Source organism: Mesorhizobium monacense (genome assembly GCF_056781675.1).
Map to the genome: position 1 here is coordinate 2,592,804 of NZ_CM165567.1, position 57,671 is coordinate 2,650,474.

The window sequence follows — 57,671 nt, forward strand, 5'->3', positions numbered from 1 at the left end:
GAGGACCCGCAGGGGTTCGCCAGCGGGTTGGACAGGTGCTTCGCAAGGAGACTGGCCAGCAAGACGGGCGGAAGCTGCGAAAGGAGATGCTGGCGTTGTCAAGACGTCGGCCAACGGCGGACTGCGCGTTTCGCTTTGGGGGCAGAAATCCCTGGGGAAAAGCGCTATATATAGACAAAAGGGATAGGACCAATGCGCATCGAGCGTCGCTTCACCAAGCCAGGACAATCCGCCTATGCGGAGATCGAATTCCGCAAGGCGCTTTCCGAGATCAAGAATCCGGATGGCTCGGTGGTGTTCCGCTTGGACAACATCGATGTTCCGGCGCAGTTTTCCCAGGTCGCCGCCGACATCCTGGCGCAGAAGTATTTCCGCAAGGCCGGGGTGCCTGCGCGCCTGAAGAAGGTCGAGGAGAACGACGTTCCCTCCTTCCTGTGGCGCTCCGTCGCCGACGAGGCGGAACTGGCCAAGCTGCCCGAGGCCGAACGGCACGGTTCCGAGATCGACGCCCGCCAGGTCTTCGACCGGTTGGCCGGCACCTGGACCTATTGGGGCTGGAAGGGCGGCTACTTCAAGTCCGAGGAAGACGCCCGCACCTTCCGCGACGAGCTTGCCTATATGCTGGCCACCCAGCGCGTGGCGCCGAATTCGCCGCAATGGTTCAACACCGGCCTGCACTGGGCCTATGGCATCGACGGCCCGAGCCAGGGCCACTTCTATGTCGACCCGTTCACCGGCAAGCTGACCAAGTCGAAGTCCTCCTACGAGCATCCGCAGCCGCATGCCTGCTTCATCCAGGGCGTGCAGGACGATCTCGTCAACGAAGGCGGCATCATGGACCTGTGGGTGCGTGAAGCGCGCCTTTTCAAATACGGTTCGGGCACCGGCTCCAACTTCTCGTTCCTGCGCGGCGAAGGCGAAAAACTGTCCGGCGGCGGCCGCTCGTCCGGCCTGATGAGCTTCCTCAAGATCGGCGACCGCGCGGCGGGCGCCATCAAGTCGGGCGGCACGACGCGCCGTGCCGCCAAGATGGTCATCGTCGACGCCGACCACCCCGATATCGAGGAATTCATCGACTGGAAGGTCAATGAAGAGCAGAAGGTCGCCTCGCTGGTCACCGGCTCCAAGATCGTCAAGAAGCACCTCGAAGCGATCATGAAGGCCTGCGTCAACTGCGAAGGCCATGACGACGACTGCTTCGATCCGGCGATCAACACCGCGCTGAAGCGCGAGATCAAGCTGGCCAAGAAGGACGCGGTGCCGGAGAACTACATCTACCGGGTCATCCAGTTCGCCAAGCAGGGCTACACCTCGATGTCGTTCAAGACCTACGACACCGACTGGGATTCGGACGCCTACCTCACCGTCTCCGGCCAGAACTCCAACAACTCGGTGTCGCTGAAGGATAATTTCCTGCGCGCCGTCGAGCAGGATGGCGACTGGCAGTTGACCGCCCGCAAGGACGGCAAGGTGCTGAAGACGCTGAAGGCCAGGGAGCTCTGGGAAAAGATCGGCTATGCCGCCTGGGCTTCGGCCGATCCGGGCCTGCACTTCAACACGACGATGAACGACTGGCACACCTGCGCCTCGGCCGGTGCGATCCGGGCCTCCAACCCGTGCTCGGAATACATGTTCCTCGACGACACGGCCTGTAACCTCGCCTCGATCAACCTGCTGCCCTACCGCAATGCCGACGGCACGATCGACATCGCCGCCTACGAGCACACGGTGCGGCTGTGGACCATCGTGCTGGAAATCTCCGTCATGATGGCGCAGTTTCCGTCGAAAGAGATCGCCAAGCTCTCCTACGAATACCGCACGCTCGGCCTCGGCTACGCCAATATCGGCGGCCTGCTGATGACCTCGGGCATCCCCTACAACTCGGACGAGGGTCGCGCCATCTGCGCAGCACTCACCGCGATCATGACCGGTACGGCCTATGCCACCTCGGCCGAGATGGCGGCCGAGCTTGGCGCCTTCCCCGACTATGACCGCAACGCGCAGAACATGCTGCGCGTCATGCGCAACCATCGCCGTGCTGCTTACGGAGACAAAGACGGCTACGAGAAGCTGGCGGTCAACCCGGTGCCGCTGGTCGCCTCCGACCTCAAGCAGCAGGCGCTTGCCGAGCACGCCAAGGCCGCCTGGGACCGCGCCATCGAGCTCGGCGAGGAGCATGGCTACCGCAATGCGCAGGCAACGGTGATCGCGCCGACCGGCACGATCGGCCTGGTCATGGATTGCGACACCACCGGCATCGAGCCCGACTTCGCGCTGGTGAAGTTCAAGAAGCTCGCCGGCGGCGGCTACTTCAAGATCATCAACCGCGCCGTGCCAGAAGCGCTGCGGACGCTGGGCTACTCGGAGAGCCAGATCGCCGAGATCGAGGCCTATGCGGTCGGCCACGGCAACCTCAACCAGGCGCCCGGGATCAACCCCGGCTCGCTCAAGGCCAAGGGTTTTTCGGACGACAAGATCGCAGCACTCAACGCCGCGCTGAAGTCGGCCTTCGACATCAAGTTCGTCTTCAACCAGTGGACGCTGGGCGCCGATTGGGTGAAGGAGACCTTTGGTTTCACCGATGAGCAGCTTAACGACTTCTCGTTCGAGATCCTGCCGGCACTGGGCTTTTCGAAGAAGGACATCGAAGCCGCCAACATCCATGTCTGCGGGGCGATGACGCTGGAAGGCGCGCCGTTCCTCAAGGCCGAGCACCTGGCGGTGTTCGACTGCGCCAGCCCGTGCGGCAAGATCGGCAAGCGTTCGCTATCGATCAACAGCCACATCCTGATGATGGCGGCGGCACAGCCCTTCATCTCGGGCGCCATCTCCAAGACCATCAACATGCCGAACGAAGCGACGGTGGAAGACGCCAAGGGCGCCTACATGCTGTCGTGGAAGCTGGCGCTGAAGGCCAACGCGCTCTACCGCGACGGCTCGAAATTGTCGCAGCCGCTCAATTCCTCGCTGCTCGCCGATGGCGAGGAGGACGAGGACGATGCGGTCGAGCAACTGATCCAGGCCCCGGCTGCGGCGCGTGCGGCGCAGATCACCGAGCGGATCGTCGAGCGCATCATCGAGCGCGTCTCGCGCGAGCAGGAAAAGCTGCCCGGCCGCCGCAAGGGCTACACCCAGAAGGCCAAGATCGGCGGCAACACCATCTTTCTGCGCACCGGCGAATATGACGACGGCCGTCTCGGCGAGATCTTCATCGACATGAACAAGGAAGGGGCCACGCTGCGCGGCCTTCTCAACAACTTCGCCATCGCCATCTCGCTCGGCCTGCAGTACGGCGTGCCGCTCGACGAATATGTGCACGCCTTCACCTTCACCAAGTTCGAGCCGGCCGGCATGGTGCAGGGCAACGACGCCATCAAGAGCGCGACGTCGATCCTCGACTACGTGTTCCGCGAGCTGGCGATTTCCTATCTCGGCCGCAACGACCTCGCCCATGTCGACCAGTCCGACTTCTCCAACACCGCGCTTGGCCGCGGCATCAGCGAAGGCAAGACCGACGCCGTCTCCAAGGGCCTGACCCGCGGCTCGCCGGTGAAGCTGGTGTCGCGGGCGATCGGCAACGAGCCGAAAGGGTTCGGGGGTTCAAGTCCCTCTCCCGCTACCACCCCTGCCCGCTCGGCACCGTCGGCCTTCTCGGGCTCCAACGTGCTGGCACTGTCGTCGGCTACGGCAACGGCGCTGAAGACCGACCAGGCGACCGGCTACAAGCGCGACTATGAGGAGCGGGCGAAGGAACTGGCCGAGGACATCGCCTTCGAAGAGGCGGTGGATGCGGCTTCCAGTACCGCCGACGCCACCGCGGCGCTGTTCACCGACGCGGCAGCCAACGAAGCAGCCGAGGCGAAGAAACTCGCCGCCGACCGCCGCGCCAAATCGCTGCTGCAGGGCTACACCGGCAATTCCTGCTCCGAGTGCCAGAATTTTACGATGGTGCGGAACGGGACTTGTGAGAAGTGCGACACCTGCGGTGCTACGAGCGGGTGCAGCTGAGAACTGATGCCGCCTCGGCTTACTATCGGTGCGCGCATAGTTTGGTAACATTTCCAGCTAAACCGCCTCGAAAGACACAACAGTACGCCTCAACATGCTTTCCGCCGTTCCGAGGGGCGAGCGATCAATAAGGAGGGCAAAGAGGATTGTCCTTCTGCAGCCGAGAATGTCTGCAAACGCAGCAAGGTGTGCCGTCCCAATCAGTAGGGGATCCGGGCGGGTAGTGCCCATCCGAACTCCTAGGCCCTTACCCTGACGAGGAAATAAAGATTCCGGGCGCCTCGGCGCCCGGCAAATGATTCTTGGGAGCGAAACGAAATTCAAAGGGGGCCGGATTGGCTTTTCTGACCGAGGACCAAGTTAGGCGCCGCGCCCAGAGCCGGGCGCAACGCCAGGGCATGACCGTGGAGAAAGCCTTGAACTCCGTCGCGAGGGCCGACAAGAGCAGCTACGACGTGTTCTTGTCGCAGACCATCAGGGATCGAGAACTTGTGTTGGGGGTCTACGCAATTCTGACGGAAGACCTCGGTCTGACTGTTTTCTGTGATTGGATCGACTCACCTGACACTGATCGCGCAAACATCACACCCGAGAATGCGCACTACGTTCGCGAGAAAATGAAGCACAGCGATTCACTCCTTTTTCTGGACACCCAGAACGCTGACCAGTCGAAATGGATGTGCTGGGAACTGGGATGGTTCGATGCCGCCAAGGGCAAGGTGGGCGTCCTTCCCGTTGTTCGGAGCGTGAATGATCCCTACCGCGGTCGCGAGTTCCTTGGTCTTTACCCGGTAGTAGAGATCGACGCGATGCAGAAGCTGAAGGTCTCGGCGACACCAGAACTCTTGCGGCGGATCATGACACCCGGGCAGGTCTACGGGCTCGCAACTTCATTTCCGCTCAAATTCTGGGCCACCGCGTCGCGCGATCCTTTGTCCTACCTACGATAGGAGCACCAATGGCATACCGCACATTTTTCAGCTTCCACTATCAGCGCGACATTTGGCGAGTGAACATCGTTCGCAATAGCAACATCATCGACGGCGCGGCCGCCGCCGGGTGGCACGATGCCTCCCTCTGGGAAGAGGCCAAACGTCAAGGCGATACCGCGATCAAGCGCCTGATCGACAAGGGTTTGGAACGAACCAGCGTTACGGTTGTGTGCATTGGGGCCCAGACGGCATCCCGGAAATATGTTGCCTATGAGATCGAGCAGTCCGCACTTCGTCGCAATCTGCTTTTGGGTGTTCGCATTCACCATCTCCGTGACCAGTTCGGCTCGGTAGACAGTCCCGGTTTCGTCCCTGCACTGCTCACCAGCTACCGCGCCCCTGTCATTGATTTCACGACATCCGATGAACTTGGGCGGCGAATCGAACGGCTGATGACGGCGCGCGTCTAGTCAGGAAGAAGTCTCGCCTGATGCGCCACGAGAAATTCATCGAGGAATACGTTCAGGCCCTGCACCATGAAAACGCGGGGCTGTTTGTCGGAGCCGGCCTATCGACAGGTGCGGGCTATCCGAGCTGGAAAGACCTCGTGCAAGAGTTGGCGGAGGAGATCGGCCTTGACGTGAACCAGGAAACCGATCTTCCGGGAGTGGTGCAATATTTTCTGAACAGCGCGGGGAGAAAGCGCACCCGGCTTGCTAGCCTGATCTCAAAGGAGATCGGCATTGACAAGCCAATCCCCGAAATCCTTCACACGCTAGCCCGTCTCCCATTGAAACACATCTGGACCACGAATTACGACGAGCTTCTCGAACGAGCGTGGCGGGAGCAACGGCTTTTCCTCGAGGTGAATACGGCGAAGCAGAATCTCGTTATCAACAACCCTGCCGCACACGCGCAGCTGTACAAAATGCACGGTACGGTGGGAAATCCGTCTGATGTCGTGATTGCCAAAGGGGACTATGAAGGCTACCGCCGTGAGCGCGGCGAGTTCCTGAACCTGCTGCACAGCCACCTTGTTTCCCGGCGCATGCTGTTCCTTGGCTTTTCGTTCACGGACCCGAATCTCTCCCAGTTGTTCACTCTTATCCGGGACTCATTCGGCGATATGCCACCTGAGCACTATGCGGTCGTCAGGCGTCCGCAACAGGGAGACTTCGAAGGTCGCGGTGCCAAGGCGCGTTTCGCGTATGCAGATCGCCGACACAAGCTGTGGGTCAAGGACCTGGAAAACTACGGTATCCAATGCATCGAAGTCGATGCTTGGGCAGAGTTGGATGAGCTAATGAAAGCTGTCGAGCAGAGGCTCGCCGCGGCAAGCGTGATGGTATCCGGCAGCTACCCTGAGGTACTTCCCGAAGGAGAACCCGACTATCGGAGAAAGATCGAGGCGGTGGCTCAAGGCGTGGGCAAATTTCTGATCCACGAGAACTACCGCATTGTGTCGGGATTCGGCCTCGTTGTCGGCAGTGCGACCCTGTCAGGCGCGCTCGATGAACTCTATCGTGATGTCGCTCCGAATCTTGAGCGTCGGCTTTTCCTCCGGCCCTTCCCGCAGCTCATTCCGCCCGGACAGGATCGGCAAGAATTCTACCGTCGCTACCGGGAAGATCTCGTCCGCCAAGCGGGAGCTTGCGTCTTCATATGCGGCGCCAAAATTGACGGTGACTCCGTTGTCGTTGCCGACGGGGTGGTCGCCGAGTACGACATACTGAAAGCGTTGGGACGAACGCCCATCCCAATCGGCGCTACAGGCGGTGCGGCCCGGAAAATATGGGAAGTCGTCAACACCGACTTTGCTGGTGTCTTCGGCACCATGCCAAGGCGTTCATTCGACATTCTCAATGATGCAAACGCGACACCCGAGCAGCTTATTAAAGCGGTTGGGGACATATTGAAATGGACCAAGAAAAACGGAAGTGTGATCTGAAAAATCTGAACAGACACGACGTTTCGTATCCAGCGTCAGATTGTCGGCGATCAACAACTCGACGGAACATTTTCCCGGTGCCGAGGTCGAGCAGGTGGTAATGACCGAGGATGTGAACGGAGACGAAGTCCCCCCTCTGGACGAGGCTGTCTATTCAGCTGCCTTCTCCGGCTCCGCGATCGGCTTATCCAAGGGGGCCTCTTCGATATCGATGAGGCCCTCTGCGTGCAGTGTAGCGATGGCCAGAACCATCATCTTCTCCTCGTCTTCCGAGGCCCTGCCAAGGCCGATGGCATCATGGATCTCACTCGTAAGACGACCCATCAGCACGATGTAGCAGACATGCAGTGAATAGAGGTTTCGGGCCAGGTCTCGGTGATAGATCGGGAATGCCGACGGCCCCCGAAGTTCTCCGCGCTCCATCTCGACGATGTCGTGGAGCAGCTGAGACTGGGATACGTGCGCCGCCCCGCTGAGATCGCCGTAGACCTTGCCCATGTTCTTCAGAACGCCGATCGTGGCGTGCGGCGTCTTCCCTTCTTTACGGCGACCTATCCCCAGCTCCTGGACAGCTGAAATGATCTCGTGCTCCTGCCGCAGCAGGGTAGCCGCTTGGACATAGAGACCCTCGGCGATCGCTTCCTCGCAGAGATGTATGCCCTGCATAAAATGCGACAGCAGGTTGATCTGCTGGCTCGCGTTCGGATCTTCATCAATCTTTTTACCGGAGCTTCGCGAAACGAGATTCATGAACGCACTGCAGGCGAATGCGTGCGCTTCCGTCAACTTAATGTCGTTTTCCTTGAAAGTTCCTCTGTTGACGTTTCTCCTCTCCATGTGCCGGCCGCCCACGATCGACACTGGAATGAGAGCTTTCTCACCCCAATTGCTGAGAGCTCCGACCATGTCGTCGCCAAATTTCAGCTCACGCTTCTTTTCCATGCCACTGTACTTTCGCCTTCGCCTGTTGAGCCAACACGGTGGGGAGATCCTTCCCGCTGGTGTAGAGAGCCGACCTTGTGTGGATCTGGAACTCGCCGTCACGGGCATAGAGCTGCTTCGTGGCATTCTTTGCGATGCTCGTATTCATGTCGGCCACCTGGTCGCAGCCGAAATTCCGGTTCGGCGGCTGTTTGACGAATAAACCAATGAGCGCGAGCTCTGGCGCGATCGGAAATATGACAATCGTGCCAGGCACTCCAAACCCGGGAGAGTATGGCCCCCTATCCTGTCCATCAGCCCAAGCCAGGACGACAGGGTCGTCGCAGGTCATGAAGGTGGTTCCTGGCGGCGCCGAACCGAATGACCAGCTTCTGCGAGCCAGTTGTTCGACGACCGTCGGAACCGAGTCGAGCTCCAAGCCTATGAGGTAGGTCCGATCGATCGCGATGTTGTATTCGCCGCGCTCGATGAATTCCTTCATGTCCTCGTAGCTGATGTCATCTCGGATTGGTGCGCCCTTTTCCCGAGCATCTCTGATTGAGTCGTGATAGCGATCCTTATCCCTAATCGTCATCCGCATCATGCCATTCGCAACCTTCACATGAAGGTCTTCGATCATCGAACGGAAACGAGGATTGCGGACGGCCATATTCCCCATCAGCATCATGACCGACGAAAAATGAGCTTCGGAGGGAAAGCTCTTCGTGGCGATTACTTCCTCGAGAAGCGGTGCGATCTCGCTCTCGATCTCGGCCATGCCGTCTTCGACGTGATTGGGGTCAAAACCCTCGACGTCGATCCGGAAAAAGTTCCGTCGTGCTCCGATGTTTCTGACCAGCGTTCGGAACGACTTCTTCGTCGACTGGTCGAAGACGAAAACCTGGGACTTCCGTCGGTCTACCGCATCGCTGAAGCCCCTTAGATAAAACTGCGGAATGAAGTGGTGATTGACGGTGTCTGACATTACTTTCCGCAGTGTTTGCAGACCTTCGAAGGTCTTACTTGGTCGATAACGGTCGATATCGCGCCGAGAACCTGCACGACGAAGGGCTCTGGTTCTTTATGGCTGGTGACGTCCATCGCAGCCCAGATGAGGCCGAGCGTCAGGAGTGTGTGCTCACGAAGTCCGTCGTCCAGTTGCTGGCGCGACAGAGCGGGTCCGCCGTCATCACCAGCATAAAGTGCTTTATCCCGAAAGCTCGCTCTTTCGCGAACGCGTTCAACCATGGCTGCTCGGTCCGGAAACCAACTTCTAAAGGCATCGAAAGCAGCCTCTGAGGACGGGTCCTCACCATCTTCATTGAACGAGAAAAGCCGGAGCCGCAGCGGATAGACCGTCTCTTCGCCTCCGATCCTGATCCTTGCCAGGACGTCATCCGCAGCAGGGTTGTGAGCTACCACCAGCTTCAACTCTTCCGCATGACCCGAAATGATCTGAGCGTAAGCTGATACCACCGCCTTCTGCGCATGGTCATGGATATTCACTTTCCCGGCCAGCTTCCGGTAGCCATGCATTTTCGCGGAAGTGATGAACGCCGCGACCGCCTCTTCGGTGGCGTGTGTCGCGCAGAAGTAGGCGATGGTACTCGAAATTTCGGCGTCAGCGATCTTTTGCGCCCGAACCAGGTGGTTCCGAGCGTTCACCGCACACGACAAGGCCCGGCCTGAGAGTTGCTCATTGGCCCGCCTGTAAACCCAATCCGCTACCGGATGGTCGATTAACGCCTTAACGACCATCAATTCTCTCCCGGTTTGGAGTGCCCGATTTGCGGTTCGTCATCATTCTCACGAGTATGCAGAAGAAGCTGATGCCGAACGATATTCGCAAGATAGAAAAGCATGGGGAGTGGTTGCTTTTTAGGAGGCGGCCGAAATGCCTAGAACTTCCGAAATGGTCGACACCGGAGCGGCAGCTAACCGCAAAACGCCGACTGAAACCGGACTCCCGGCCCAACAATGGTCGGGGGTAGGCCGGGGCAGCCCGCAAAGCCTGAATAGCAATCAGTCTGCCCGCAGCGCACGGTCTCTTCCTTGAGCGAGCCGACAGGTAAAGGCCGAAGGAGTTCGCCTTCGGCCTTGGTTAGATGGATCCACTCTGGCCAATCCTGCGGCTTCAGGACCACTATCTGACGATCTTGAGACAGCCCGATGTCCGGATCCCGTTCCGTCGTCAGCATAGTGAAGTCGGGCGGCTCACCGTCCGCACCGTCCCGCCAGATTCCGGCGATGCACATGAGGGTTGGTCGGTCAGCAGCGTCTTAGATGCGCCCAGACTGGCGGAAACGGATTCGTGTTCAGCGCCCTCGTGCTGTTCATCGAACGCCTTCAACAGGGCCAAGGACTCCGCAAATGGCATGGGCCCGTTAACTACTGGAATCTCGACTATGGCGATTGCCACCCTCCGGTGGCGGTCTTCCAGATAGGCTTCTTCGCGTAATTTCATTCGCGCGCGAACTTCCGCCATTAACTGCCGCGCGTTGCTCATCTGCTGCCATGTCCCATATCGTGATCGTCAAGCATATTGAGCATGGAAAGATGAACACCCGGTTCCGGGGCGGCCGTTGCTGAGTCAGTCTGCCTTGACTGTTCGTCCGTATGGCCAATGAAGCGGATTTAAGAGAAAACCAATGACCTGCCGGTAAGCGTCGTTCCGAAAGGAACCCGCTTGCCTCACACCACCTACGCCATCGGCGACGTTCACGGCCGTGCTGACCTCCTCAAGCCACTTCTTGCCGCCATTGTCGCGGACGCATCTGCGTCCGGAGCCGAACCTCGAGTGCTGTTCCTCGGCGATATCGTCGACCGCGGCCCTTGCAGCCGCGAAGCGATGGATCTCGTCTGCGACACCCTCGCTCGGTGGCCACTGTCACGGCTGATCCGGGGCAACCACGACGCCTATTTCCTGGACTTCATGACCACCGACCAGGTTGACGAGGAGAGGTTCGGGAGATGGCTGATGCGGATCGGCGGTTACCAGACGATGGCGTCCTATGGCCTCCTGTCCGTTGGCAACATCCGGGATGCAGCGAGGATGTTTCGCACCAACTATCCGCATCACCTGCAAGCGCTGACGGATGCTTCACCGATCGTCGTCGACGATCGCTTCGCTTATGTTCATGCAGGAATCGATCCTTCCCGTTCCATCGGAGACCAGGCTCCAAGGGACTTGATGATGATCCGGGACAGGTTCCTCGATCATGAGGGGCAGCTGTCGCACATCATCGTGCACGGCCACACCCCGACGTCGGACAGCATACCGGACTCGAGGCCATACCGGATCGCCATAGACACGGGTGCCTATGCCTCTGGCCGGCTGACCTGTCTGGCGATATCCGCCGATGAACGGAACCTTCACTTCCTGTTTGCTACGGCTTCGGGCGCAAGCATCGAGGTCACGTTGGGCAGGCAGACGAATGACCGATTTTATCCGGCTGAAAGCGAAATATCCGGACCTCATTCCGACTACGATGACATTCCAGTGCGGTGTCGGCTGGGAACGGGTTCTGGATCAATATTTCGGTGAGATAGCCCAGGCATTGCCTGTGGGCACTCGACTGAACCTCGATCGGGTTTTTGAGAAGTACGGGAGCTTGAGGATCGACGCTACGGCAGCGGGCATTGTCACCCCCGAGATTAGGCTTGCGCTGGACAAGGCAGAGGTACTCGCAGATTCGCGCTCCTACCGATTTTGCGAGTCTTGCGGCAAGCCGGGAAGCCTTCGCGACAAGCGAATGTTATACGTCGCATGTGAAGACCATGCTGACGGAGCAGCGGCCCTGCCGCCAGACGAGGGCGGGGTCAGACTGGACGGAGTTGCCTACGAGTACGATGAAGAGGCCGACGATCTGGTCATCGTCAAGGTGGAGCGCGAAGGCGACTAGGGCCATTCGGACTGTTGGCATCGCCCCGAGAGCATTCGGCCTTCGGCCCGCCTGCAATGCGACCGACAAATTAAATACTGTTCGAAGGTTCCCCATCGATCGTCTGTAGCCGGCGCTGACGGGATGACTTGCACCATTCGATGATTTCCCTGATGCTCCTGCGCGGGGGACCAGATTATGCAGCTACCAGAGCGCCTGTTGTTCGTTGATGTAGAGACGACAGGGTTTTTCAGCTCCGATCGTGTCGTAAGCCTCGGTCTAGTGCAGCTTAAAACGGCCTCGTTACCTTCCGGAAAACTCGATCTACAGCTGGGGCACTATATCTTCGATCCCGGCAGGAAAAGTCATCCTCGCGCCGAGGAGGTTCACGGTTATTCCGATTGGCTTCTGAGGCATCAGGATCCCTTCGACATGCACGCTGCCGACATTAGGCGGCTATTTGAGGAGAGCGGAATGATCGCTGCTCACAATGCCAGTTTTGATCAACGTTTTGTCGAAGCCGAATTTGAGCTTGCCGGAGCACCGCTCTCTAGACGACCATTCTTCTGCACCATGCAGGATTTTCGCCAGAAGATCGGCGGACGCTCCGGCCTCAACGCCGTGTTGGCCCAAATCGGCCTAGCTCGGACGGACAAGACGCATGGAGCGTTTGAGGACGCATGGATGGCCATGGAGGTCTTCCTGTGGCTCCAGGGTCTTCCCCGGCCATTCGCCGGCGCAATGCCAGCCTATATACCAACAAACCTCAGAGAAGCCCCTCCCTTGCCAGATGGTGCCCTGCCGCGCCGCAAGCGAAGAATGGCACCAACACCTAGTGCGACAATCATACTGGAGAAGCCAATCCCTGCTCCGGACATTTCAGTCGAGATCGGATCGAAGCTGATGACCGCCACGCGCGCGACAGCCGTATTGATGATGTGGATCGCAAGATCGGATGGGATCGTCGATTCGGAGATCGATGCACTTGCGGCCATGGTTGGCGCGACAATGGACCGGCTGGCGATTCCTCCCAATCCTATCCTTCAGAATGACACAGCCGCGGCGCTTTCCGAGATTGAGCCGTCCCCGGAGATGGTTGACGTTGCAGCCAGGCAGATTGTCGGCGACGCGTCGGCGTTTGACAGCCTCGGGTATTGGCTGAAGCTCGTAACCTATGCGGACGGAAAAGGTACAGAGTATGAGAGGCTGGCTATCGCCCGGATTACCGAAGCCTTCTTGAGGGCTAGGCGCTGAAGGCCTGCGTCTTGGGAGCAGAAGGGCACATGCCAGGAAAACAGCGCGAGCGTTATTGCTTTGATCGAGCCCGCAGGGAAACGGGCCTACAGTAGCAGTAAAGGCCGTCAACGTACCGGCGAGAAGTTCGCCTCGCTAAGTGCCAACGAATTATGCTGCCAAAGTGCAGCCGACATCGCCGGAGGTGCAGGTGTGTCCGCCCCATTTGACGGTTGACAATTTCCACGGCGACCGCGCGATCGCCCTCGTCCCGGCCAGAATCCATGACCTCGACGAATAAAGGCTTTCCATTTCCTGGCACAGCTACATGACTTTAAATTTTCGGGCCTTAATCTCGTAAAACGGCGATGAACTCCCGATAGAAAACCACGCCACATCAAATGTCATGTCGACATGCCCTCCGCTGAACGCGATTGGACCGGCACTCCCGGGCGCCGTGTAAACGTTGAGCAACGGATAGGAGGCGTCTGCACCGAAAGTCGATACTGAGCCTGAAACGCCCCCCGCGCCGATAGTTGGCAGCAACGGCTTCATCCGATGTGAAATAAGACCCTTCGCCTCAAACTGTCCCCAAGGCTCGTTTGGATCGATCACATCGCCGGTAAGCAATGTACTGATCAAGTCCGTGACCGAGATGCCGCCAGCGACTGTCGGAACGGGAAGGGCCTTGAGGTTCGGGTCGTTCTCGTAGTCTGCACTTGCGTACACCGCAGTCTCAAAACCCGAAACGCTAATGCTGGCATGCTCGACAAACGGAAGCCCCACCCTTTGCAACGCAAAGAGGCCCCGGGCTTGCCGCAGCCAGAGTGGCTGCTGGTACCAGACCGGCAATTGCAGCACGACCGAGAGGTAATATTCGTCGCCGCCACCGCTCGCCTGGCAGAGGGCCGCCTCTGCCCAGAGCACCGTAGCAGCCAATTCGAAACGTGGTACCCAGTCACCACCGCTAGAACGCTCCCAGCGGAGCCCGAAGAGCTTCTGGTCATCCATGTTCGGATAAGGTTGCGCAACTCGGAGAATGTTCGAGAAATTTCCGTCAGCATAGAATTGATAAGGTGTGACCTGCGGCTGCAGGCCCGCAACCTGGGGCATCTTGTCGAGGGCTGTGTCCCCTGCAAGGAGCTCAAGTAGAGCGATCTCATCGTCGCGATACTCAAGGCTTGGATCGCTCGCAGGCGGCTGTTGCTCCAGCAGTTCAAAATATGCGCCGCCGATCGGATTCGAGCCGGCGTCCTCAGGAAGTCTCACCTTGAATGAAGCGACGCGGATGCTGGCGTCATAACGCGGCACCGGTTGCTGTCCGGAACGGCCGACGCCGATCACGATGCATGTCGTGTCGCCTGCGCCCTGTGGATAGATCACGGAGCTTGCCTCCAGTCCTCGTCCGGACAATGCGGTGCCTATAGCCGGAAACAATCCTGCTGCACCCTTCGCCAATTGCCGGCGAGCTACGGACAATAATTGAGGTGGTATGAATTGCGATAGCGGCGGTAGCGCGACTTCGACGCGCGTATCGTTCGGGTTGAGCGTATCGATGCCGCCGGGCAGTTCCCCTTGCAAGACATCGATGAAAGCCTGGTTGCCCTGCGCGCTTGGATTGGTCGCTGCAGCGCCCCGCATAACCGCTACTTGTTGCACGGTCACGCCGTGCCGGAATTTTGCACGATTGAGTTGGGATAGCGTAGCAAAGACCGTGTTGACGGTACCGTTCGATAATTGGACGGCTGGCAGCACATCGGTGACCGCTGTTGTCAATTTCAACATATTCTCTTGCCCCGAGGATCCGAGCGCAAAGGACATCTGCCAGAGGTCGATCGGCAGGGCCTCGCCAACCCTCTCGGACATGAGCGCAAAGACCCCCAAGGTGATGTGATGGCCTTCGCCCAGGTTCGTCCAAAAGAGATCCCGGATCTGGGCGCGAAAACGCGCTTCTCTCTCCTGTAGGCGGCCGTCCGTCATACTGATCAACGCCCCCGCGCCCTCGCTTTGATTATCGGCGGCGGGTACCGTTGCGAGCATGTCGATCAAGGCTTCAGCGATATAGTCGAACCCCGTTGTCGCCCCTCCCCTACTCGGCATGTTGTTGAAGAATGTCTGCCAGTCCGCGGGCATCCATCGCGCCCACCAAGCGGGGATCGCGCAGTCGATTGTGAGCGCCAGAAGGTCGAAGAGCCGCTCCACGACCTTTCCGGTCAGTACGCCCAATTGATCGTGGCGTGCGATCGGCCTTGCCGCTATCGGGACGAATGAGACGATCGTATCGCCAGGCGCCGGCAGAGGTGCCGTCTTGAAAGGAGCCAAGAATTCTGCCGCGGGGTCGCTCTGCGCCTTAGCGAGCGCCGTTAGGGAGAGCAGTTGTCCCCCGGGCGGCAAAAGAAACGAAGTCCCACTTCTGATTGAGGCCAACCACTGATCGGCGGCACAAACAAGGGCCGTATCATTGGTCTGGCGAGGTGCCTCATTTGGGTCTAAGACCTGGAAACCAGGGCGATAGGTGACTGCGAGCGTATGTTCGCTAGCCGAGCCGGTTGGAAGCGTCGCTTCAGCACGATTGATTGAGAGTTGTGCGCGCATTGCATGCGCGACATCGCTGATTTTCGAAGTGGTGAGGCCTTTCAATCTCAGGGGAAACCGAACGACTTCCGTCACCCCGGCCGCAGGCGGGTTCTTCAGCCAGTCGAGAAATACGGGTCGATAGGGATTCAGGGATATTACGCCGTCGAACGTCTCGAACGGGAACGTCTTGAGCACCGGCATAGCCGATGGCGACCCCGGAACCTGCGCGACGATATCGGAACTGTCGAAATAGCGCAGATCGACCGTCAGGGAGAGATCGGCGGCGTTTGCCAATTCGGCAACGTACTTCCAGGCCATCCAGGTACTGGCGCGGTTGCTCCCGCTGTCCTGCAAGACCTCCAAATTCGCCGACAGAATGAGCTCTTGTTTGGCTTCGTCGAAGTCAAGAAGCCAGAATTGAGCATCGCTTCCGGTCGAACTGTTGAACCGAATACTTGTGGCTCTCGCGATCGTGGCGAAATGACATGCGACAAAGGAGAACGTCGAGCCTCCGTCCATGCCCTCGGCGCTTTGCCCGAGCGGATTTTCAAAAACATGGGCGACAGACAGATACTGGCCAAGCGATCCATAAAGAGCGTCGGCAAGATCAGGGATCTTCAAAGTGCTTGGATCATCCCAAAGCCGTTGTCTGAGGGACAAATGAAAAGCGGTCCGTTTGATATTGTCGGGCCAAACGGTGCTGATCGGATTTGTATTGGCGTCGTCGGCGATCGCAAACGGACTAAAGTCGGCAGAAAAGCCTTGCCAAGCAAACTCAGGTCTGTAGGCATTGAAAGCGCCGAAGCCCGGCCTTGGGACAGGGTTGCCCGATCCAGGTATCCATTGCGGGGCGTAGGCCATGGAATCGACTCGAGACTCATAGCGCGCCGCAGTATTTGCAAGTTCGAAGTCGACCGCGCCCATACGGAGGACTTGGATCGACAGGTCCGATACGTCGAGGCGGGGCTGACCGCTGTTGTCGACAACAATCACGCAGTTGGCATCATTAGGGAGGGGGCCGCCGTCATCATCGTCAGCCTGCCAATAGATCCGTAGGCCTTTCTCGCCAGCTAGCTGTTTGGTTTGCCGGAAGAGTGATCCGCCGCCGAATCCGCAATCGAAGACGAGGACGATATCGCACGCGCTGACAGTCTTCTTCTCTGACCAGAAAATCGCGACAGGCTTTGGTTTGTCGAATGACCCTTCCCAGGGAAAGTTGTAGTTTCCAATGAAGGTGAGAGGCAGTTGATGCTGGCTCAGGAGCAGCAAAGCTCCCGTATCAGCTTGTATCACGGCCTGGAGAGTAGCCGTTGCAAAAAGTTGGTCACTGGTGTTGGACAATTCGCGCGCCTCAAAAACCCAGAGCTTATTGTCGGTATCACCAGCGCCCTTCGATCCGCGATAAGGAAGCAGGCGCCCGCTTACCTGCCGAAAGGCGAGAAAGTTCAGATAGTCGTAATCGGTAGCGTTCCACCTTGCTGCATCATCAGGAGCGACGATCCGTACGACCCCGCGCCCCCGGGCGCCAGCACAGGGCGAGTTTGGGTCAACGGCGACATCCGCAAAAGTGGATATGTTTCCAATCCGCGGGTCGACGATCGAGCGCTTTAATCCTTCCTCCCACCGAGCGTGAGCGTAAAGGCGGTTGGCCACCAAATTATTCTGGACGACGGTAATCTCCGGGACCCTCACCGGTGATTTGAGAAAGTTCGTCAAATGCGATTGGGCGGCGAGCGCAAGAGTTGCCACCGTCAAGTCGACTTTCTGATCGAAATTGGCACCATTCAAAGTGACGGTGATGTTGGTCGGATCCTCAGTCGGAACGGGGCACCGCACTAGTTGGCCGTCGAGGCTGTGCTGGTTGGTTCGATAGGTATCGGCTATGCCGTCGTCAAACAGCATGATCTGATCTCTCATGCTGTCATAGTCAAAGACCGCTTTCGTGATTATTCGCGATGCTCCCAGACCGCTGCTGCGCATCAGAAAGTTTCTAAACTTCTCATCCTCTCCCTGTTGGATCGCCCGGCTCACGAGCAGCCGCAGCGCCTGATTGCGAAAAGCGGGAGACCTGTCGTACTTCGGATCGATATCGCCCATGCTGTCCTGGCGATCGCCATTCCAGTTCTCGCTGCGATTGAGGGCAACGAACGCATCTCGGTCCTTGAACTTGTAGGCGTCGCGACGCGGGAGGTTGCATTTGATGGGTGCGATGTTAGCAAAGCCCAACTCGATTTCGATGTTCAGATCGTCCGGAAACGGAACGGCATGAAGATCGGTCGTATCGTCGGCGAACTGGAAATTGAGATCCTGAGCAGCCTCCGAGCGGCTGATGTAGTCTTCCACCATGCTAGTATGGACGAGCGCTTCGATAATGATCCAGAAACTTCCCTCTCCATCAACCTCGTCGACGGCGGGCGACGGGCGTACCGACAGGAAGACGTTGATCGTTTCCATTATCCGTGCACCTTAATCGTCGTGGACATGTCAATCGCGGTTTCAACGTCAACAGCGAAGGTTTTGGTCGCGAACCAGACGTCTACGGTCACCTTGGCCTGGATCCGGACGCCGACGATCAGCCGCAGGGAGATGACCGTTTCGTTTACGGCTGAGGGAACAGAGAGCGCGTGCGGTATCGTCGGCGACGGAAACAAATTGCCGCTGTCCCACTGGATTGCCGCGGAGACTTCTGCGGACGCGAGAATGACGATACGCGCGGCGATGATCCAAAGATTGACGGACGCCTCGGCTTCGAGCACGACCCCGCCTGCACCCAGAAGATAGAGCTTTTCAATCTCGAGGCCGCGCGTGAAGGTGGCGGCGCCTTCAGCGACAAGAAAATATCCCGCCCGGAAAGACGCGCTCGCCGGACCGAAGTCGGCTCGTCCTCCAATCCCCCACTGAACGGCATAGCCAGCCCTCACTTCGACATGCGTGTCATCAATGAGGTGTTCGGCGCGATGTTCGACATAGAAGCCGCCAGAAGCCTGCAAACCTGACACCATCGCGCCGACGGTTCGGTCCCATTCTCTCAGGCCGCTACGCCGCATCCATGGAAATCCAAGATCAAACAGAAAGTCTCCCGCTGGCGTGACGCTTACCTGCAGCATTCCGCCGAAGAAGCCAAAGGGACCAACACTTGCTTTCGGTAGCGCGACCGAGAGTTCGAAACGGTCGTCGGAGGGAGTCGCGCCCCGCACATAAAGTACCGAAAGCCCACCGAGCCCGATTACCTTGAGCAGATCGGATCCCGCCAGGGTCAGACCCGCGTAGCCGCTGTCGCTCAAGAGCACCTTGATCGAAAAAAACTCGCTCAGCTCGAATGCCGTCGCCAGCAGCCAATTGGAGACATCCTGTCGACCCGAGGTCGTACCTCTTGGAAGTATCGCATCGGCATTGTCATGTTCGAACAGCGCTTGTAAGGCGGCATTCGACGCCGGCGTGGGATTCGGATTCATGATAACATCGAACGCGCTCTGCTCCAGCCGCAGATTTTGGCCGGCCAGCAGCCATTGTGGCGCCCCGCTTCCCGCTTTCGGCTCCCAGCAGACGAGAAAGCCGGCATCACCATTCCGCCCGAGGAAAATGCGCGCCGTAACTCCGGACACAAGTGCGCGACCCGCAACTTCAATGGAAGCATTCACAAGGTCGAAATAGGGGATTTCCTCGACCCCGAACGTGGTTCGGCTTAGCTCCAATCTGTCAGCGCGCAATGTTGCGATCCGGTAGAGGCTGATCGTGAGGTTGCGGATCGCGGCCGCTGAGACACCGACCCAGTACCGGTTCGGATCGCTAACCCCCGCAGTAAGCGGGAACTGAACCATGAACTTAAGGTTCAGTCGCTCGCCGGGCGAGAGCGCAAAGGTTGACAGACCGCCAGCATCGAGCTCTGCCTCGAACCAGATGATCTCCTGGGTTGGCGGATCATTAGAGAATAATTCCTGCGAGCCGTCACGTCTTCCGACGATGTCGTCGCCCCAAGAAATCCCGATCGCTGTCAGTCGAATTGATGCGCCAAAAATATCCGTCAGGTGAAAATGCTCGCTGACAGTCGGGAAGACAATTGAGCCGTATGTAGGCTCAAGGTAAATGTAGCCGGTATTCGGGTCTGGACGTGGCAGCAAGACGATGTTGCTGAGCGCGATCCATTGCTCAGCCTGCGATGTGCCAAACCAGACAAACCCACTTCCGAATGACAGCGGATCGACCAGGATCTTGGCGCTGAGCGCCAAGCCGTAGTCGCTCTGGTCGAATGCCCTCCCGGCGACCGAAGAAATCGTGATTGACCGTATCGGTGCCTGACCGCCATCGACCAAGACTGCAGGGGTGTCGAGATAGGCCCGGATTTCGAGCTGATCACCATCGAGCGATGCGCGAAGTTCGATCTCGACAGCGCCATTATGAGCGGCAAGGCCAAGCATCGACCATACGGTTATGCGGATATTCGACAACATGCGGACCAACTGGTTTTTGACGATCAGTAGCTCGAACTGCCTGACGTCAAGCGCCGCTTCCAGCGCCGGGCCGGATCGCATCGGCGGATCGTCTTTTTCTATGTTTGACTGCGCTGCGTAGATCGAAGTTAGCCCGGAGACATCCTCGGTCATCGCCACGAAGCCGATCGCGAAAGACGAGCCGAGCGCAAGCTCGAACTGACTTCCTCCTGCCGTGCTGGCCTCAATCCCGAGCAGAATAGCTCCGATCCAACCTCGCGGAAAAACATCAGCATCAAACAGGGCGGAACAATGAACTTTCAGTTGGTCGAAGACGGTCTCGCTGACATTCGCCTGTAACACTTCGGCGACCAATAGATTGCTATCGTAGACCCCGACAAAGCCTGGCCAGTCATCCATACCGGCCCCAGCGACGAAGGTGACCGGTCCGGATGCGAGTATCAGCTTGCCACTGGTTTCGAGAGGAACCTCAGTTGCGAGCTCAATTGCCGCGGCATCTTCCCGGTTCAGAATGTCCGACTTGCGCTCGTCGTCCGCTGCAACAACCTTGGAAACCTTCAGGGCGCCGAACTGGCGAATGCTCTTATATTCGGAGACCGTGTTGTTCTCGCCAAAGTCGTCAAGATCGGGTAATCCGCCAAGTCCCGCCAGCGCAAGGGGACCAGGACCAAGATCCGGCAGATCATGGAACTTGGTGTCATGGCGAATGTCCCAGTTTTCGGCGGTGAGAGCTCCCGGTCTCGGTCTTATGGCGTCGTTGAATTTTTGCGTGATGCGCAGCGGCGCGGATTTCGTCAGGATACGCGGACATATAGGCAGACAAAGCCGTTGCCCCGAAAACAGCCAGTTGGCGACATCGCTGACCGGAGCATACTCCTGGCCGGCGTCACGCCAGCGGCCTTCGGTTCGAGCGACTCGAACCGAAACCGGTTCGCCTTCCATGATCAGGTATGGCAAGGACAGCGTCCGTGAGATATCCGCCGACAGGCCCGATATGACCGGGGACCACGGCTCTGAGACACCATCGAGCGTGGCTGTAGGCGCCGCCTCGAACACGAGCTCTTCGTCCCATCCGAGATAATCGGTCGCTGCCAGTTGCAAAAGTCCGGCCGAGGCGCGATCGAATCCCAAGAGAAGCGTACCGGGCCGATCCGCTCTTGGCGGCCGCACCCAGCAGGGTAGCCTTCCGGGAACGCCGAACCGCATCGGCGTTCCATCGGTTTGAATGAGTGAAAATGCATCGATGCTGAAGTAAGTCGCTCCGCCGGCGGGGAGCAAGTCAACCGCTTCGAGGGTTGCGGTCGGCGATGCAGCGCTCCAGGTCGCCTCGAGCGAACAGGTGGTCGCCCCATAGGTCACCGCAACACCGTCATCCGTGGTGTCGGCCACCGTGGCGAGCAGTTCGGCGCCTAAAGGTAGCCAATCCTCTTCCGTCTGGAACTCGAACCGACATGTGAAGTAGGTTGAAATCGCACTAAGGTCAAAGTCGAAGGCTGCTGCAGAAAGCTCGGCCAAATCGGTTCGCGACGAGGCAACGGCGTCAATTGCTGAAACTGAAAGCCGAAGCGCATCGTCATGGGCTGAGACAAGGCATCGCGCTGAGCTGAGGTCGAGGGTCCACGCGCCTGCGCCGCTCTTCAGCGCGATTGGCAATTGATCACTGCCCCAGACGGACGCCGCCGTTGCCGTGAGAAAAATCTTCCCATCGCTCGCAGAAAGCCAGTCAGTCGCCTTCTCGTCTGCCTGAACAGCAAAATAGCCGTAGTCCAGAACCATCGGGCGAGTGCCCGGGTCGTCTCCTTCCTTAAACAGGCGAAGATGGCTCGTGGCGCTTTGGGGCGGCTGAGCTGCGGCCAGGACAAGGTTTCCTGCGCCGTCGTCTTCAAGAGCAACTGAGATGGCACAGCGCATCCTGAAGGTGGAAAGGAGCAAGACATCGGCGACGAGCTCAAGATCGAGGCTATCCGTCCCGCCGACGATGCCTGACCAGGTCCCGTCGATATACCAGCGATCCGGCGCTACAATGGTACCGTCGCCCAAGATAGCGAATTGCAGTCCAAAGAGAGTTAGCGATGATGCGGAAGCGGCCGCGCGGGGAGGTGAGGATTTTTCAAGTATGGCGTAGCCGCCCGCTTGTGCGGGCGTGAAAATTCGATTGTATCCGCGACGCATAGAAGCCATAACGATACAACCTTATTTTGCTTTTTACAGTCTAGTTTCCTCCCTACTTAAGTCAAGCGTTAGACACGTTGCTCGTCGATGCTATTTTGAAGGGAAAGGTCCGCAGGATCGAAGACGGCATTGACCCAACCACTTTAGCGGATTTGATGATCAGCTGCGCTCATAGGTTTCGTGGTGGATAGCAAACCTCGCTTTGGCCAAACCATTTAGGGCAAACACAAGGTTCACCAGTGAGCGCGACGAGCTGACCACGGACTTTGGAGTTCGCAACGCTGGTTCATTAAATCCTCTCAGGAAGCGAGATCCGCGTCCTTTTGCAATCACTCCGCTCTGCCGACCGGTTTCGATGCTCCAGCGACCGATCTTATCGTCATCGCGTGGTCTGTATTTCGCCCCTCGCTATACATAAAGATGGTCGACCGCAGCCTGCGAGGTCCCTCTCAATGTCGGAAAGCCCCAATGCAGAACCCTCAATATTCAGGACAAGCTGGACCCTTTATATGGGACAGTTGGCGCATCAATACTGCGAAAGATATTATCTTCCGACGCCATCTCCGTTCCCAAGATTGCGACCCAGTTTGTCGGGTCGATCAAGCGGAATGAATTTGGTTAGTTTTGCCATCCGCAACCGACCCGCGCAAGCCAGTCGGCTATGGAACGCTCTATTCGTTCAGGTGGCGCCAACGCGATCGCGAGGTTCCAGCCCAGTGCCGGACGTTTCAGCGCCGAACGGAATCGGTGCGTGATGGCGACGGTCAGTGAAATCACCGACCGTCAGCCAGCTTCGAGACTTAAGTGCACGAGTTGTATGCTGCGACGGCCGAGCAAGCTTGCATACTGGCGATCGAGGCAATCAAAGAGCACCCAAGTATATTCCGTTTGCACAGGCTTACCTGGTCAATCGCGAAACGGCAGCAACGCTTTGCGCTTGCGCAGGCATGGGCGACCCAGCAATGGAGCCGCCGGTGGCCGCCGAGCACGCAAAGCCCTCGTAATGCAAACAAGCGCCAGGCGTTGCCGCTTCGCCTTCCGCGCGTTATTGCCGCCCAGCAGAGTATCGAGCTGCCCCCGCCAGCGGACCGCAATGCGCCGCATGGCTGCCGTTCAGACGAGCGGCACCGTTTTTCCGAAGCGGTCGTTAGGCTCTTCCATCGAGGGCGCGGCTCGATCCAGCCCACTACCCGGCCCAGGGCGAACGGGTGACCGACCCGACCCCGGTCGCCTGAAGCGGGTGAAACGGAGGACGGCTGCTCTCTTCCATCGTGACGCCGGGTCACGTTGGCTTCGCGACCATCTACGAAACGTGGCTTGCCGCCAGTCACCCGGCAATGCAAGCTTAGCGCGAACTCGACCACAATTGAGGAGGAGCCGAATATGGATCAGAGAGGGCCTCAGCTCACCATCGTCTCCGTAATATACTCCACCATTTTCAGTGAGCTCTGCATCGAGTTCAAGCTCATGCTGGGAGCTTGGCTCATAGCCTTTCCTTCCCTGCAGTCCGCCGTATTGTTCGTGCTCGCAATTGTTTGCGCGGCATTTTCTTCCACTGCGCTCGGCCTGTTCGAGGGACGGACGGCACTCGCTGCGCTTGCGACCGAGTTGTACGAAGCCCCCCAGAAGGCTTGGATGCGACGGGAATACCCCGACAACGGCGCGCTTTTGAAGCTGGGATATTTCCAGCAACAGTTTCGTGGCACGGGAATGCATGCCGATCAGGCCGGCAAGCTCTACTTTCTGACTCCGGCCGACAGCAGCCCCGTCGACCTGCGCTGCGTGTTCAATCCGTTCGGCCCGACATTCATTTTGTTTCCGCACGCCGATATCATGGATCCCGACATGCCGCTGGCCGAGAAGTTTCTATTGTATCACGAGTTGGCTCACGGAAACTTCGAAGGCGGCTCAGGCTGGCTTACGCCGCGCATCACTATGGTTTCCGTCATTTTGACATCGGCTTTCTTTCTTTACAGCACTTCGCCGAGTTTTTGGTATTTGCTTGCTACGTTTTTATTCGTATGTTTCGGCTTCTTTCGGTCGATGGACTTGTTCAAGAGAGCTTCGGCGGAGGTTTTCGCGGACCGTTTCGCCATACGCGTTCTCGCGTCAGAAAGTGTCTCAGACGCGATCGCCATCGCCGAATATTTCCGCTCGAACTGGACCGGGACGCTTCGATCAAAGAACGAGCACCTAACGTGGACCCATAGAAAGATCACCGCATACCGGCTGCGGGCCATGTCGATCACCCTCTCGAATCTGAAGGAAGTGACCGACAATAAGATAGAATTCCGGCCAGTTATTCCAGGCTCGAATAGGCAAATATATATCGTTTATGCCGTAAGTTTATTCTACGCTATTCTTGGCTATTTTGGCTTTGCGGAGGATGACATTTCTGGCGTCAACTATACAATTCTGATCCTGATGGGAATTCTATTCACTGGTCTGCACTATTTCGGCAAGAGCAATTTTGCCGCCATTATCGCAAGCCGACAAGCAATCCTCGAACGAACGGATGGGCAAGCCGATGAACGAAGAGCATGACTGGATAGAGGCCGCCAAGCGCGCTGACCCCATTGGAGCTGGCTTCTTGGGTGGGCCCCGCATCGAGGCTCTCGCAGATTGCGTAGAGCGCGGCGCGGACAACCGCAAGACCTTCGAGACGGCCCTCGCCAGAAATACACCAGCGCCAAATTTCACCTTGTTGGAAGCGGCAATGCAGTTCGTTGCCTATCTGATCATCGCGAAGGAGATCTATCAGAATATTGAGCTCTTGGATAAGGTCGCGCCTGTTGTGCTCGACAAGAACAGTCAGCTGCAGATCGCCGAGCATGTGGTGCTGAGACTACGTCAGCTCGGCTTGGACGGCTTTGCCGACAAAGTCGAAGAGATGATCGCTAGAGTTCTCGATAGGATCACGGCTCCCGATAAATAGACGAGGCATGCTGGGTCCTGTCTGACGATGTTGAGGAAGGGCATGCAGCGCTTCCGTAACTCGTAACCGAGCCGCGTCACGCCTGGCAGGCTGACGAATGCCGGCCGGCATAACGCGGCGTGGCAGGATGTCCAGATAGCAATGGACTTGGGTCAATAGCGAGGTTGCTCTCCGAGGCCTTTGGCTCTGCAAAGTGCTTGCGGGGACACGAGGAATGTGGAAGTTCGGTCGAGAGCGCGCAAGGAAACAGTGGCCGCTTCCCCTCCAGCCGCTCGCTCGAAATCGGCCCTTCCGCTTTCGGCCCCAGGGCGACGGTAGAAAATCTGCTCGAGAATGACCGCTTCTAGTGCTGCTCGTTCCGATAGAGGAAACGGGCAGCAGCATTTGGACCATTGAGGACCTTAAGCTAGTAGTCAAACGCAGCATTCGGAGAGGCTGACTGGCAGTCGACTAGTCTTGGCTCTTTCAAGGACATTGGGCGAATGTCCGTGGCAAGCAAAGACCGCTCTAAACTCGTCCAGAACTGTATCGTTCGTTGAAAGAACCGCTCTAAAAGCCCAGCGCCTTGCGGAAAGTAAGCTCTTCCACGAAATGTATGCGGCCGCCACTCTCGCGAAGTTTCCGGGCTTCGATGATCTTAATTCCCTGATGGCTGTGGAGCCAATCGCGCGAGGCGATGGCGGCTACGATCAGATAGTCGGTGCTGCGGGAAACGCTCTTGGAGACCAGCCCTCCCCGCTCGACGATCCATCCTTCGATAATTTTTCGAGGCCCCAGACTGAAGGCACCCGTCACTACAAATCCCGAGTTCTCGAACACCAACATGCTCGCATCTCTCAGGACGCCGTCTATCGATGGCGTGTTCCCGTACGTTGGCAATCCTGTGTCTGCGCAGCTATCGCCGACCAATCGAACTATCCATTCGCCGATGTCTTCTTCTTCCTCCATCGATAGATGCCCGTCCGATATCGCCTTGACAGCTACACCCTTCAAAGCCGCAATCCTGGCGTCATCGAGCAGCTGAGGATTCCGGTCGATGCGGTCGATCAGCTTTTCGACTTCCTTGATCTTCAGACGATTGTCGCAGGCGATCCCAGCACAGAAGCCGAAGAACCTGTTGCAGCAGTCATTTGAGCTGCTTTCGGAGAACGGCCTCAAGCGATAATCAACGATTCCGGAGATGATCTCGAAAATCTCCCCGTGGTAGTCACCATATGCAGTGTCCAGGTCCTGGATGAGATCAGCGGCGTCGGCGTCGCCAAAAAGATGGAGGAACTGTTCGGCTTCGGCCCGGATCGAGGCGACCTCTAGGCTCTCAATGGATTCGCTGGCCAGGACACCCTCAAGAAAACCCAGCCAGTATGCCTCGACCTTCCGACCGTTGCTCTTGGCGTGTGTTCGCCCAAGCGCAGATCCGCCGTACTTTAACTCCGCCATCATCCCCTCCCCTGAAGAGCAGTTTCTGGAACATATTAGTGACTGGTCTTCGGCGCAATGCAGTAATTTTACAATGACTGAATTGCATCTGAATACATATCAAAAAAGGACGACAGCATTCGCCTTTTTCACTGCAGCCCCGCTGACTAATGCGACGTTCGCCGCGCTGTTCGCCAGATTATTCAGTGAAGTATCTGTCTCTTCTCGAGCGCTTCGCGGCCCACGCATGTGCGCCCCCTCTCCCGTGTTTCGTCTGTTTCACACGTCAGCAGCTGCAACCAAGTCGGCGTTGGGCGACTGTACTCATGCATCGCGCACTTTGATCGGGGTAGGCCACTCATCATGCGCAATGTTCTTCGTTGGGTTTCTGGGGCTGTCTGCCCTCGAAACGGCTGTTTTGACAGACACCCACTCGCTTGGAACGGCATCTGGATTTCGGCTCCTGTTCAGTCCATCTTTCCGCCCATGTGCAACCTCTACAACCTCACCACATCGCAAGAAGCCATCCGCCAGTGGACCGGCACCCTGCGGGACATCTTGGGCAACCTTGAGCCATCCATTGACATCTACCCCAACCGGCCTCCCGGTCCTGTAGTTCGCAATGCGTCGGACGGACAACGCGAGCTTGCCAATCTGCTATGGGGCATGCCGACGCCTGTAGAGCATGTGAAGGGTAACGCCGATTACGGCACCACAAACGTGCGCAAGACCCACCTTGCCTATTGGCAGCAATACCTTGGCGTAGAGCATCGTTGTGTGGTTCCAGTGACGAGCTTTGCCGAGCCAAGCCCAGAGAAGAATGACAAGGACCCCGAGACGGGCGTTCAGCGGAACTATTGGTTTGCCCTGAATGAAGACCGCCCACTGTTCTTCTTCGCGGGGGTTTGGACCACTTGGCATGGAGTGCGCAAGGTGAAGGACGGTCCCCGCGATCACGAGGTCTACGGCTTCCTGACAACCCCGCCCAACACCCTCATCAAGCCGATCCATGAGAAGGCCATGCCGGTTCTCTTGAGGACGCTAGAGGAAACTGAGACGTGGCTGACCGCGCCTTGGTCTGAGGCGAAGCGGCTACAGCGGACGGCACTCGACGACGCTCTTGTGATCGTGGAGAAGCCCGTCACGCAGATCAAGTTCCCGCAGCAGGCACCAGCCCAAGGTTCTCTCTTTTAACGGGATAGTTAGGCAAATGGCGATTGTCGAAATTCAAATCCCCCAGGGCCTTGTCGATGAGCTCGATGAGAGTTTTTTTCAAGGACCAATACTCACCGACAGCGGGCTGCGTTACCTAACAGAGGATCAAGTCGACCGGATCAATGGCATGTCGATAGTCATACAGGGCGACGAACACCCACCCCCTCACTTTCATGTGCGTCATGCTGGGGAAAGCGCGAGTTTCTACATCACCGACGGGCATCGCCTCCCGAAGAATAAGGGTTTGGAGAAGTACGACCGCAACATTAAGGCATGGTGGAAAGACAATTACTGCAAGCTGATTTCGACTTGGAATGCGACCCGCCCAACTGAATGCGAGGTCGGCCCGATCGAGGTTCCGAAGGAGTGTCTGCCGAAGAAGCCAGCTTAGTAACTGACAACGGCTCCGGCTTTGAGGGGGTAGTTGACGTCCCCCGCTGCAAACGCCATATTCATGGCTCGGGTCGATGCGCTCAGTGCATCTCTAAGACACTCCGGCATTCGCTGGGGCTGAACCCCTGGAGAAACCAGAGGCCGCCGCCTACCCCATCCAATGGGGCGAGGTTGTCGGCTATTGGCTCACTCCGATGACTTCGTCGTTTCCGAGCCGAAACATTGGCAAACGAAGGAGATTAAGAATGCAAAATCCCGCAGAGCACGACAACATCACGACCAACATCCTGTTGGGCATAATCGGAAAGCTCTTGGTAAAGAAAGGCATTCTTCAAGGGGATGAGATAATTGGCGAGCTACGCGAACTGAAGAGCGTGATGGGTGAGAATGCTGCCACCAAGGCCATTCGACTCGAGATTGACCATCAAATCCATACAGTCCGAAAGTGGTGACGGTCTAGGAATGCATCCTCATCCGCTACGCGGCAGGCGTAGGTGGATATCGTCATTATCTGAGTGAGGTTGGCTGCAAAGGCCGCAGGCTTCCTCACTCCTCGTCACGCCAAACGACCCGCCGTACCGTCAGGATTTCAGCAAGCCGCCTGACCCGGATACCCTGCCGCTCTCGCGCCGAGGGATTTTGTGTTTCGGCGTGCATGTAGTCGTTCTTGCCACACCGTTCGCAACTCATTTTGCTCCCTACCAGCTCGGCCTCAACGTCCCCAAAGATTTCCTTCAGGTCGCTCGGCTGATACCAACGCTTCACGTTGCAGAGCCCACAGCGGACCAGCACGAGCTGCCCTGTCTCATGGGCATTGCTGAGTTTCCATTCGCCTCCGCGCTTTCGTCTTCCACCAGTATCGGGCATGACCCAAAATAGGAACCCATTCCTCTCTCGGTCAATCCGCTCTTGACATTTTTGTTCTCTTTTTGTTCACTGCATCCACAAAGCGTTTGGAGTAACCGCCATGGACCACATTGTGACGCTCGACAGCCGCCAAGAGACTGCTCTTCAGGCCGTCGCCGACAAGTTCGTTGCCGTCCACAAGGGCGACGTGATGAAGGCACTCAAGGAAATGATTGTTCTCAATGGTCGCCTTCAGGACCGCCTCGACGCGCTCGCCGCACCCCGCCGGGCGACACGCTAGGAGAAACCGCATGGGCATCATGCATTTAGACGCGGCAGCCAAGGCCGAACTGCATTCGGAGGCCGAGAAGCTCATCGCCCGCTACGACAGCCCTCTGGAGACCGTGAAGGCGCTCATGGCGTACAACTGCGAGCTTGAGACCCAGATACTCGCCATAGCCCACAGGCATCCGGGCGTAGTGTCCATCGGCTACGACCCTGTTGTGGGGTAACAGCCATGGACATGCGAACGGACCCCGTGCCGCCTTATGGCTATGATACTGCGGATGATTGGGGCGAGACATTTGAGGACGCTTGCCCGGAGGTACTTGCGGCGCTTCGCAAGGCAGGCCACTTCGGCAAGAGCCGACCCGAGGACGACGTTGCCCACAAGCTGGCCAGATGCGACTTGGAAGAGCTAGCCGACGAAGAGCTTGACCTCTACGAGGAGCGCATCCTTCCGCTATTGCGCGTCGCCTACTACGAGCCTTACAGACTTGCCGAGGACTACGCGGAACGGAGAGCGCCAGGCTGCTACGATCCGCCACGCGACGACCGGCAACTTGAGCTGTTCGCGGCGTAACCAGATGGCGACCGAGCGGGACCATCTCGACCCACCTTCCAATGAATGGGAACTTGCCGCCGACGAGGCCATAGCTGCCAACGGCGGAGACGCCAGGCAGGCGGTGAAAACCCTTCTTGCCGCCAACGCCGCGTTGGAGCGTGAGGTAACCCTATGGGCGCCTGCGGTGAGCTTTGGGTTCAGCCGGGGGTGGCACAAGCGCAGGCGCGGTGAAACTGACTAGGTCGGCCCATGAAAGGCACAAACATGTCCGAGAGCATTCTTCCACAGCGCAAGGCACCCAAGCTAATCGTCGTTACCGCCTTCGACCGCGACGAGACAGGCGACCTTCAGCCTGTCTTCGGGCCAGCCGAGCAGCAGACTGAGGACCGCGCAATAAGGACCGCGAAGGGCTTGGCAGGGAAACATGTCGGCGTGATCGCGTGGTCACGCGATGCTAACCCGTTGCTCGGCGAATACGGGGAGCCGACGATGCTCTTTGTTGGCGGGGAAGTTCCCGACATGGAGTGATCCTAGCTCCGCAGTCATACCCATCAAATCTCTTGCGACGATGTTCAAGATTCGATTTGCCAACAATTGGCTTTCCGGGCTCCGCTTTCGTGCCAAGGATTCCCGCTACACCGCCCTCTTTTCCGGCTCCAACTTCAGCCTCGGCTGCTGCTCGATAATCTCCTTGATCCCCTCGGCCACCAAGGCGCCCTTAGCGAGCAAGGCTTCGACGATCCGCTCGACCTCCGTCCGACGCTCTCCAATGATACGTCTCGCCCGCTCGAACTGCTCCATCAGCATTCTATCAACGCGCTCCTGAAGGGCACGGTCGAACCGCATGGCCGTGAACAGGTCGTCCTCGTTGTCGGCGGCGATGTAAGCCAGGCTTTCGCCAAGCCCGTACGAAGCTTCGAACGTCAGGGCTAACATTGTCGCATTGTGCAGGTCAGATCCGCTCGAACCACCTCCGCCAGCGGATCTCGCTCCGAGCAAAACCTCCTCGGCGGCAATCCCGCCCAGAGCCATGGCGATCCTGTCAAGGAACTGCGACGGCGTCCGTTCACGCAGACCCGGTTCGCTGAAAACAATGCCGCCGCCGTCCTGCACGCGTCCGCCTGAGACGTCGAATGTGTCGATGATCGACACGCTGACGATCTCGGCGGCGTCGATGGCAAGGCAGACCACCGCATGGCCCGCTTCATGGACGGCGAACCTGCGCCGCATTGCTGCCGGGATGGAAACTAGGACGGGCAGTTCGGCCGCAAGGTCATCAAGCGCAATGCTCCGACGCGCCCGTCTTGCCCGCCGCCTGCCCTGCCGCACGAGTTGCTCGAGCGCCGCGCCGCTCCAGCCCTCCGTCCTGCTCGCGACGCCGGACAGGTCGGCGTCGACAAGCAAGCCTTGCAGGTGCCAGCGAAGAATTCCCTCGCGCCCTTTCAGATCAGGCAAGGAAATCCTGACATGCCTGTCAAGGCGGCCAGCCCGGATGAGCGCCGCGTCGAGTTGTTGGGGATGATTGCAGGCCCCAACGACCACAACACCTTCGCGCCCCTCTGCACCGTCGATGCATTCGAGAAGGGCTGCCACTACTTCCGAGGAATACTGTGCGTTGTGACCGCTGAATTTTTCGCGATCACCCACCGCGTCGATCTCATCGAGAAAGAGGATCGAGGGAGCATTTCTATTGGCTTCTTCGAAGGCTGCGCGCATTGCCTTCAGCATGTCGCCAAGATGCCCCTTGGCCTGCCAGCGTGCAACGGAGCCAAGCACGAGATGGACATTGCATGTGCGCGCGAGCGCCTGCGCGAAGGTGGTCTTCCCGGTCCCGGGCGGCCCGGAAACCAGGATGCCACGATCGACATCGGCCCAGCCGATCTTTCCAGCCCGCCATTCGGCTAGGTCGGTTGCCAGTTCGCGCCCCCATTCGCCCGCCTCCCCGAGGCCGTGCAGGTCGTGCAGCTTCGGGCCGGACACATCACGGGGCTTTGGGACGGCAGCCCTCTTCATCAACTCAATCGCCGCTGCGATCGGCCTCCCCTGGCGGAGCACGGCGGCGATGACTGCAATTGGTACCGTGGCGATAAACTCCGCCTGCTGGTGCGTAACGTCGATCTGGAGGCAGAACCTCGCCGCAGCAATGACATGGCGCGGTAGGACGGGGCCGACCTGGACCACCGCGTCCGCAGCAAGATGGAAACTGTCCGGCACGCACTCCATGTTTTCCGCCACCAGAACAACGCGGCGCTGAAATGAAAGCGTCTTTAACAAATCACCGTCGGTCGCCTTTTTCCCGCGGTCTTTCGTCCTCCTCAGCACTTCGGTGCCGTCAAGGCCTCCGTTGACGAAAGACGGGCCATGCGCCGCGTAGCGGGCTGCGCTTTCGTAAATGTCAGCGTCCGTTCCTTCCGGAAGCACGAGGCCGACGACGACGGGTTTCATCAGTCGAAACTGCGGAATGGGTCGGCACGCACGCATGATCCCGCAAAAAGCGAGAAAGCGAGGAAAGGATTCGCGGAGCGAATCGTGGAAGGCGTTGTCGTTGTCATTGCTGCGCCTGGCGCCCTCCAGGGTTTTGTATCGGATCATTTCGACACCTCGGTCGTAGTCCGTGGCGGTAGGCCGGCACGGTCATGAATTTCGGAAACTGGATGAGGAAGGCGCTCACGCGCCGACGGCAGCGCGTATCAGCGAACGGCTGCATTGCCTCGTTGTCGTCTCGGATTTTCTGGAGGTGCGGATCACGGTCTTGTCCTTCGCCCTACGCATTCGCGCGCGGCCGCCGGATGGCGGCAGCGGAAGCGGCTTAGCGTATGGAGGCGAGGTGCGGACGGCTGATCATGATTCCGGAACGAATAGTGAACATTCGAAAGGCTGTCAAGGGGCTTGGCCGAGGAATCTGGGCTATCCCGCATCCCGGGCCAAGCAATATCTAGTCGCGCTAATGCTAATGAAGTCTGGGACACACTGCTTCAGATCAGCTATTGCTTCCGAGTAGCGCGTACTTTGCTGGCTCAGGCAAGCGCGCAAGGGGGGGATTGTTGGCCTTGTCGCCGCTTGAGCTGATATCTGCGCATCCATGGGATCGTGCAGTCTTCACGACCTATGCTTTGAGCCTGTCCTTCTTCGAGGCTGTGCTGCTCGACGCTCTCGTACGCGGCGGAGGGCGCGAGGCGCTCATCCTCGCCGACGTCGAAGGGGTCCGGGCGGGTCTCAGCGAGCAAGGGGCGCGACGCGTGGGGCGGGACTACGAGCTCGAGCCGATCTCGGTTGCCGCGGGCGTTTTCCACCCGAAGCTCTCTGTGTTGGTCGCCGACGGCGAATGCCACCTGCTGGTGGGATCAGGAAACCTGACCTTCAACGGCTGGGGAGGCAACCTTGAGGTCGTCGAGCATCTGCATCCGGCCTTCGCGGCCGACGCGATCGACGACGCTGCGGGCTTCTTCGAACTGCTGGCTCTCGCCGACAACGTCCGCCACGGCGCCGCCAATCATTGCGAGCTTGTCGCCAACGATCTTCGGAAGTCGACTCTCGGGCGGTCCCGCAACGGGGACATCCGTCTCTTCCACAGCCTGGATGGGGCTATATCGGGCAAGATCGCCAATGCTGTCGATAGCTTGGGCGGAGCGACAAGGCTGATCGCGGCCGCGCCATTCTGGGATAACGGGAAGGCGATCAGCCGCCTTTGTGAAACCGTCGGCCTTGATCACGTTTTCATTCATGCGCACAACGGCGGCACGGTCCAGGGGAAGATCGGGGCAAACTGGCCATCCCAGACAAGCGTCGAAGTCCGTGCGGTCGAACTCGATGTCCTGAAGGAAGACAAGCCACGTCGGCTCCATGCGAAGGCCTTCGAAATCATATGCAGGCGTGGTCGGCTGCTTGTCTCAGGCAGCCCCAATGCCTCGACCGCAGCCTTGGGAGCCGGGCGCAACGTCGAAGCCTGCGTAGCCCGGATGCAGCGAGACCGCATGGTTGGCTGGACATACGTTCCCTCGTCGCCTCTCCAGCCGATGGACCCAGTCGACGATGCCGACGATGGAAGCGCGCCGATCGGCATTCTGCGGGCGGTTCTGGAAGGCGACCACATCTCCGGCCAAGTGCTTGCGCCCGCAATGACGGGGGCGGTCTCGGTCTATCAGGTCACCGCGGAAGGTCCTCGCAAGCTGGACGACGTCGAGCTTGCCGCCGATGGTTCGTTCACCGCCAGCGCGCCGGGCCTGGAGGTTCAGTCATGGAAGGGCGGCCGGCTGGTGGTGCGCGTCGAAGCTTCCGATGGAACGGTCGCCGAAGGCTTCGTTTCGCTTGCCGCGTTCACCGAGATGACACGGCGCGCAGGACCGCTCGGACCACGTCTGCTGGCTATCCTGGCGGGGACTGAGACGCCTGCTGACGTTGCAGCCATGATGAGCTGGTTCCACGAGGACCCCCGCAGAATGGCGCAGGCGGCAATGCCGATCGGCGGCGGAGGCGCCGGAGTGCGCGCGGCATCCGAGGATCAGACGGTCGCAGTTTCTGACCTGCGCCTCGTTCGCGCCTCGGTGCTGGGAGCGGATCGGACGAGCGCTGGCGGAGCTGGCTGGGTCCGCTTCATGGGATATGTCTTCGCCGCGCTGCGGGAGAAGCGCGGTCCCCTGGAGCAAGTCGGAGCCATACGCAATGCAGACAGCGACGACGAAGGCGACGTCATCACGGAAGAGGTCCAAGCCGTCGATCGGGCCGTGGACCATTCATTGGCCGTGTTCGAGCAGTTCCTCGACAAGATGCTTTCTCCCGGGCTGGTCGAGCTTCACGCTTTCCGGGCGTTGGACCTGACGCAGTACATCTGCGAACGGCTGCAGCCGGACCAGCAGCGGGCAAAGGGGTGGCTCCAGCGGCTGCTCGACGCGTTGACCAGGATTGAAATTCCCGATGACAGGCGCGAACTGGTTTCTGCAGTCGTTCTTACCCTCCTCGGGACGCGTATCGACGAGAACGACCTTCGCGCCGCCCGATCGAGGCTGGTTGGGTTGGGAGCCGACCTGCAAGGCGACTGCCCGTCGCCCGAACTCGCGCGAGGCTTTCATTCCGTGCTGAACCAGAATGCGACTTTTCCCGAACTTTGGGACCGGGTGCGCGGTATCCGCACTTATCGGGAGCAGGCCAGGTCCTACCTCGACGCTCTCGCGGCGGGCCTTCCCTCAGACGGATACGGGGAACTCGCCCTCGCTGCAAAGGACGAGTTCGCCACCATGGCCGATGCGTTCAAGTCCGAGCGGTCGAGAAAGAAGATCGAAGTCATGAGGCAATGGTCGGAGGCGTGCCCGAAATGCCACCGCACGCTGCCGAAGATCGAGGTAGGCAAATTGCGCTCGACGGCAGTGGCGACAGCCAGGAACTGCTGCGGCCACGTCCTGATCTGGCCGGAGGAGGCTGAACATGGCTGAAAATTCCCTGGCCGAGATGACCGCGGCCGCCAGCGCAGCCGAAGGTCCCGTCTTCGTGCCGCCGACCGCCCCCCGACTTGGCGGCGTCGACCCTCTGGGCCTGCGGCAGACCAATTTCGACCTGATGGACCAGGTTCTCCCTGGCCTGAACAATGTCGCCCGTCACATCCGGCCCTTCGTGATCGTCGCCTGGGCATGGCGCCGGGCGCGCCAGCTCGCGGAAAAACAGGAAGCCGGGGACATCAAGGTCGACCTCCTGCTCGATTTCGTGGACCGCATCGAAGTGATCTACGCGTGGTCGCAGTTCCTTCTGGACTCCAATGCCGATTTGCCTGGCCGTCAGGTTCTCGGCGCGCTCTTGCGCGAAACCAGCTACCAGTTCAGCGGTCCGGCTTGGAAGAAGCGCCGGGAAGAGCGTCGCTATTCGACGGCATTCACCGCGCCCGTGAACTACGGGCCGGGGCTGAAGTCGCTCGGCTGGGTCGAGCAGCATCCCGTCCACCTGGGAATACTAGTGCCGACAGCCGCCGCCGAGCCCGCGATTGACGCTATCGAGACGCTGATCGCGGACAGGCTCGATCATCCTGCCTTCAGCAGCCTCGGCAGCGTCAGCGTCAGTTCGGACGAGGCCATGGACTGGGCCGCTGCATGGTCGTTCGGAACCGTCACCGACGCCGAGAAGGAAGCCGCCGCAAACATGCTGTTCGGACCGTCTGCTCCCGCGGTCAGGAAAAATGGAGGGAGGCTCATGCTGGAGGCCGTCGCCAACACAGCCTCGACCGAAGTCGACCGCATCCGCGGCACGATGGCCGGAGCGCCCTCGGCCTTCAATCCGACGACTGACCTGGAAGACACCGTGACAAGATGGCGGCAGCTGCAGGTCCGTCAGCTGTTCCGCCTGACGCTGGAAACGCTCTTCGCCTGGATCCTGCGCCAGCTCGACGATCGGTCAAAGACCACCGAGGAGCTTGTCGCTGCGTTTCTCGAAGAAGCCGGGATCGGCCATGAACAGCGCACCTCGGAGACGTGGCTGGAAGCCGGTCACCTTTCAGGAGTCGGCCCGACTGACTTGATGAACCGCATGACCGAGGTTCTGGCCGATGCTTCACGCGCTGGCCTCGCTGCCGTCATCGTCGACGGATTGGCCTTCTCCATCGCCAACGCGCCAGATGTCGGAGAGAATTTCGACCGACGGGACCGGCTGCCGCTGTTTCGAGCCAAGCACGAAGCGGCAGCTTGGGAGGGCGCTCCGGCCAGGGAGTTCACGCGCCATGTGCTGGAGACCTGGGTACTGGCTCAGCACGTGTACTGGTCAGTCGGACGGGGACTGGCGGATGCGCGGGCGCGGGGCAGGTTCATCCTCCGCCTGAAGGTCGTGATGGACGAGGGCGGCTGGACGCTGGCGCCGGGAGTGTCCAGCGTCTTCACGCCTCGGCCGACCCCTGACAGGCTTCAGACGGCTCTCAGCCTGGCGACCGAATGCGACCTGCTTTGAGTTGACAATCATCTGCCAACCAGGCAGCCGATGAACATATGCTGGACCCGCCTGACTGTGTCGAAGACTCCGAAAGCCTTGCTGAGGTTTGTCGCAGGTGAGCTTTTCTGCTACGTTGTCATGAGGCTTCTATTGGGGGCTTACCTATGCAGTCGTCAATTCTTCGGGCCGAGCGCACGTCGAGACTTGGACGCATTGGCGAGACACTGGCAGAGGAGCGCTTGAGGGCAGTAGGGTTCGAGGAAGTTCGCAACCTGAATCTGGGCATCAACTTCCCCTATGCCGACATCATGGCAATTCGTTCCGGACAAGGTTTTCTCATAGGGGTGAAGTCTCGGAATGAATTCCAAGCCAACGGCAGAATTAACCCCTGCTACAACGCTGTGCTGATAGCCGATGCCCAGCGGGAAGAACTTGAGAGACGCGGAAAGGCGGAGGCTGACATCACCGCGCTTCTATGGAACGAAGTCGATGAATTGGCTCGACGGGCGGACGCGACTCCGGCATGGGTGGCAATAGCAATGCGCCCCATGGAGGGTACGTATTCAGCCTACTTCGGTTTGGCCTCGGCCGTGCGGCATCGCCGATCAATCCCGATGAAGCTACTGGACCGAGCGGGATATGTTGAACTGGCGCCTGCTGGGACCAAGGATGGGCGAATAACACCAGATCTCCTTAACCGCGACTAGCGACAAGGTGACCTGTAGTTCATCAAAACATGGCGGGAAACTTGCTATTGGATAAAGGCCCGCATTGGTCGCCCCATCGGGCCGCGGAGCGGGCGAGACATGGAAAACCCAACCACGGGCGAGTAGGCGGACTGCTTCTTGCGCCATCCGACTTTCGCCAATACCTAAGCGGATAGCAACAAGGAGTTCGATGGCGTGCACGAAGAAACTGATCGTCGGAACGCAGATTTGATGGAACTGACTGCCGACATTGTTTCAGCGTTTGTCCAAAACAACGCTGTACCCGTGACTGGTCTCCCAGATCTTATATCATCTGTGAACACCACTCTTAGAAATCTCGGTCGGCCCGACATCGTTGAACAGCCGCCACTAGTACCAGCGGTCAATCCCAAAAGATCGGTGTTTCCCGATTACATCGTCTGCCTAGAGGATGGAAAAAAGTTCAAGTCGCTGAAGCGGCACCTCAGAACGGACTTTGGCCTCACCCCTGATGAATATCGAGCGAAATGGGGACTCCCGCGCGATTATCCCATGGTGGCTCCGAACTATTCCGCGGCCCGCTCTGTGCTTGCAAAGTCATCGGGTCTCGGCCGGAAGCCCGCAGCACCTATAAAAAAACTGACGTCGAGGCGGAAAGCCAAGGCCAAGTAAACTGCCACGCTCAACCGAAATCCTAGGGTGGCACGCTACCTGGACAATCGGCGCAACGGTGGCTTCCGGCAACTCGTTATGCCTTGAAGTGCGTGTCATTCCGAACGGGCCGCCCCTGCATCAAAGTCTGGGCCATTCCCGGAAACGGCCCAGATTGGAAACGGCCGCCTTAAATTCCGGCGATATGGCCAGATTCTGCAGGCGCTCAAGCTGCGCGACTGCGTGATTGATGCTTCCGGCCAGGAGTCCGAAGGGCATGTGGTGGTCGATAACGTGCACCGGGATGCACACTGCAGCGGTGGATTTCGTCGCCACGAACTCCATTTCTTTGTCCAATATCGGAGCGAGCAGTGCCTCCGCGCGCCCGGAGTCCCTGCATTCGATCACCAATTCGACCGTACCCTTCCTGAACTTGTGATAGAGCTTGCACTTCGGCGCCTTCCACGGAACCATGAAGTCGATCCAGGAGGAATCACGTCCCTTCTCAGGCGGTTCAGCCATGACGATCGCTGAACCTGGTGATTTAAGGTGAAGCCAGTAGCTATGCCAGAATTCCGTCATGGCGCTGTCGGCTTGCTTTACGTAGCCTTTCCGTCCGGACGCAATGGCCTTCACTAGCATGTGCTGTTTGAAGGCCAGATCGGGCCGTCGAGCTTGCTCGAACCAGTCAAGGACTGTCTCGTAGGGAACCTCGATATCTAGGAACTGTCGCTCCTCCTGACGCAGGCCCGACAGGTATTTCTGAGGGGCAATGAGGACGACCCGGAAGCTGGCCCATTTGCCAGACAGCCGTCCTTGCTCTCCGCGCATTCGGTAGCGCTCGAGTTGCCGCGGCATGAAAGGTGCGTAGATTTTGTTTTCTACGAGGTAGCCGACGGCTGCGCCGTCGTGCGCACAGACGATTTCGATGTCGGTTTCTCCGGAAGACGTCTCGAACACCGAATGCCGCGCCGAAACCAGCGACACAGAGGTGCGGGAGCCGGGATCGATCAAGCTGCAGAACCAAGAGCGGAAGCCGTCGTCGACATGGAGCATCTCCAGCAATAGGATGTCGACCATCCGCTCATCGACGACTGGCAGCGCGTTTGTGTCCGGATTCATAGCGGGCGGTCTCTAGCCTGTTCCGTTGAATGTCATGCGCGATCCATTATGCAAGATTTCCGTTTTGGGATTGCTTCTGAAGCTGACGCACGTTCTGTGGGTTGGCACAATCGAATTCATACCGAAACTTGTGGACTCGTTTGACCGGAACTCAACGCTCAGATCGACGATTCGACATACTAGCTACTCGAGGGAACAGTGAAGCAGTTAGCAATTCGGTTCATCGTGGCTATAGGCTTCTTGTTATGCTTTTTGTCCGGAAACAGCTTGCCGTCATCTAGGGAGAGCAGTCCGCTTCTTGGCGTGACTTCAATAAAGCGAAGCCCGTTCTCGCGAATTGCACAAAGCTGGTCTTGCCAGCCGCGGCTGACATGTTCGCAAATCAGCTCCTGTGATGAAGCCCGGTGGTATCTGGAAAATTGTTCCTGGGGTGGCAAGCTCGATCGCGACAGCGACGGCATACCCTGCGAATCTCTTTGCTGATGGGCCGCTGCTCAGCAGCGAAACAGGAGGACTGCAACAATCAGCTCGACGGCCATGTCGGCATTGGGATGGCGATGGAGAGCTGCCATCCCAATGCTTCAGCTTCAAGTCCCGAATGCGAATGACGTCCTCAGCAATAATCTGGAACGGTATCCAGTTGATCGCCTACCCGTGCAAGCATGTTGAGCTTCAGCCTACCGTTGTGCTTGCCCGGCAGAGGTGATCGCAGGGCCTGTTCGTAGTCAAAATTCACTCCGGTGAGGGCACTGTAGATCGCCAGACCGACCGCCCGCGCCATGACTGGCGGCAACGCGTTGCCGATCTGACGCTTCTGCGGGTGTTGCGTGCCGCAGAATTCCCAGTCGTCAGGAAAACCTTGAAGCCGGGCGCCCATTTTCATCGTGAATTTGAACGGATCTTCCTTCGAATGATCTGCGGACGGGGCGCTCTTTGCGATCCCCAACGGATCGATCCCGAGAGCCAGCCATTTTTCCAGGCCCAGTTTGGCACTGAACGCCAGCCTTCCGGATTGCTCGGACCCACCGAGGATTGTCGGGCCGATCTTGTTCGCCGTGCTCCTGGCCCACTCCTCCGCGCCTTCCCATCCGTTTGCGGCTACGAGATCGATTAGAGCTTCGCCTACGGTCGTTCTCCATTCGGGGAATCTCGGCGGCATACGGAAGCGGCCGATGGGAACATCCCGAAATCCCACGAACGCTACCCTTGGCCGATTTTGAGCCAATCCGTAGTCGCTGCCAAAGAAGCTGAATACCTGCGTGTCGTAACCAAGATTCTTGAACTTCCGATGAAGTTCCGCACGATAAGCTGAGTTTGCCCTGAAGCCGAACCCCTCGACGTTTTCGAAGAAAAAGGCTTTTGGAGCGACCTGGCCGACAATCCGCACAGCTTCCATAAAGAGATCGCGGCCATCCGCGTGGCCCTTCTGCAAGCCCATGCTCGAATGAGGTTGGCATGGGACTCCGCCGGCGACCAGGTCGATTTTTCCGCGATATGCAGTAAAATCCACATCTGCAATGTCGCCCTGCCGGACCGGACCGAGCGCCCTGTTGGCTTTCAGGGTCGCGACCGCATTCTTGTTTCGCTCGTAGATGCAGACGGCGTCGAAACCGGCGGCGTGGAGTCCAAGCGCTTGGCCTCCCGCTCCAGCACATACCTCGATAGAACTGAGCCGATAGGGAGGGTCGATCACCGTTTTTGCGGCTGAGGCAGGCAATTTCCTGTGCTTCAACTGCTCTTGCGAAATGCCGTTGTCGTTGAAAAGCCAAAGCACGCTTTCCACCGCAGCGCGGTCGAGGAAGTCGTGGCTCGTGTCGTATGGGTTGCCGCTTTCCGGATCGACCGACTGGAATTCTCCCAAGGCCAAGCTCTTCAGGCTGTCGTGCGCTCGAGCGAGCCAAACAGTCTCGTCGGGATTGCCCTGGTAATGGAACTCCCATGCGGCCGGAAGCGCTGCCGTATCGAAAAGTTCCTCGAAGCGAGCCAGACAATTGCCAGCTTCCTGCATGAGCGAAATGCGCTTGTCGATCAAATCGTCGCGTGAGCGGGTATCGTCGTAACCGTCGTTGTAGAAATCGATGAGGGATTGCGCGAACGGCAGAAACTGATTGCCAAAGGATTCGACTTTCGACTGCGCTTTCAATTCCGCCGCTGAACGCAGCGCCTTCCGGCGTCGGCGTTCCTGCTCGACACCAGGATCCTTTGCATCGTTGACATGGCGGCGCTTGACTGCCGCGACGTCGCTTGAAGCCACGAAACTTCCCAGCGTGATCTTCTCGACGACTTCGTCCCTGACAGCTGTCGGAGCCGCGACCAGGGCTTTGATGGTGGCGAAGGAAACGGCCCCCTTCATGATCGTCTCGCGATGAGCTCCAAGGGCCTCGGTGAATTTCAGATAGGTTCGGAGATCGCTTCTATTCAGGCCGCACTCGGAAACGAGGAACGCCTTTAGCTTGGACTCCGGCAATTCGTTGCGAGCGGCGTCGAGCTCCGACGCGATATCGAGAAACGCTTTAGTCATCGCCTTCTGGCGGGCGCGTACACGCTCTTTGATTGCGTGCAGCCTGTCGCTCTGGGTATCAGCTGGCACCACCTTGGCGCCTTCCGGCCGGTCGGCCACGTTTTCGTATAACTGAGTTTCGTTGAAGTCCACGATGCCCTCTCCGGTTGCAAGCGGACTTGTGGATGCCAATCCCCTTCGGTGGCATCAAAAACGTCGATAAAATTTGAAGGACCGATCGATTCTATAGAGAGCCGTCAAATAATCCGAGAGTGTTCTTCGCTCGAATTTCTCGCTGGCTTCATTTGGGCCGGTGCATCTTGTCTTGCCAGGATAGCGAACTACTCATCGCGCCTCCTGTCGAACCAAATTTCTCTCAATCAACTGCGGGTCCGTAGCTCATCTGCCATGATAGGACATGACTCACAACTCAATCTTCCAGGACGCCCGTTGTCTCCAGAGGCCCTCCTTTCGTGAGAAGGCCTTTCGCAATAGGAGACGATCCGGCGCGCTCAAGGGTGACTTTGAACACACGGCGCTTGTCGCGGACCGTCTGGGGGCCGCTCTGCGCGGCCGCTGCAAGTAGGTCATCAAACCGTTCGCGTGCTTCGCGCACGTTCCAGACTTTGGTCCGCTTGCCCGATGCTGCCTGATCGCGGGGAACACGCCCCATTCAAAACCTCCTGCCGTCCGGCTCATTAACGGATTGCCGGTGACTCTCAAATATGAGTTCTGCACCTTAACACCACGGACAGTTCCTGTGAGCCCACGATCGACAATGTACGTGCTCGACACGAACGTGCTGAGCGCGTTGGCCCACAGGCGGCCCAATCCCAACGTCGTTGACTGGGTGGGCAATCTTCGCGCCCCTATCGCCATTCCTTTCAGCGCTGTATTTGAAATACAGAGGGGAATTTCTATGCTCAAGCCTAAGGATGCACCACGGGCCGCCAGCCTTGCGAAATGGTTGAAATCATTGCTCGAGTCCGATGTGGTATTTCTTGCGATGGATGCCCCCGTTGCCCAACTGTATGCAGACATGACGCTGATCCCTGCTCTGCAGGACCTTTGGGTCCCCTGCAGGAACGCGAAGAAGCCAGGGCAAGACCTCGCGATCGCTGCAACGGCGATCGCGCACCACGCCGTTGTCGCCTCCATGAATACTAAGGACTTTGTGCGTATCGACCGCTATTTCCGTCTCCGTGGCTTGTTCAACCCCGACTGTGGTAAGTGGGATATTCCCCTCGCAAGTGCCCGGAGGTCATCGGGTTCCCAACTCATGAAAGGGAGCAGCAGCGGTGGCACCATCGCCCCCTTCCCCGGCAACGAAGCAGGCTCTTTCCTGTGTGTCCTCGGTTTCCATTTTCCCAGGCGTCACGGGCAACAACCGAGAACTTGGCAGCCATGTGATGACAACCGCAGAAATCAATGTCGGAGTCTTCTTTTCGCTTGATCGAAGCGCCGATTTCTTTGAGCTCGCTTCATGAGACAGTCGGGGCACGGGATCCAATTGAGTGCGACCGACTTGGTCGGCCATCTGAATTGCCGCCATCTCACGAGCCTAGACCTGGCAGTCGCTCAAGGCACACTTGCCAAGCCAGCCTCTTACGATCCGTTTCTTGAAATCCTTCGGGAACGAGGTGCGCTTCACGAGCAAGCGTATATCGACCATCTGAAAACTTCGGGTCTCGATGCCGTGCACATTGAAGGCATCGATATCACGGCGACAACGGCCGGACAGACACTCGATGCGATGCACGCTGGAACACCCGTTATCGTCCAAGGAGCTTTGCTGAACGGACGGTGGAGCGGCCGAACAGATGTGCTTCTCCGCGTTGAGACGCCATCAGCGCTTGGATCCTGGTCCTATGAGGCAGTCGACACCAAGTTGGCTCGCGAGACAAAGGGAGGTACCGTCCTCCAACTTTGTCTCTATTCTGATCTGCTCGCCGACGCTCAGGGTCTGGCACCTGAACTCATGCACGTGGTTCCGCCATGGGCGGATTTTAAGCCACAGCAGTATCGCTTCGCCGACTACGGCGCGTTCTATCGCAGGGCTAAATCTGGACTTGAGCTGACTGTCGATTCAGCCGCCGGTTCCGACACCTATCCTGACCCCAACAGTCATTGCGATGTTTGTCGCTGGAGCAAGCAATGCGATAATCGACGCCGAGTTGACGATCACCTCTGTCTCGTTGCCGGGATATCCAAGGTGCAGATCAACGAGCTGAAAACCCGCGGCGTCGGCGCGATGGAATCGCTAGCCGCTATGCCCCTGCCCTTGCAGTGGAAGCCCGAGCGCGGCTCGGCTCATTCCTACGAGCGCATCCGCGAGCAAGCACGGTTGCAGGCGGAGGCGAGAGCCAGCGGCAACCTCGGTTTCGAGGTCCTTCCTGTCGAAGCAGGTTTCGGACTGTCGTGCCTTCCGGAACCCTCGGACGGAGATATCTTCCTTGACCTGGAAGGCGATCCGTTCGTCGGCGAGCACGGGCTTGAGTATCTCTTTGGATATCATTTCAAAAATAAAGCGGGCGAATGGAGTTACGTAGGTGACTGGGCTTTCTCCCGCGCTGACGAAAAGCTCGCATTCGAAGCGTTCATCGACTTCACAACCAACCGTCGGGAGACGTATCCGGAACTGCACGTCTACCACTACGCACCCTACGAGCCTGGGGCACTGAAACGGCTAATGGGTCGCTACGCAACGCGTGAAGAAGAATTCGACAACATGCTGCGGTCGAAGCTGTTCGTCGATCTTTACGGCGTTGTCCGCAACGGCCTTCGCGCAAGCGTTGAAAGCTATTCGATCAAGAGGCTGGAACCGTTTTATGGATTTACGCGCGAGACAGCTCTTCAGGATGCAAACGTTGCGTTGCTGAGTCTCCAGTCAAGCCTGGAACTCGGACACCCCGACAAAATTCGCGAACAAGACCGATCGGTGGTCGAGAGCTACAACCGCGACGACTGCGTATCGACGCAGTTTCTCCGTGACTGGCTGGAAATGCTCCGCTCACGCGTAATCGCTGCCGGTGAAAATATTGCCCGACCTCAGCCCGGCGACGAAGTAGCGAGCGAGAACGTCACGGCATGGCTCGCAAAGATCGGTCCGCTGATTGAAAAGCTGACCACGGACGTGCCAGCCGATCCGGAGGAGCGTGACGCCGATCAGCACGCGCGATGGATACTCGCCAACATTCTCGATTGGCATCGGCGCGAAGCAAAGGCGACGTGGTGGGAGTTCTTTCGCCTTCGCGATCTGTCGGCCGAAGAGCTGATGGACGAACGCAGCGGCCTGGCGGGCCTCACGTTCGTCGGCGAAGTCCCTGGGGCCGGAAAGCTTCCGACGCACCGCTATTCATTTATTCCGCAGGAAACAGACATTCGCGTCGAGGACGACCTGCACAATGTCGGCGGCGACAAGATAGGATCCACCGTTGCGGTATCGCAGCAGAACCGTACGATCGACGTCAAGAAGACAGGCAAGTCCGTCGATGTTCATCCCCAGGCGATCTACGGCTCGAAGAATTTCGGCTCTGACGAACAGGCCAATTCCCTCGTGCGCATTGGCGAATACGTAGCGGACCGCGGCCTAACTGGCGACGGGCCATATTGCGCGGCGCGCGATCTGCTGCTGCGCCTAGCGCCGCGTCTGCGGGGTGAGCCGATCAAGACCGATGAGGAAACAACCTTGGCAGCAGCGATGCGGGTCGCCACCCTGTTTGATGGCGGCGTTTTCCCCATTCAGGGGCCCCCGGGCACCGGGAAATCGTTCACTGGCGCGCGGATGGTTTGCACGCTTGTTGGCGAAGATAAGACTGTTGGGATCACCGCAAACAGCCACAAGGTCATCAGGAATTTGATCGACAAGGTGGTCGAGGCGGCCGACGAACTAGGCGTCGACCTGACATGCATCGTGAAGCCGAAGGAGGTGGAATCCAATCAGCACCGCTTGGTTTTCGCGAAGAACAATGCCGACGTCTATGGAGCATTGAGCGGACCGTGCAGGGTCGCCGGGGGGACGAGCTTCCTCTGGTCACGGGCGGATGCGTTTGAATCCATCGACGTTCTTGTCGTGGACGAAGCGGCTCAGATGTCTCTCGCAAATGTGCTGGCGGTTTCGCAGGCAGCCCACACGGTTGTTCTGCTTGGCGATCCCCAACAGCTGGACCAACCGATGCAGGGAAGTCACCCGGACGGAACCGACGTGTCGGCGCTGAATCACATTCTCGCCGGCCGGAAAACGATCGCCGCCGGGCAAGGGCTGTTTCTCGAAGAGACCTGGCGGCTCCACCCCGATATATGCGCTTTCACATCGGAGCTGTTCTATGAGAGCAAACTGAAATCAAAGGTCGGCCTTGACGGCCAGATCGTATCAAGCGGTCCGATACAAGGGTCCGGCCTGCGGTACATCCCGGTCACTCACAGCGGAAATCAGAACTCCTCCCCGGAAGAGGCTGTCGTGATTCGCGACTTTGTGAACCACGTCATGCAGTCGAAAACGCGTTGGATCGATCGGCACGGGAAAGAAGCCCTAGTCACAACAGACGATATCCTGATCATCACGCCCTACAACGCGCAGGTCTTCGAAATCCAGCAGCACCTTCCCAGCGCCAGAGTCGGAACGGTCGACAAATTCCAGGGTCAGGAGGCGCCGATTGCGATTTATTCGATGGCGACTTCAACTCACGCAGATGCCCCGCGAGGCATGGAGTTCCTTTACAGCCTCAATCGCTTCAACGTTGCAACGTCCCGGGCCAAATGCCTGTCGATTCTCGTGGCCTCACCTCAGGTGTTCGAAGCGGAGTGCAGGACGCCACGACAGATACAGCTTGCCAATGCGTTCTGCCGATATATCGAGATGTGCTCGATAATCCAGTTGCCGATGACAATTCTGAATTGAAATGCCTGCCCCTTCTTGAGCTCTCAGAATGCGCTGCCAGCATTCCCTGTTCTGGCCTGGGTCTTTGGCAGCGCAAACCTGTTGATTAGCTTTCTCACTAGCGACCGCGCCCGCGTGGGGCCTCTTTCTTTGCATGCTTGCAATCGGTTGTGAGCTTCAAGTCTTGGACGCGAGAACTTCCCAAGCCATCATTCCTAGGTCTTCTCCGATTCTTGAATGCGCCCTCGCCCACAGCCGCCGTAGCAAGGTTTCCGGCACCATCTCGTCGAATTTGGCTGTCCGAAGGTTCTCCACGAAACCCGCGATCGATTGAATGTCCGGCGGCCGCTCGGCAACCTGCCGAAGGATTGCGGCAGCTTCACCTGGCGTCGTCTCGAGCACTGTGACCCCGACGTCGAGAACCACGCATTCCAGGCCGGCCGAAACCATAGCGAAGGCTAAGACCGAATTCGCGTCTGTTCCTCTCCACGTGAGGATATGGGTGTCCTTGCCAGCTCGCAGAAACCGAGATTCATTCAACCCCTTGTAAGCCGCCCTTCCCTGCTCAAGGAAATCGGTTGCGGCTCCATCGAGATAGGCAGGGATTTCCGTCGACGACAGAACCGTCTGCATCTCGATCGCGAGCCGGTCGTGAATCGGTTCGTTCATAAGGGCGTCGAATTTCGGGATCTTTCCGGATCGGTGTCTTTCGACTTCAATCACTTTTCCCAGGTCGTCCACGGCGACGATGCGCCACCGCTGGCCCGCGAACGAGATTACTGCGCCGACCCCCACTGGATTGGAGACAGGGATCGTCCCTAACGTGCGCCCTCCAGAGACCAGTCGCCACTCGTCGTCCGTCGAGAAAATGGCGTAGAAATCACGTGCGCTCGTGAGCCGTTCGCCGATCTCGCCAAGCATGATCGTCCCGTCTGGCGCCTGCTCGATCAGCCTTTGTTCCGGCGACGCCATTGTCCGGAGAAGCTCCACGTAGTCAGTCTTGTCGAGCGCGGACAACGGCCCGGCACCGCATAGCAATCGGTACAACCGGTCAGCACGCGCGCCGCCTTCCTGGACAATCACTGAAAGCGTCTGGTGAAGCACCACCGTTGCGGTAGCGCTGTCCGTCGACGGGGGCTCGACGAACCGTTCAATCAGGAGACGGACTGAGGCGGTCGCTCGCACTGTCTCCAACCTCAGCCGATCTAGAGGATCAGAATCCGCGGCGAGGCTTCGCTCGCGCACATAGATCCGGAGAACGGCCGGGATGCCACGCCGGCGTCCGCTGCGTCCAAGCCTCTGGCGCAATGACGCCAACGACCGCGGGGCGCCGATCTGTGCCACCGATTTGACCGAACCGATGTCGATACCGAGCTCGAGCGTCGTCGTCGCCACGCCCGTGGTGGGAACATCGCCTTTCTTCAGCCGATCCTCAAGCTCCTCTCTAAGTTCCTTCGACAAGCTCCCGTGATGCGGGAAGAATTCGTTGGGCACGGCGGCTTTTTCGGACCGGATGCGGAGTCGGTCGGCCAACGCCTCGACACGCTTTCTCGATCCGGCGAAAGCAAGGTTGTTGGATCCCCGCAGGTTCGCAAAGACATGGTCGGCAATGAGATCGAGGGCGGTTGGGGGGCCTTCTTCGTTCTCAAGGCCATCGGAGTCTTCGACTTCCTCGGAATCGGCGTACGCCCTAACCTGAAGACGGAGCTCCGGTGAATCGGCTGCTGATTCGACGATCACTGCAGAAGAAGGGTTCTCAGGCCGGAGCCAGAGTGCGGCGACGGCAAGGTCGCCGATCGTGGCCGAGAGGCCGATACGCCTCGCCGGCTTCACGGCCAAATCGTCCAGCCGACGGAGAAGGCTCGCGAGGTGCAGCCCCCGAGGTCCATTGAGGAAAGCGTGCAATTCATCGATGACAATGAAGTCCAGCGAAGCCAACATCGCCTTCGCGTCGCCAGGACGGCGGAGCAGCATTGCCTCAATGGATTCCGGAGTGATCAGGACGAGACCGCGCGGATCGCGCCTCGCTCGCTGCTTCGCGGACTGCGGAGCGTCTCCATGCCAGCGGACTACGTCGATCTCCATCCGCTCGCATAGGTCATCGAGGCGGCGGAACTGATCGTTGATGAGGGCCTTGAGCGGGCTGACGTATAGGACGGAAAAGCCGCTTTCTTTCCGATCAGCAACCTTCGTAAGGATCGGCAGGAATGCCGCTTCCGTTTTTCCGGCTGCGGTAGCGGCAGCGATCAGGACGTCGTTTTCGCCGTTTAGGATCGCGGCGATCGCCTTGTCCTGGACGTCACGCAGTTCCTCCCACTTCCGTTCCCAAATCCAGCGCCGGATCGTCTCATGAAGCTGGTCGAAACCGGAACGTTCCTCAGAGCCTGATGCTGGCAAGGTTCTCATCCCCGCCCTGGGCGCTGTCTATGCTTTCTTCGGCTGATAGGTTCTCGACGTCGGGCGCGACGTCGACCCGCCCGAGAAGGCTTTCCCATCCCGTTCCAGGGTTCTGATCAAGAATCGCCAAGAACTGGACGAACGCTTTGATCGTGTTGCGAGGCGTCCTGAAATAAGCCTCGCCGACGTGTTTGCTGCAATGTTCCATGAACGCGGGAAGCGCCTCATCCGGGACCAGATGCTTCGCCGGATCGCCATGTGCGAACACAGACCGAATATTGGACAAGAGAATAAGCAGGTCCTCGGGCGTAAGGCTCTGCAAACGAAGCACAGGGCCGGACAGGTCGACGAGACCGTTCGTCGCGAAGGCGTTCTCCGCAAGGCGCGACTGCAGTGCGGCGTAACTGTAAAGGCCCCGGCGAGTGTCCATAAGGAATTCGGGGGTGCCACCGAACACGAAGCCGATACCGCCGAAATTCCCCTGAAGAACGTCGTTGAGCATGCGCAGAATTTGCTCAAAATTCTGGTTGCGTGCCTGCGCGCTCTGGAGCTTGTACAAGTTCACCATTTCATCGAAGACAACGAGCAGGCCGGCGTAGCCAGCGAGTTTGACGAATGCTGCGAGCAATTTCAGCGCGTCATAGATGTCATTGTCATCGATGATGCTCCTGACGCCCAGCGCCTGTCTTGCTTCTGTCTTCGTTGAGTATTCGCCACGCAGCCACCGCAGCGCTGATGTCTTGAGGACCTCGTCGCCCTCCTCGCTGCCGCGCCAGTAGGCTTTCAACACGGTCGCATAGTCATAGCCGCCGACCTCCTCCTGAAGATGGGCCAGGCGTTCATCTATGACACGCTCGACAGGCACGCTTTTCCTTCCCGCTTCGTTCATGCAGTCAGTTACGAAACGCTCGACAACGCTCGGCAGCGCGCCTCCCTCGGGCTTCGTTCTGGTGGCCATGTTCCGGACAGCCTCGGCATAGAGTCCCCTCGCCTGGCCCGCCGACGCATGAATCCTGCGGTCGGGACCAAGATCGGCGTGAATCGTGACGCATTTCCGTTCGAGCGCAATCAAGCGGACGAGATTCAGGAAAAACGTTTTCCCCGCCCCGTACTCGCCGATGATGAATCGGATCGCCGCACCCCCATCTGACAGGCGGTCGATATCCCGGACCAGAGCTCCAACTTCCGCGATCCTTCCGACCTGCACGTGGCGAAGTCCCGTCTTTGGGACCACACCTGCGGCAAGCGCCTGGAGGATGACGTCGCGGTCGCGCGCCTTGATGGTAGTTTCTGCCGTCATCTTTCCGCTCCCGCCTTTTGCAGTTCCATTCGGACATGTTCCATGACCACCACGTGCTCCTCTCCGTCGAGGATCGGTCCGTCGAACTTGTCGAAGCCCCATTCATTGATCGTTTCGATCGCGCCGTCCGGCAACAGTCGCAGTTTCCGCGCCACGTCTTCGAATGCGTCTCGGTCTAGCTCTCCGGCTCCAAGAAGGCAGGAAAGCAGTTCGGCATGAGCCGCATCGAGTCCTTCAAACCTCGAGTCTCCTCGCAGGGCCGTCTCCGTCGGGGCCGGCGGCGGAGAAAGCGGCTCGTCTTCGACGAAGATGCCTGCGAGAAGTTGGGAAACCGCTGACGTCTCCAACTTTCTCCGTTCAAGCCGAGCACGGTCGATCTGTATGCCCGATGCTTTGGGTGCCGAGGCTTCGGCAGGAATGGGAACACCGCCAGTCCGTATTTCCGGTGTGACGGCTATGGGCTCGTCCACGACGACCGAACCGCGATGAAGCGCGGAATATAGATCCTCCACCGGATACCCAAGCGTTTTGTACAAGCGCTCGAGAAACTTCACCTCGTCCGGGGCGGCATGTCCGTCCGCGAGCACCGCCGACGTGGCCGATCGGATCGCGCTGTCGCGCGCCTCGGCTTTGACGCTGCGCAACCTCTGCATAGCGGATTGCCGGGCGGGCGCATCCTTCAGTAGCGTGCTCGCATAGGCCATCAGCCTGGCGCGCTCAGTTCCGCCGAGGCCGGGAACCGACCGGATGTCGCTCTTGATCGATTCGAATTCGCTGATCTCGATCTTCCCGTCTGAAGCGGCTGCAAGTGCAGCGACTTCGACCATGGCCCTGGCAGAAGCGTAGCTTGAAGACTCGCTATCGACCGGCGCCCCGTCTTTCGCCTTGAACAGCAGGACATAACCGTCGGCATCGAGATTCCGGGCGCCATATCTGCGATCTGGCTCGAACCCTACATCAAGCTTGTCCATGAAGGCTCCGACTTGATTGCAGAATCCGGAGGGAAGTTTGCCTTTCGGTGGGGTCTCCACTCCCAATGCCTGGGCGAGTTGACCTACTTTGACCCCCGCAATGTTGCGACCTCCGAAAAGCTGTTCGACACGCTCGAGCGCGGCGCTTCCCATTACCGAAGGCGATGTCAACATCTCCTTCGGCAACAGGAAGGCGGCCTCGATCGTGCCTTTCGCCTCTGGACTTTTCCCCAGCAGGCGGCTGTACGAGGCGAGTTCATCAGTGCACGCGTTTAGGAGATCCCGCAGGCCTTCGAGGGGTGCGGAAATCGCGGCGATGTCGGGGAGCGGCCCCGTCTCGCTGTCGGACAGGTCAAGCCTGCATTCGAAGCCGCCGCTCGCCGCATGATATTCGATCTTGAGCTTAGTTTTCGGTGGATTGACCTTGAGTCCTTGCGGATAGCGGGATGCGAACCGCATTTGCCAGAGCTCGGCTAGCTCGTCGAAACATCTCGTCGCAGGCGTTCGCAGATAAGTGTCGGGAAGTGACAAGACCCAGAGGAATGCGTCCGTGCCGTCAAAAGAAACCGCAGAAGCAAGTTTGCGCCCTAGATGGAGCCTGACGGACAACGGCATCTCGTATCCGTTCCTGAGATAGGGCGAGAGTGCCGGGCGAGAGATTTCCGGGCCCTTGACGAGCTCCGCGACATCAAGGAATTTCGACGCATAGTTTTTGAACGAATGATTTTCTCCGTGGAGGGCGAGGAGGCGCCGGACCTCTGCAATTAGGGCAGGCGTCTCCTCTTTGGCCAAATCCACGAGCATACGACGCTCAAGGCCGTAGAAAAACAAAAAGACATATCCTATGCCGATCCTCGGATCGTTCCTTCCGCCCGCAAGCCAGTCGAGATAAGTCCGCCTGGCGATGGGTGGAATGTTCGAATATGACGGCCAATAAGGTAGGAGGCTGCCCGATAGATCGCTGCCCGATGGCGCGACCGTGCACGACGGATCCACGAGGCAATTGGTTCCGCGGTCCGAACTCGTTCCAGTGAAGGCTCCGCCGAGATAAAACATGCCAGCGTCGATGGTCATTCCACCCACCCGCACCCTCTCGCCTGACGCAATCCATCGGGCGGGAGTCCTAATCGCAGGGAGCCTGTCACTAGTTGGCGCCGACGGCCCTGGCAAACGCCGGTCCCACTGGTCTGGGCCTCCGGTGAATCTTGGATCGGGGTTAATTCGAGGATCGATCCACGCCTCTCTGGCTCGGGCCTGAGGTGGATCTTCGGCGAAGCTGCTACGCGTTGCGGCGAACTCGCGCAGCTGGGGTGACTGAACGCTCCGTTCCTTGTTCTTTACGGCGCGGTAGAAAAACCAGGCGGCCAACGCCACGCCCGCAAGCACCCACCCCATCGTCGCCCCCGGCTTGCTTTGGATGTTCTTTCTCCGAATAATTGCATATTCGGAAGCTCCGCGACAAATTCTTTGCCAGCGACTGAGGCTTTTCCAGCAGTCGACGTCAGTGTCATTCGTGCTCGTTCGGCGATCCAAGCGTGTGAAGGCCTTGTGCCGCAGCAGGAACACCCCTAGTGGCATGAACTTAGCTGGGTTTTGAAATGCACGGGTTAGCCGACCCTTTCCCACAGCATATGGCGAAAAGTACGGTTTTGGTGCATTGTGTTCAGCGCATCGGGGGCGGCAATGGACCATCGTGTCCGACTTAAGCGACGGCGCGAAGCAAAGTCGGTGACGCGACGTTCGCGACGGCATTCAAAGGGAAGCGGACGTTGGACTATGGCAGTTGCACTCGCTGCTGCTGGCATTGCGGGATATTTCGGGTGGAGCTTAGTCTCAAGAAATAGTCCGGAAATCATTTCTTACGCGCAAGGCAAAGCTTCCTCAGATCAAGAGGATTTGGTCGGCCGTGCTTCCGTCATCGACGGTGACACAATCGAAATCCATGGCAAGCGCATCCGCTTCAATGGCATCGACGCGCCCGAGTTCGTCTCAAACCTGTGCAGACGGAAATGGCAAAGCATACCGATGCGGTGCAAAGGCCGCCGAAGCGGTGGACCAATTTCTGGCCGCCTCGTCTCCGACCCGATGCGTATTCGTCGCCCGCGACCGTTACGGCCGTTTCGTCGGGAACTGCTTCAGGGCGGACGGAGAAAGCGTTCAGGCTGCACTCGTCAGGGATGGCTGGGCTCTTGACTGGCCGCGTTACAGCAACGGCGCCTACGCCGAACTGCAGGCGACGGCAAAGGCCAAAGGCAAAGGGATATGGATCGGCGCGTTCGAGCGTCCGTGGGAGTGGAGGTCGGATCGGCGGACTGGCAAAAGTGCAGCCGAGCCGATCGCGCCGCTTGTCGGCGTCTCGTCCGGTTCCGAAGCATGCGGCATCAAAGGCAATATCAGTTCGTCAGGCGAGCGCATCTATCACGTGCCCGGGCAGAAACACTACGACAGGACCCAAATCACGCTGAGCAAGGGCGAGCGATGGTTTTGTTCGGAGGCCGAAGCACTGGCTGCAGGGTGGCGACCCGCCCTTCGCTGATCGTCGAAACCGTCTAACCCGTGCTGCAGTTGCCTCACTGAATCTTCGCGCCGATTTCCGTTGTCGAAGGCGAATTCCGTTTCCTGACCCGGATCTCTATCCGACGCCGCGATTTCACGTCACCTGCTTGGGTTCCGTTGGTCAGGGTGTCGTCGGGAAGGATCAGTTGGGCCCCTGACATGGGCAGAATGGTAACCGCCTGGAGAGATGGTACGCTCTTCAGGACTTTGGCTACGGCAATCGCACGCGCTAACCCCAGACCCGCATTGTCCGCAGGGTGCAGCACGCCGACGGGGGCAGTGCCGCCGAGTACGTCTTGAAGCTCGGCATCAAGGTTTGATCCAAGACGCGAGATCTTCTGCTCATCGGTGTGCCCGATGACCTCCACGACGTCCACCGCATATTTCGCGGCGATGTCCGCAATCTGTCCAGCAGTGTTTTCTCGCAAGGCCGCGTCAAAGCTCGGGCTGAGTTCCGCGCTACCCGACTTGAAGAAGTATCCGTTCGTTTCGCTGAGGCTGATAATCGGCGGCCATTCGTGGGGCTTTGCGTTGCCTTCAGATTCCTTAGCCTTGCGGATTACCTCAAGAAGTTGCTCTTCCGGCGTCAGCTTCGAGGGTGAGACGACGACCTTGTCTCGGAGCACTTTGATCGCCGGGGCAAGCTTTTCGATGTCGTTGGCAGTCAGCCCGGAATCCCGGAGCCGTCCTGCCATGGGCACAACTTCTTCGAGAGTGAGACCGGTCTCCAATATCTGGTCCACCTTCGTTTTTGCGAGTTCCAGTTCCCGCCATTCCTTTTCGAGTTCGTCGCTTCCAGCAACTGTCTTTCGGAAGACCTCGAGCTTTTCTTCGAGCAGAGCGTTGGAGGCCTCCTGCTTCTGAAGTTCAACCTCGACCGCCAGCTTGTCCGCTTTGATGTGTTCGGACGTGGACCGCTCTCTCGCGATGATCGCACCCGCTGCCAACAAGAGGCAGAAGACGAGCAACAGCATGGACTCGGCCATGGTGAGACCGAGAATAAGGCCGCGGCCATAGCCTCTCTGCTCGCTTGAGACGGACGTTCCCTGAGTACTCAACGACGGTTCCACCACCGCTTGCTGTCAGATTCACTCTCGACAGATTTATTCACGGGGGAAATTGCATCCCCTGCCGCTTCGGGCGCATCCTGGCCGTTTGGCTGCGGCGCTTGAACTTCGACAGGGGGAGCCAAAGCAACGATGTCGTCGAGAAGCGGAGTCGACCCCAAGCCGTCGGTGAAATGGTGAACACCGTTTGCCCCCCCTGAAGCGCCATCGGATAGAGGTTCGAATACGCCGGGCTTAGAGCCTGCACGCGTTTCGAGGAGCATCCTCTCAAGGAACTTCTGCATCTCCGCATTCTGTTGTTGGATATGGCGAGCGAGGCTGTCTGTGCTCCGCTGAACTTGAGCCGACGCCTCTACCGACTTCTCCATGATCTGAAGCGACCTCCCGCTTGTCTCCACGATTTTCGCGACGGCATTGGTGATCAGGTCCATGCGGTGAGCCTGATCTTTGCTGAGGGCCTCGGTCCTGGCGCCGTAGTCGACGACGATTTTGCCGAGCTCCCTGACAAGCGGACCGAGCTCGTTCTTCAGGACGGCTTCGGGTATCATGACCGCTTCGAGTTTCCTGGCCACGGCGTCGACTTGGCTTCCGAGTTGAGACGTCGAGCTCGCCATCCCGCTGTTGGCCTTCTCGAACACGTCACCGGAGCTGTCGACCTTTTCCGCGATTTCGGAGAGCTTGGATGCGATCTGACCAAAGCTGGCGTCGATCGCAGTGCTGAGTTTCGCCGACGCATCCTGAACTGGCTTGATGGCTTCGTTCGCCATCCTTTCCAAAGCGCCCTTCAGTTGCTCCCCAGTATCATCAGCATGCCTGACGATCTCGTCGAAGCCCTCGCTGATCATCTGATTGCTCACCCGACGGAAATCGGCGAATTCGCGCGTGGCGCTTTCCATCTCCGAGCGTACGCGTCGCGTCATTGTTGCCAATTCGTGGCGTGTCGCCCTCTCGACATCGAGAACGTCTCGCCGCGTCTGGTTGTAGAGGATGCGGAGCGCGATTCCGAAGATCGTGGACGTGATCGCGATGCCGAAGTTCCGGATGACGTCGTCTGTCGAAGACACTGAGGTGAATTGATATAGGGAAACGCCCAAGCTCGACAGCGTGAACAGGAAGCCCATGTAATAGAGGTTGTCGCCGGTCTGCTCTTCGTGGAGCCGGACCCTCCCCGAAAACCAGGACAGCGACAAATATCCGATCATGAGCATGATCGGGACCGTCATGGAAACGAACGGATTCACCCCCCACAGCTTCGAGACCGCGATGAAGATGCAACCGGTGAGGGTAAACGCGGCGAAGGCATAAAGCGGCAGGTTCCGGAGAATACCGGTCGAAAATTCTTCGCCGACTGCGTGACGGTTCAATTCATTCCCTCCAGTCGTGGCGACGGCAGAAAGTTGCCGCGATTCTCCAAGACCCAGTTAGCCCAGAACCGCAGATGATCGCGCCCGTCAAAGGGCTTGGCCGCGCGATCGACATACCAGATCGCGACGTCGACCCCATCCAGCGTCGTCCGGTATTTCGCGTTCGCTGGACTGTTCAGATACGCTTCGTAGCTGACCCCGGACTTGTACTGGGAGTACAGCTTCGTGTGTTCGATCATGTCGGAGGCGACGATCAACTGCTTCGCAGCACCGGGTTTCGAAAACTTGTCGAAAACCGTGAGCTTGATTTCTTGAATGGCCGCCATGATCGGCGACTGATTGCCGGATTGGCCATTAGGGATGCTCTCCGAAACCTTATCCAACGGCTTGTTGAAGGCTTCCTCCCACTGGCGCTGGCGTCTTGCAGGATTATTGGTCCATTGGTCGACTGAGGAGCCGTCACCAGGATTGCAGCCGTCAAACATCTTGACGAGTTCGCCCGGGTTCTCGGTAAGGCCAAAAATCTCCAGCAATCCGCCGACCGGGATCGACGATATGGTCTTTTGGAACCTATTCTTGATATCGAGCAGCGTCGTGTCGGAGATCGGATCGGTCGTATCGACCAAGAACACGTTTACCGCCACGGGGCCGTCAAGCGGACACAAGGTTTCCTTGGCCAGCTTCGTTTGGGAACTGGCCTTCGCGTAAAGGTATCCCAATCCACCGATCAATGCTCCGGAGAGGACGAGCAAACATATGCCGGCCACAACAGTGCCCAATCGGCCCGGTTTGCGGCTTTTCCTTCTTCTCGTTCTAGCCATTGGGAGCCGTCTCTGGATGCAGCTTGTCCAGTTCGCGGTACTGGTCGATGCCGTCGTCGCACACTGCAGCGATTTTTCTGATCTGGTCGGATAGGTCTGCCTGTGCCTTGCGTATGGACTCGGCGACGTCTTTATCGGTCAGTTCACTTTCCCCTGCTTTCGTGGGCTGGATGCGGTCCAGCTTGTATGCGCCGTCGAAGTACTTCGGAGCTGCTTCCGTCCGCGCCTTGGCATTGGCTTCCCGATAGCGTTTAAGCAGCACGTTTGCAGTCCGCTCGAGCTGCTCCTGGTATTGGACAAACAAGGAGAGCAGCTTCGCCCGATGGGCGATGATCGCATTGTGGTCCCGGCGGCGGCCGCTGAGGTCCCTTATGATCTCGTCGACCTTCTCATTGTGGTCGTCCCGTACGCCGAGCAGTTCTTCGATAAGGTCTTCCTGACGGGTCGCGTACGTCGTGCGCGCTGAAAGCAGCCTTTTGTACACTGCCGCATATCCGAGATACGGGTCTTTCAGGTACCAGCCGTCAATAAAGGCAAAGATCGAAAACATCAGGCCGATGCCGAAGAGCAGCCAGGATTTGACGTCCACGAGTCCGAGCGGGTCATGCCGGATTCTATCCATAACGATAGGTCCAGCATCTTCGAGAATGCTCCCGGCTACCTCTCGATAATGCGCAAG

44 protein-coding genes (1 of these 44 only partly in view) are annotated in these 57,671 nt (G+C 58.6%); 25 read left to right on the forward strand and 19 right to left on the reverse strand.

The genetic code is table 11. The features are described 5' to 3' along the window. Positions 1 to 192 precede the first annotated feature (192 nt). From AC1RUK_RS12510 to AC1RUK_RS12525, 4 genes are all read left to right on the forward strand, one after another. On the forward strand, positions 193 to 4,008 hold the full coding sequence (locus AC1RUK_RS12510; RefSeq protein WP_481840256.1) for a vitamin B12-dependent ribonucleotide reductase: 3,816 nt from the start codon (positions 193 to 195) through the stop codon (positions 4,006 to 4,008). A gap of 335 nt (positions 4,009 to 4,343) precedes the next feature. After that, positions 4,344 to 4,958 carry a hypothetical protein gene (locus tag AC1RUK_RS12515; RefSeq protein ID WP_481835381.1) on the forward strand — a complete coding sequence of 205 codons (615 nt, stop codon included), beginning with the start codon at positions 4,344 to 4,346 and terminating at the stop codon, positions 4,956 to 4,958. 8 nt (positions 4,959 to 4,966) lie between these two features. After that, entirely contained in the window at positions 4,967 to 5,410 is a 444-nt protein-coding gene (locus tag AC1RUK_RS12520) for a TIR domain-containing protein (protein ID WP_140584156.1), read from the forward strand. A gap of 20 nt (positions 5,411 to 5,430) precedes the next feature. Further along, positions 5,431 to 6,888 carry an SIR2 family protein gene (locus AC1RUK_RS12525; RefSeq protein WP_481835380.1) on the forward strand — a complete coding sequence of 486 codons (1,458 nt, stop codon included), beginning with the start codon at positions 5,431 to 5,433 and terminating at the stop codon, positions 6,886 to 6,888. Positions 6,889 to 7,038: 150 nt separating this feature from the next. On the opposite strand, the gene AC1RUK_RS12530 is transcribed toward AC1RUK_RS12525, so the two are convergent. The 4 genes from AC1RUK_RS12530 to AC1RUK_RS12545 form a co-directional block, all read right to left on the reverse strand. Next, the gene (locus AC1RUK_RS12530; RefSeq protein WP_140584153.1) at positions 7,039 to 7,830 is read right to left on the reverse strand and encodes a hypothetical protein; all 792 of its coding nucleotides are present in this window, start codon (positions 7,828 to 7,830) and stop codon (positions 7,039 to 7,041) included. Next, complete coding sequence (locus AC1RUK_RS12535) at positions 7,814 to 8,794, reverse strand: DUF4238 domain-containing protein (protein WP_481835379.1); 981 nt, start codon at positions 8,792 to 8,794, stop codon at positions 7,814 to 7,816. The genes AC1RUK_RS12530 and AC1RUK_RS12535 overlap by 17 nt, the downstream gene beginning before the upstream one ends. Next, entirely contained in the window at positions 8,794 to 9,567 is a 774-nt protein-coding gene (locus tag AC1RUK_RS12540) for a hypothetical protein (RefSeq protein WP_481835378.1), read from the reverse strand. Before AC1RUK_RS12540 ends, AC1RUK_RS12535 begins: the two co-directional genes overlap by 1 nt. A gap of 433 nt (positions 9,568 to 10,000) precedes the next feature. Beyond that, the gene (locus AC1RUK_RS12545) at positions 10,001 to 10,315 is read right to left on the reverse strand and encodes a hypothetical protein (RefSeq protein WP_481835377.1); all 315 of its coding nucleotides are present in this window, start codon (positions 10,313 to 10,315) and stop codon (positions 10,001 to 10,003) included. A 180-nt stretch (positions 10,316 to 10,495) separates the two neighbouring features. Between AC1RUK_RS12545 and AC1RUK_RS12550 the strand changes: the two genes are divergently transcribed. The 3 genes from AC1RUK_RS12550 to AC1RUK_RS12560 all read left to right on the forward strand — a co-directional run bounded on the left by AC1RUK_RS12550 (position 10,496) and on the right by AC1RUK_RS12560 (position 12,944). Continuing rightward, the gene (locus tag AC1RUK_RS12550) at positions 10,496 to 11,353 is read left to right on the forward strand and encodes a metallophosphoesterase (RefSeq protein ID WP_481835376.1); all 858 of its coding nucleotides are present in this window, start codon (positions 10,496 to 10,498) and stop codon (positions 11,351 to 11,353) included. A gap of 208 nt (positions 11,354 to 11,561) precedes the next feature. After that, a complete protein-coding gene (locus tag AC1RUK_RS12555; RefSeq protein WP_481835375.1) occupies positions 11,562 to 11,711 on the forward strand; it encodes a hypothetical protein in 150 nt (49 codons plus the stop codon). A gap of 177 nt (positions 11,712 to 11,888) precedes the next feature. Further along, complete coding sequence (locus AC1RUK_RS12560) at positions 11,889 to 12,944, forward strand: 3'-5' exonuclease (protein WP_481835374.1); 1,056 nt, start codon at positions 11,889 to 11,891, stop codon at positions 12,942 to 12,944. Between the two features lie 303 nt (positions 12,945 to 13,247). Here the strand turns inward: AC1RUK_RS12560 and AC1RUK_RS12565 are convergent, their stop codons facing one another. Beyond that, complete coding sequence (locus AC1RUK_RS12565) at positions 13,248 to 17,954, reverse strand: hypothetical protein (RefSeq protein WP_481840257.1); 4,707 nt, start codon at positions 17,952 to 17,954, stop codon at positions 13,248 to 13,250. Next, positions 17,954 to 21,991 carry a hypothetical protein gene (locus AC1RUK_RS12570; RefSeq protein ID WP_481835372.1) on the reverse strand — a complete coding sequence of 1,346 codons (4,038 nt, stop codon included), beginning with the start codon at positions 21,989 to 21,991 and terminating at the stop codon, positions 17,954 to 17,956. Before AC1RUK_RS12570 ends, AC1RUK_RS12565 begins: the two co-directional genes overlap by 1 nt. 1,449 nt (positions 21,992 to 23,440) lie before the next feature. On the opposite strand from AC1RUK_RS12570, the gene AC1RUK_RS12575 reads away from it, so the two are divergent. Both AC1RUK_RS12575 and AC1RUK_RS12580 read left to right on the forward strand, forming a co-directional pair. Beyond that, a complete protein-coding gene (locus AC1RUK_RS12575; protein WP_481835371.1) occupies positions 23,441 to 24,667 on the forward strand; it encodes a hypothetical protein in 1,227 nt (408 codons plus the stop codon). Beyond that, entirely contained in the window at positions 24,651 to 25,058 is a 408-nt protein-coding gene (locus AC1RUK_RS12580) for a hypothetical protein (RefSeq protein ID WP_481835370.1), read from the forward strand. Before AC1RUK_RS12575 ends, AC1RUK_RS12580 begins: the two co-directional genes overlap by 17 nt. A 549-nt stretch (positions 25,059 to 25,607) precedes the next feature. Here the strand turns inward: AC1RUK_RS12580 and AC1RUK_RS12585 are convergent. Then, on the reverse strand, positions 25,608 to 26,498 hold the full coding sequence (locus AC1RUK_RS12585; RefSeq protein WP_481835369.1) for a BRCT domain-containing protein: 891 nt from the start codon (positions 26,496 to 26,498) through the stop codon (positions 25,608 to 25,610). Positions 26,499 to 26,960: 462 nt separating this feature from the next. On the opposite strand from AC1RUK_RS12585, the gene AC1RUK_RS12590 reads away from it, so the two are divergent. The 3 genes from AC1RUK_RS12590 to AC1RUK_RS12600 all read left to right on the forward strand — a co-directional run bounded on the left by AC1RUK_RS12590 (position 26,961) and on the right by AC1RUK_RS12600 (position 28,534). Next, a complete protein-coding gene (locus tag AC1RUK_RS12590) occupies positions 26,961 to 27,668 on the forward strand; it encodes an SOS response-associated peptidase (protein ID WP_481839520.1) in 708 nt (235 codons plus the stop codon). Between the two features lie 16 nt (positions 27,669 to 27,684). Beyond that, positions 27,685 to 28,080 (forward strand): DUF4160 domain-containing protein, encoded by a 396-nt coding sequence (locus AC1RUK_RS12595; protein ID WP_481835368.1) that lies wholly within the window; start codon positions 27,685 to 27,687, stop codon positions 28,078 to 28,080. Between the two features lie 247 nt (positions 28,081 to 28,327). Continuing rightward, the gene (locus tag AC1RUK_RS12600) at positions 28,328 to 28,534 is read left to right on the forward strand and encodes a hypothetical protein (RefSeq protein ID WP_481835367.1); all 207 of its coding nucleotides are present in this window, start codon (positions 28,328 to 28,330) and stop codon (positions 28,532 to 28,534) included. Between the two features lie 94 nt (positions 28,535 to 28,628). Here AC1RUK_RS12600 and AC1RUK_RS12605 read toward each other — a convergent pair whose 3' ends face one another. After that, the gene (locus AC1RUK_RS12605; RefSeq protein WP_481835366.1) at positions 28,629 to 28,949 is read right to left on the reverse strand and encodes a hypothetical protein; all 321 of its coding nucleotides are present in this window, start codon (positions 28,947 to 28,949) and stop codon (positions 28,629 to 28,631) included. 100 nt (positions 28,950 to 29,049) lie between these two features. Here AC1RUK_RS12605 and AC1RUK_RS12610 point away from each other — a divergent pair, with 100 nt between their 5' ends. From AC1RUK_RS12610 to AC1RUK_RS12630, 5 genes are read left to right on the forward strand one after another with little or no spacing between them, the layout of a single operon-like run. Further along, positions 29,050 to 29,229: a hypothetical protein gene (locus tag AC1RUK_RS12610; protein WP_481835365.1), complete on the forward strand. Its 180-nt coding sequence runs from the start codon at positions 29,050 to 29,052 to the stop codon at positions 29,227 to 29,229. Between the two features lie 10 nt (positions 29,230 to 29,239). Further along, complete coding sequence (locus AC1RUK_RS12615) at positions 29,240 to 29,440, forward strand: hypothetical protein (RefSeq protein WP_481835364.1); 201 nt, start codon at positions 29,240 to 29,242, stop codon at positions 29,438 to 29,440. A gap of 5 nt (positions 29,441 to 29,445) precedes the next feature. After that, positions 29,446 to 29,790: a hypothetical protein gene (locus AC1RUK_RS12620; RefSeq protein ID WP_481835363.1), complete on the forward strand. Its 345-nt coding sequence runs from the start codon at positions 29,446 to 29,448 to the stop codon at positions 29,788 to 29,790. 4 nt (positions 29,791 to 29,794) lie between these two features. Next, positions 29,795 to 30,013, forward strand: a complete 219-nt coding sequence (locus AC1RUK_RS12625; protein WP_481835362.1) for a hypothetical protein — start codon at positions 29,795 to 29,797, stop codon at positions 30,011 to 30,013. 23 nt (positions 30,014 to 30,036) lie between these two features. Next, positions 30,037 to 30,300, forward strand: a complete 264-nt coding sequence (locus AC1RUK_RS12630; protein WP_481835361.1) for a hypothetical protein — start codon at positions 30,037 to 30,039, stop codon at positions 30,298 to 30,300. Positions 30,301 to 30,405: 105 nt separating this feature from the next. Here the strand turns inward: AC1RUK_RS12630 and AC1RUK_RS12635 are convergent, their stop codons facing one another. Next, a complete protein-coding gene (locus AC1RUK_RS12635) occupies positions 30,406 to 32,364 on the reverse strand; it encodes an AAA family ATPase (protein WP_481840258.1) in 1,959 nt (652 codons plus the stop codon). Positions 32,365 to 32,822: 458 nt separating this feature from the next. Here AC1RUK_RS12635 and AC1RUK_RS12640 point away from each other — a divergent pair, with 458 nt between their 5' ends. From AC1RUK_RS12640 to AC1RUK_RS12655, 4 genes are all read left to right on the forward strand, one after another. Then, complete coding sequence (locus tag AC1RUK_RS12640; RefSeq protein WP_481835359.1) at positions 32,823 to 35,201, forward strand: phospholipase D-like domain-containing protein; 2,379 nt, start codon at positions 32,823 to 32,825, stop codon at positions 35,199 to 35,201. After that, the gene (locus AC1RUK_RS12645; RefSeq protein WP_481835358.1) at positions 35,194 to 36,696 is read left to right on the forward strand and encodes a septum formation inhibitor-activating ATPase; all 1,503 of its coding nucleotides are present in this window, start codon (positions 35,194 to 35,196) and stop codon (positions 36,694 to 36,696) included. Before AC1RUK_RS12640 ends, AC1RUK_RS12645 begins: the two co-directional genes overlap by 8 nt. Before the next feature lie 146 nt (positions 36,697 to 36,842). Beyond that, positions 36,843 to 37,385 carry a hypothetical protein gene (locus AC1RUK_RS12650; protein WP_481835357.1) on the forward strand — a complete coding sequence of 181 codons (543 nt, stop codon included), beginning with the start codon at positions 36,843 to 36,845 and terminating at the stop codon, positions 37,383 to 37,385. Between the two features lie 231 nt (positions 37,386 to 37,616). Further along, entirely contained in the window at positions 37,617 to 38,036 is a 420-nt protein-coding gene (locus AC1RUK_RS12655; protein WP_481835356.1) for a Ros/MucR family transcriptional regulator, read from the forward strand. Between the two features lie 120 nt (positions 38,037 to 38,156). On the opposite strand, the gene AC1RUK_RS12660 is transcribed toward AC1RUK_RS12655, so the two are convergent. Beyond that, positions 38,157 to 39,137, reverse strand: coding sequence for a hypothetical protein (locus tag AC1RUK_RS12660; protein WP_481835355.1), 981 nt, complete (start codon positions 39,135 to 39,137; stop codon positions 38,157 to 38,159). 303 nt (positions 39,138 to 39,440) lie between these two features. Between AC1RUK_RS12660 and AC1RUK_RS12665 the strand changes: the two genes are divergently transcribed. After that, entirely contained in the window at positions 39,441 to 39,620 is a 180-nt protein-coding gene (locus tag AC1RUK_RS12665; RefSeq protein WP_245520976.1) for an excalibur calcium-binding domain-containing protein, read from the forward strand. 130 nt (positions 39,621 to 39,750) lie between these two features. Here the strand turns inward: AC1RUK_RS12665 and AC1RUK_RS12670 are convergent, their stop codons facing one another. Beyond that, the gene (locus AC1RUK_RS12670) at positions 39,751 to 41,790 is read right to left on the reverse strand and encodes a DNA cytosine methyltransferase (protein WP_481835353.1); all 2,040 of its coding nucleotides are present in this window, start codon (positions 41,788 to 41,790) and stop codon (positions 39,751 to 39,753) included. A 277-nt stretch (positions 41,791 to 42,067) separates the two neighbouring features. Next, the gene (locus AC1RUK_RS12675; protein ID WP_481835352.1) at positions 42,068 to 42,310 is read right to left on the reverse strand and encodes a hypothetical protein; all 243 of its coding nucleotides are present in this window, start codon (positions 42,308 to 42,310) and stop codon (positions 42,068 to 42,070) included. Between the two features lie 105 nt (positions 42,311 to 42,415). Here AC1RUK_RS12675 and AC1RUK_RS12680 point away from each other — a divergent pair, with 105 nt between their 5' ends. After that, positions 42,416 to 43,090: a PIN domain-containing protein gene (locus AC1RUK_RS12680; RefSeq protein WP_481840259.1), complete on the forward strand. Its 675-nt coding sequence runs from the start codon at positions 42,416 to 42,418 to the stop codon at positions 43,088 to 43,090. A 57-nt stretch (positions 43,091 to 43,147) separates the two neighbouring features. After that, positions 43,148 to 46,537: a TM0106 family RecB-like putative nuclease gene (locus AC1RUK_RS12685; RefSeq protein WP_481835350.1), complete on the forward strand. Its 3,390-nt coding sequence runs from the start codon at positions 43,148 to 43,150 to the stop codon at positions 46,535 to 46,537. Positions 46,538 to 46,693: 156 nt separating this feature from the next. On the opposite strand, the gene AC1RUK_RS12690 is transcribed toward AC1RUK_RS12685, so the two are convergent. From AC1RUK_RS12690 to AC1RUK_RS12700, 3 genes are read right to left on the reverse strand one after another with little or no spacing between them, the layout of a single operon-like run. Then, positions 46,694 to 48,922 (reverse strand): DEAD/DEAH box helicase, encoded by a 2,229-nt coding sequence (locus tag AC1RUK_RS12690; protein WP_481840260.1) that lies wholly within the window; start codon positions 48,920 to 48,922, stop codon positions 46,694 to 46,696. Further along, entirely contained in the window at positions 48,894 to 50,213 is a 1,320-nt protein-coding gene (locus tag AC1RUK_RS12695) for an ATP-binding protein (protein ID WP_481835348.1), read from the reverse strand. Before AC1RUK_RS12695 ends, AC1RUK_RS12690 begins: the two co-directional genes overlap by 29 nt. Then, positions 50,210 to 52,936 (reverse strand): tellurite resistance TerB family protein, encoded by a 2,727-nt coding sequence (locus tag AC1RUK_RS12700; RefSeq protein WP_481840261.1) that lies wholly within the window; start codon positions 52,934 to 52,936, stop codon positions 50,210 to 50,212. Before AC1RUK_RS12700 ends, AC1RUK_RS12695 begins: the two co-directional genes overlap by 4 nt. Positions 52,937 to 53,234: 298 nt before the next feature. Between AC1RUK_RS12700 and AC1RUK_RS12705 the strand changes: the two genes are divergently transcribed. Further along, positions 53,235 to 53,720, forward strand: coding sequence for a thermonuclease family protein (locus AC1RUK_RS12705; RefSeq protein ID WP_481840262.1), 486 nt, complete (start codon positions 53,235 to 53,237; stop codon positions 53,718 to 53,720). Between the two features lie 34 nt (positions 53,721 to 53,754). Here the strand turns inward: AC1RUK_RS12705 and AC1RUK_RS12710 are convergent, their stop codons facing one another. The 4 genes from AC1RUK_RS12710 to AC1RUK_RS12725 form a co-directional block, all read right to left on the reverse strand. Next, a complete protein-coding gene (locus AC1RUK_RS12710) occupies positions 53,755 to 54,714 on the reverse strand; it encodes an OmpA family protein (protein WP_246693357.1) in 960 nt (319 codons plus the stop codon). A gap of 80 nt (positions 54,715 to 54,794) precedes the next feature. Continuing rightward, the gene (locus AC1RUK_RS12715) at positions 54,795 to 56,171 is read right to left on the reverse strand and encodes a hypothetical protein (RefSeq protein WP_481835345.1); all 1,377 of its coding nucleotides are present in this window, start codon (positions 56,169 to 56,171) and stop codon (positions 54,795 to 54,797) included. Continuing rightward, positions 56,168 to 56,992, reverse strand: coding sequence for a hypothetical protein (locus AC1RUK_RS12720; protein ID WP_481835344.1), 825 nt, complete (start codon positions 56,990 to 56,992; stop codon positions 56,168 to 56,170). Before AC1RUK_RS12720 ends, AC1RUK_RS12715 begins: the two co-directional genes overlap by 4 nt. Further along, positions 56,985 to 57,671: the 3' portion of a hypothetical protein gene (locus AC1RUK_RS12725; protein WP_481835343.1), read on the reverse strand. 756 nt of this gene lie beyond the right edge of the window; only the last 687 of its 1,443 coding nucleotides appear in the window; its start codon lies beyond the right edge, outside the window; the stop codon is at positions 56,985 to 56,987. The genes AC1RUK_RS12720 and AC1RUK_RS12725 overlap by 8 nt, the downstream gene beginning before the upstream one ends.

Coding starts and splice junctions, on each gene's coding strand:
- AC1RUK_RS12655 (WP_481835356.1), top strand. CDS start 37,617: ATGGAACTGACTGCCGACATTGTTTCAGCGTTTGTCCAAAACAACGCT.
- AC1RUK_RS12635 (WP_481840258.1), bottom strand. CDS start 32,364: ATGATCCGATACAAAACCCTGGAGGGCGCCAGGCGCAGCAATGACAAC.
- AC1RUK_RS12695 (WP_481835348.1), bottom strand. CDS start 50,213: ATGACGGCAGAAACTACCATCAAGGCGCGCGACCGCGACGTCATCCTC.
- AC1RUK_RS12520 (WP_140584156.1), top strand. CDS start 4,967: ATGGCATACCGCACATTTTTCAGCTTCCACTATCAGCGCGACATTTGG.
- AC1RUK_RS12630 (WP_481835361.1), top strand. CDS start 30,037: ATGTCCGAGAGCATTCTTCCACAGCGCAAGGCACCCAAGCTAATCGTC.
- AC1RUK_RS12675 (WP_481835352.1), bottom strand. CDS start 42,310: ATGGGGCGTGTTCCCCGCGATCAGGCAGCATCGGGCAAGCGGACCAAA.
- AC1RUK_RS12560 (WP_481835374.1), top strand. CDS start 11,889: ATGCAGCTACCAGAGCGCCTGTTGTTCGTTGATGTAGAGACGACAGGG.
- AC1RUK_RS12650 (WP_481835357.1), top strand. CDS start 36,843: ATGCAGTCGTCAATTCTTCGGGCCGAGCGCACGTCGAGACTTGGACGC.
- AC1RUK_RS12535 (WP_481835379.1), bottom strand. CDS start 8,794: ATGTCAGACACCGTCAATCACCACTTCATTCCGCAGTTTTATCTAAGG.
- AC1RUK_RS12710 (WP_246693357.1), bottom strand. CDS start 54,714: ATGCTGTTGCTCGTCTTCTGCCTCTTGTTGGCAGCGGGTGCGATCATC.
- AC1RUK_RS12565 (WP_481840257.1), bottom strand. CDS start 17,954: ATGGAAACGATCAACGTCTTCCTGTCGGTACGCCCGTCGCCCGCCGTC.
- AC1RUK_RS12605 (WP_481835366.1), bottom strand. CDS start 28,949: ATGCCCGATACTGGTGGAAGACGAAAGCGCGGAGGCGAATGGAAACTC.
- AC1RUK_RS12585 (WP_481835369.1), bottom strand. CDS start 26,498: ATGATGGCGGAGTTAAAGTACGGCGGATCTGCGCTTGGGCGAACACAC.
- AC1RUK_RS12720 (WP_481835344.1), bottom strand. CDS start 56,992: ATGGCTAGAACGAGAAGAAGGAAAAGCCGCAAACCGGGCCGATTGGGC.
- AC1RUK_RS12590 (WP_481839520.1), top strand. CDS start 26,961: ATGTGCAACCTCTACAACCTCACCACATCGCAAGAAGCCATCCGCCAG.
- AC1RUK_RS12580 (WP_481835370.1), top strand. CDS start 24,651: ATGAACGAAGAGCATGACTGGATAGAGGCCGCCAAGCGCGCTGACCCC.
- AC1RUK_RS12660 (WP_481835355.1), bottom strand. CDS start 39,137: ATGAATCCGGACACAAACGCGCTGCCAGTCGTCGATGAGCGGATGGTC.
- AC1RUK_RS12600 (WP_481835367.1), top strand. CDS start 28,328: ATGCAAAATCCCGCAGAGCACGACAACATCACGACCAACATCCTGTTG.
- AC1RUK_RS12510 (WP_481840256.1), top strand. CDS start 193: ATGCGCATCGAGCGTCGCTTCACCAAGCCAGGACAATCCGCCTATGCG.
- AC1RUK_RS12540 (WP_481835378.1), bottom strand. CDS start 9,567: ATGGTCGTTAAGGCGTTAATCGACCATCCGGTAGCGGATTGGGTTTAC.
- AC1RUK_RS12595 (WP_481835368.1), top strand. CDS start 27,685: ATGGCGATTGTCGAAATTCAAATCCCCCAGGGCCTTGTCGATGAGCTC.
- AC1RUK_RS12620 (WP_481835363.1), top strand. CDS start 29,446: ATGGACATGCGAACGGACCCCGTGCCGCCTTATGGCTATGATACTGCG.
- AC1RUK_RS12545 (WP_481835377.1), bottom strand. CDS start 10,315: ATGAGCAACGCGCGGCAGTTAATGGCGGAAGTTCGCGCGCGAATGAAA.
- AC1RUK_RS12525 (WP_481835380.1), top strand. CDS start 5,431: ATGCGCCACGAGAAATTCATCGAGGAATACGTTCAGGCCCTGCACCAT.
- AC1RUK_RS12625 (WP_481835362.1), top strand. CDS start 29,795: ATGGCGACCGAGCGGGACCATCTCGACCCACCTTCCAATGAATGGGAA.
- AC1RUK_RS12555 (WP_481835375.1), top strand. CDS start 11,562: ATGTTATACGTCGCATGTGAAGACCATGCTGACGGAGCAGCGGCCCTG.
- AC1RUK_RS12530 (WP_140584153.1), bottom strand. CDS start 7,830: ATGGAAAAGAAGCGTGAGCTGAAATTTGGCGACGACATGGTCGGAGCT.
- AC1RUK_RS12690 (WP_481840260.1), bottom strand. CDS start 48,922: ATGAGAACCTTGCCAGCATCAGGCTCTGAGGAACGTTCCGGTTTCGAC.
- AC1RUK_RS12700 (WP_481840261.1), bottom strand. CDS start 52,936: ATGCCGTCGCGAACGTCGCGTCACCGACTTTGCTTCGCGCCGTCGCTT.
- AC1RUK_RS12610 (WP_481835365.1), top strand. CDS start 29,050: ATGGACCACATTGTGACGCTCGACAGCCGCCAAGAGACTGCTCTTCAG.
- AC1RUK_RS12645 (WP_481835358.1), top strand. CDS start 35,194: ATGGCTGAAAATTCCCTGGCCGAGATGACCGCGGCCGCCAGCGCAGCC.
- AC1RUK_RS12680 (WP_481840259.1), top strand. CDS start 42,416: ATGTACGTGCTCGACACGAACGTGCTGAGCGCGTTGGCCCACAGGCGG.
- AC1RUK_RS12615 (WP_481835364.1), top strand. CDS start 29,240: ATGGGCATCATGCATTTAGACGCGGCAGCCAAGGCCGAACTGCATTCG.